32 protein-coding genes are annotated in these 40,901 nt (G+C 41.0%); 16 read left to right on the forward strand and 16 right to left on the reverse strand.

The window, feature by feature from the left end:
• Positions 1 to 322 precede the first annotated feature (322 nt).
• From QZ379_RS04300 to QZ379_RS04310, 3 genes are all read right to left on the reverse strand, one after another.
• Complete coding sequence (locus tag QZ379_RS04300) at positions 323 to 2,092, reverse strand: ATP-binding protein (protein WP_291558706.1); 1,770 nt, start codon at positions 2,090 to 2,092, stop codon at positions 323 to 325.
• Positions 2,093 to 2,110: 18 nt separating this feature from the next.
• Positions 2,111 to 2,797, reverse strand: coding sequence for a response regulator transcription factor (locus QZ379_RS04305; protein WP_291558708.1), 687 nt, complete (start codon positions 2,795 to 2,797; stop codon positions 2,111 to 2,113).
• 102 nt (positions 2,798 to 2,899) lie between these two features.
• Complete coding sequence (locus QZ379_RS04310; protein ID WP_291558710.1) at positions 2,900 to 3,949, reverse strand: asparaginase; 1,050 nt, start codon at positions 3,947 to 3,949, stop codon at positions 2,900 to 2,902.
• 398 nt (positions 3,950 to 4,347) lie between these two features.
• Between QZ379_RS04310 and QZ379_RS04315 the strand changes: the two genes are divergently transcribed.
• From QZ379_RS04315 to QZ379_RS04330, 4 genes are all read left to right on the forward strand, one after another.
• On the forward strand, positions 4,348 to 5,172 hold the full coding sequence (locus tag QZ379_RS04315) for a DUF3805 domain-containing protein (RefSeq protein WP_291558712.1): 825 nt from the start codon (positions 4,348 to 4,350) through the stop codon (positions 5,170 to 5,172).
• A gap of 113 nt (positions 5,173 to 5,285) precedes the next feature.
• Positions 5,286 to 7,151, forward strand: coding sequence for a ribosomal protection-like ABC-F family protein (abc-f, locus tag QZ379_RS04320; protein ID WP_291558714.1), 1,866 nt, complete (start codon positions 5,286 to 5,288; stop codon positions 7,149 to 7,151).
• Positions 7,152 to 7,154: 3 nt separating this feature from the next.
• On the forward strand, positions 7,155 to 7,688 hold the full coding sequence (locus QZ379_RS04325) for a hypothetical protein (protein ID WP_291558716.1): 534 nt from the start codon (positions 7,155 to 7,157) through the stop codon (positions 7,686 to 7,688).
• Between the two features lie 332 nt (positions 7,689 to 8,020).
• Entirely contained in the window at positions 8,021 to 8,977 is a 957-nt protein-coding gene (locus tag QZ379_RS04330; protein WP_291558718.1) for a hypothetical protein, read from the forward strand.
• Positions 8,978 to 9,031: 54 nt separating this feature from the next.
• Here the strand turns inward: QZ379_RS04330 and yihA are convergent, their stop codons facing one another.
• Both yihA and QZ379_RS04340 read right to left on the reverse strand, forming a co-directional pair.
• Complete coding sequence (gene yihA, locus QZ379_RS04335) at positions 9,032 to 9,637, reverse strand: ribosome biogenesis GTP-binding protein YihA/YsxC (RefSeq protein WP_291558720.1); 606 nt, start codon at positions 9,635 to 9,637, stop codon at positions 9,032 to 9,034.
• A 55-nt stretch (positions 9,638 to 9,692) separates the two neighbouring features.
• A complete protein-coding gene (locus QZ379_RS04340) occupies positions 9,693 to 11,147 on the reverse strand; it encodes a sodium:solute symporter (RefSeq protein WP_291558723.1) in 1,455 nt (484 codons plus the stop codon).
• A 107-nt stretch (positions 11,148 to 11,254) separates the two neighbouring features.
• Here QZ379_RS04340 and recR point away from each other — a divergent pair, with 107 nt between their 5' ends.
• The 3 genes from recR to QZ379_RS04355 are packed head-to-tail and all read left to right on the forward strand — an operon-like array spanning position 11,255 to position 12,868.
• Positions 11,255 to 11,872, forward strand: coding sequence for a recombination mediator RecR (gene recR, locus QZ379_RS04345; RefSeq protein WP_291558724.1), 618 nt, complete (start codon positions 11,255 to 11,257; stop codon positions 11,870 to 11,872).
• Positions 11,873 to 11,891: 19 nt separating this feature from the next.
• Positions 11,892 to 12,353, forward strand: a complete 462-nt coding sequence (locus tag QZ379_RS04350) for a hypothetical protein (protein ID WP_291558726.1) — start codon at positions 11,892 to 11,894, stop codon at positions 12,351 to 12,353.
• Positions 12,350 to 12,868 (forward strand): GNAT family N-acetyltransferase, encoded by a 519-nt coding sequence (locus tag QZ379_RS04355; protein WP_291558728.1) that lies wholly within the window; start codon positions 12,350 to 12,352, stop codon positions 12,866 to 12,868. Before QZ379_RS04350 ends, QZ379_RS04355 begins: the two co-directional genes overlap by 4 nt.
• Positions 12,869 to 12,876: 8 nt before the next feature.
• Here the strand turns inward: QZ379_RS04355 and QZ379_RS04360 are convergent, their stop codons facing one another.
• Positions 12,877 to 13,467, reverse strand: a complete 591-nt coding sequence (locus tag QZ379_RS04360; protein WP_291558730.1) for a YqgE/AlgH family protein — start codon at positions 13,465 to 13,467, stop codon at positions 12,877 to 12,879.
• A gap of 19 nt (positions 13,468 to 13,486) precedes the next feature.
• Complete coding sequence (locus QZ379_RS04365) at positions 13,487 to 13,972, reverse strand: GNAT family N-acetyltransferase (RefSeq protein ID WP_291558766.1); 486 nt, start codon at positions 13,970 to 13,972, stop codon at positions 13,487 to 13,489.
• 235 nt (positions 13,973 to 14,207) lie between these two features.
• Here QZ379_RS04365 and QZ379_RS04370 point away from each other — a divergent pair, with 235 nt between their 5' ends.
• Both QZ379_RS04370 and QZ379_RS04375 read left to right on the forward strand, forming a co-directional pair.
• Entirely contained in the window at positions 14,208 to 14,567 is a 360-nt protein-coding gene (locus QZ379_RS04370) for a hypothetical protein (RefSeq protein WP_291558732.1), read from the forward strand.
• A 154-nt stretch (positions 14,568 to 14,721) separates the two neighbouring features.
• Positions 14,722 to 16,992 (forward strand): TonB-dependent receptor, encoded by a 2,271-nt coding sequence (locus tag QZ379_RS04375; RefSeq protein ID WP_291558768.1) that lies wholly within the window; start codon positions 14,722 to 14,724, stop codon positions 16,990 to 16,992.
• Positions 16,993 to 17,098: 106 nt separating this feature from the next.
• On the opposite strand, the gene QZ379_RS04380 is transcribed toward QZ379_RS04375, so the two are convergent.
• Genes QZ379_RS04380 through QZ379_RS04390 form a run of 3 tightly spaced genes read right to left on the reverse strand, consistent with a single transcriptional unit; the run spans position 17,099 to position 22,869 of the window.
• A complete protein-coding gene (locus QZ379_RS04380; protein ID WP_291558733.1) occupies positions 17,099 to 18,502 on the reverse strand; it encodes an efflux transporter outer membrane subunit in 1,404 nt (467 codons plus the stop codon).
• Between the two features lie 3 nt (positions 18,503 to 18,505).
• The gene (locus tag QZ379_RS04385; RefSeq protein WP_291558735.1) at positions 18,506 to 21,631 is read right to left on the reverse strand and encodes an efflux RND transporter permease subunit; all 3,126 of its coding nucleotides are present in this window, start codon (positions 21,629 to 21,631) and stop codon (positions 18,506 to 18,508) included.
• Between the two features lie 38 nt (positions 21,632 to 21,669).
• Positions 21,670 to 22,869 (reverse strand): efflux RND transporter periplasmic adaptor subunit, encoded by a 1,200-nt coding sequence (locus QZ379_RS04390; protein WP_291558738.1) that lies wholly within the window; start codon positions 22,867 to 22,869, stop codon positions 21,670 to 21,672.
• Positions 22,870 to 23,155: 286 nt separating this feature from the next.
• Between QZ379_RS04390 and QZ379_RS04395 the strand changes: the two genes are divergently transcribed.
• Positions 23,156 to 24,535: a threonine/serine exporter ThrE family protein gene (locus tag QZ379_RS04395; RefSeq protein ID WP_291558740.1), complete on the forward strand. Its 1,380-nt coding sequence runs from the start codon at positions 23,156 to 23,158 to the stop codon at positions 24,533 to 24,535.
• Positions 24,536 to 24,634: 99 nt separating this feature from the next.
• On the opposite strand, the gene QZ379_RS04400 is transcribed toward QZ379_RS04395, so the two are convergent.
• The 5 genes from QZ379_RS04400 to QZ379_RS04420 all read right to left on the reverse strand — a co-directional run bounded on the left by QZ379_RS04400 (position 24,635) and on the right by QZ379_RS04420 (position 29,799).
• Positions 24,635 to 25,387, reverse strand: a complete 753-nt coding sequence (locus QZ379_RS04400; protein WP_291558742.1) for a 1-acyl-sn-glycerol-3-phosphate acyltransferase — start codon at positions 25,385 to 25,387, stop codon at positions 24,635 to 24,637.
• 43 nt (positions 25,388 to 25,430) lie between these two features.
• On the reverse strand, positions 25,431 to 26,612 hold the full coding sequence (locus QZ379_RS04405; protein WP_291558744.1) for a metallophosphoesterase: 1,182 nt from the start codon (positions 26,610 to 26,612) through the stop codon (positions 25,431 to 25,433).
• Between the two features lie 40 nt (positions 26,613 to 26,652).
• On the reverse strand, positions 26,653 to 27,555 hold the full coding sequence (locus tag QZ379_RS04410) for a vitamin B12 dependent-methionine synthase activation domain-containing protein (protein ID WP_291558746.1): 903 nt from the start codon (positions 27,553 to 27,555) through the stop codon (positions 26,653 to 26,655).
• A 101-nt stretch (positions 27,556 to 27,656) separates the two neighbouring features.
• Positions 27,657 to 28,997 carry a dihydroorotase gene (locus QZ379_RS04415; RefSeq protein WP_291558748.1) on the reverse strand — a complete coding sequence of 447 codons (1,341 nt, stop codon included), beginning with the start codon at positions 28,995 to 28,997 and terminating at the stop codon, positions 27,657 to 27,659.
• A gap of 52 nt (positions 28,998 to 29,049) precedes the next feature.
• Positions 29,050 to 29,799, reverse strand: a complete 750-nt coding sequence (locus QZ379_RS04420) for a polyprenol monophosphomannose synthase (RefSeq protein WP_291558750.1) — start codon at positions 29,797 to 29,799, stop codon at positions 29,050 to 29,052.
• Positions 29,800 to 30,087: 288 nt separating this feature from the next.
• On the opposite strand from QZ379_RS04420, the gene QZ379_RS04425 reads away from it, so the two are divergent.
• The 5 genes from QZ379_RS04425 to QZ379_RS04445 all read left to right on the forward strand — a co-directional run bounded on the left by QZ379_RS04425 (position 30,088) and on the right by QZ379_RS04445 (position 37,639).
• A complete protein-coding gene (locus QZ379_RS04425) occupies positions 30,088 to 30,681 on the forward strand; it encodes an HU family DNA-binding protein (RefSeq protein ID WP_291558752.1) in 594 nt (197 codons plus the stop codon).
• 14 nt (positions 30,682 to 30,695) lie between these two features.
• Positions 30,696 to 31,058, forward strand: coding sequence for a hypothetical protein (locus tag QZ379_RS04430; RefSeq protein ID WP_291558754.1), 363 nt, complete (start codon positions 30,696 to 30,698; stop codon positions 31,056 to 31,058).
• A gap of 77 nt (positions 31,059 to 31,135) precedes the next feature.
• On the forward strand, positions 31,136 to 33,100 hold the full coding sequence (locus QZ379_RS04435) for a site-specific DNA-methyltransferase (protein ID WP_291558756.1): 1,965 nt from the start codon (positions 31,136 to 31,138) through the stop codon (positions 33,098 to 33,100).
• 13 nt (positions 33,101 to 33,113) lie between these two features.
• A complete protein-coding gene (locus QZ379_RS04440) occupies positions 33,114 to 36,089 on the forward strand; it encodes a type III restriction-modification system endonuclease (RefSeq protein WP_291558758.1) in 2,976 nt (991 codons plus the stop codon).
• Positions 36,090 to 36,121: 32 nt separating this feature from the next.
• Complete coding sequence (locus QZ379_RS04445; protein ID WP_291558760.1) at positions 36,122 to 37,639, forward strand: DUF3843 family protein; 1,518 nt, start codon at positions 36,122 to 36,124, stop codon at positions 37,637 to 37,639.
• 35 nt (positions 37,640 to 37,674) lie between these two features.
• On the opposite strand, the gene QZ379_RS04450 is transcribed toward QZ379_RS04445, so the two are convergent.
• Complete coding sequence (locus tag QZ379_RS04450; protein WP_291558762.1) at positions 37,675 to 39,120, reverse strand: hypothetical protein; 1,446 nt, start codon at positions 39,118 to 39,120, stop codon at positions 37,675 to 37,677.
• A gap of 1,013 nt (positions 39,121 to 40,133) precedes the next feature.
• Here QZ379_RS04450 and QZ379_RS04455 point away from each other — a divergent pair.
• Entirely contained in the window at positions 40,134 to 40,871 is a 738-nt protein-coding gene (locus QZ379_RS04455; protein WP_291558764.1) for a hypothetical protein, read from the forward strand.
• The last annotated feature ends 30 nt before the right edge of the window (positions 40,872 to 40,901 follow it).

Genomic DNA, 40,901 nt, shown 5'->3' on the forward strand with positions numbered 1-40,901 from the left:
TTACAACACACATGTGTTCAACTTCGTGTGAATAAGTCATATTCTTTACGTTTTTATTGGTAAAAAAAAAATAAGTTATTTCGTAAACCATTGGAAAGGCACACTTGCCTGTTTCCGAACGCAAATTTACTTCTTTTATTCTTTTTTGCAACCTTAGTGTGCAAACTTTTTCTTACATTTTATGATAATTTTTGTGTGCAATATTGCTTTTGTAAACTCAACTTTGCAATTTGATTTGAACTCGCAAAAAAAATGCTTCGTCGTTTGAACTAAAGCGACGAAGCGTTTTGACTTGAATGACGAAGCATTTTTTTTGAGCATATTACTTTTGAAGTGTAAATACAAATTCCAGCCCTCCGTTTGGAGCATTCTTTGCAAATATTGTTCCTCCGTGGAACAGTACTGCGTTCTTCACAATGGCAAGTCCCAGTCCGGTTCCGCCAAGTTTTCTGGAGCGTCCTTTGTCTACTCTGTAGAACCGTTCGAACAGGCGCGTCAGATGTTCTTCTTCTACACCGATACCTGAGTCTGAGAAACTGAAGTAGTAGAATGAATCGTCCTCGCGGAAACAGTTTATTGTGATTTGAATATTTGTTCCGGCATACGCTATTGCATTGTCCATCAGGTTTCTGAAAATGGAGTAGAGCAGAGAGTGGTTTCCGTTTACCATAAGTGCCTGCGGCATGAGATTTATTACCCTTATGCACTTTTCTTCCAGTCCGAGTGCCACTTCGTTTATGATATTGTCTACCACCAGACTGAGGTTCACGGCTTCCCTTTCCATCATTTCCGGTGCCTCGTCCATTCTTGTCAGAACAGATATGTCGCGTAGCAGGGTAGTGAGTCTGTTGCTCTGGGCATAGCTTCTTTCCAAAAATGTTCTCACTGTGTCTTTAGGGATATTAGGATTGCTGAGTATTGTTTCCAGATATCCCTGAATGCTGCTTACCGGTGTTTTCAGCTCATGGGCTATGTTTTGGGTGAGCTGTCTTTTCAGTCTTGCCTGTTCTTCCTCCTGGGTAATGTCGTTTATTGATATTTCGAACGACAGGTCCTGGAAGATGATACACTCTATGGTGAATGTCCGGGCATTCTTATTCAGATGGTGAGTAACACTTTTTTCTTCTTTACTGTAATTCCCTTCGTTTTTATTCAGAAACTCGATGATTGGTTTCAGCTCGGGGATTGTAAAGATTTCGTCTGTTGAGCTTAGGTTGCGGTCTGAAATGTTGTTGATGTATTGTGTAAACAGACTGTTTACTAAAATTTCCTTTCTCTCTTTCGTGAATACACCAAGTCCTTCGTGTGAGGTCTGAAGGTGTGAAATCAGTTTTTCTCTTTCTATATACAGTGCTTCCTTTGCTCTGTGCAGTCTTTTGTAGATAGTGATAATGTGCTGCGATATTTCTCCCAATTCGTTTTTAGGGAATGTACGCAGAATGTCCATGTCTATAGGTTCGTTCTTGTCGGCTTTGAGGGCGAACTGCTGCAGGTTGGTGATTGATTTTCCGAGCTTGTAGGTGAACCTGTAGAATATCACCATAAGGACCATGCAGATAAGGATAGTGAACCATACATATCCCATGTCTGCTTCAAGATGTTCAGTCAGGCTGACATTGTATGGCAGTGCCGAACGCAGTATGATACGGTGTTTAGGGAAATATTTGGCAGAGTAGAAATACTCTTCTCCATCAATACTTTCTGAAAATCTGCTTATGGCATATCCACTGCCATACACCAGTGCGTCCTGTACTTCCTTTCTGGAGGAGTGGTTTGAAAATTCACTCAGATTTTTGTCTGTCGAATCGAATATCACTTTTCCTTCAGGCGTGATAATAGTGACCCTGAGATTTGGAATCATATGAGTCATTATGTAATGTTTCAGAGAGTCCAACGAACCGGCATCAGCCATATATCCATACAGCTGTTCGTTATAGTTCTGTAATTGAGTGTTCAGCAGTTCTGTCTTGTATGATTTTTCGCGCTGGTACTGAAACAGCATGAAGCATGCTGCAAACGCTATGAACAGTGTTATGACAGAAAGGAACAGTTTACGGCTGAATGTAAGCAGACGTATATTAAACTTTGTCATTTTTACGTTTTCAATTAATTATTCACATTCGAAACAATATCCATATCCCAGACGTGTTACAATGTATTTGCCGTATTCTCCAATTTTCTTTCTTAATCTTGTGATATTAACGTCGATGGTGCGGTCCAGTACATATACTTCGTCATGCCATACTTTGGCCAAAATGTCCTCGCGGGAAAATACTCTTCCCTGATTCTGAAGAAGAAGCAGCAGAATTTCAAATTCTTTCTTGGTGAGTGAGATCTCTTCGCCACGTATCACTACTTTTTTCTTGTTGGAATCCACTACCATCTCTTTGAAAATAAGCTGGTCGTTGCTCTTGTTTTGCACGCTTGCAGTGCGTCGGATGACAGCTTTGACTCTGGCCAATACTTCCCTGAGAGAGAATGGTTTCGATATGTAATCGTCCGCTCCTAAATTAAACCCTGTAAGGGTGTCATTTTCAGTGTCCTTGGCAGTGATGAATATGATAGGGATATTGGCTGTATCCTTGTTCTTTTTCATCATGCTTGCCATTCTGAAACCTGATATTTCTCCCATCATGACATCCAACAGCAGGACATTGTACTGGGTGAGGTCAAGTTTCAGTGCTTCTTCAGCCGAGTTGGCTGTGTCTACCAGATAACCTTCGGTTTCCAGATTGAATTTCAAGATTTCACACAAATCTTCTTCATCATCTACGACTAAAATTCTGTAATCGTTCATAATGCCTTTATTTATTGTTTTACAAATGTATGCAATATTATTTTCTGCTGCAAAGATGATGCGATTTTATTACTGAGGTGTGAAATAAATGTTACAATTTTGTTACAAACTTGGTTTGGTAAACTCTCCGGCTATAGAGCGGCTCATTTCGTTTCTTATCTCACGAGGGCTAAGTCCGTGTCCGAGCAGGAACATAAGTTTCGTCAGAACACTTTCTACTGTAGCATCGTATCCGCTAATAACACCGGCGTCGAGCAGATGTAGTCCGGTTTCGTAACGTCCCATTTCCACCATACCGGTTTGACATTGCGAGATGTTCACTATTACGATTCCTCTGCTTGTTGCCTCTGCAAGAAGTTTTATGAACCATTCCTTTTGCGGTGCATTCCCGGAACCGTATGTCTTGAGAGCTACGGCTTTAAGTCCCGGGGTGTTGAGTACGGTTCTTACAAGATTTTCCTGTATTCCCGGGAAGATAGTCAGTACCAATACATTTGTGTCGAAAACGTAATGCGGGTGCATAGGCACTCCCGGTTTTACTTTCCTTATTTTGTCGTATTCATATTTGATATGAATTCCTGCTGTAGCGAGGGCTGGATAATTATATGAACGAAAGGCATTGAAATTCTCTGCATTGATTTTAGTCGTACGGTTTCCTCTTAGAAGATGATTCTCAAAGAAGATACATACCTCAGGTACTACAGCTGTTCCGTCCGGATGTTTTGCTGCAGCTATTTCTATAGATGTGATTAGGTTTTCTTTTCCGTCTGTACGCAATACACCGATAGGTAATTGGCTGCCTGTCAGAATCACCGGTTTGCTCAGATTTTCAAGCATGAAGCTCAGTGCAGATGCTGTATATGCCATGGTATCGGTGCCGTGAAGTATCACGAAACCGTCGAAGTTGTCATAATTATAGTCGATTATTTTCACCAGTTTAGCCCAAAGCGAAGGCTCCATGTCTGATGAATCGATAGGAGGGTTGAATTGATATGATGAAATGCGATAATTGAATCTTTTGAGTTCAGGAACGTTTTCCTGCAATTGGTCAAAATTGAATGCTTCCAAAGCCCCTGTCTCAGGGTTCTCTATCATTCCTATGGTACCTCCTGTATATATAAGCAGGACTGAGGGATAATCCGGTTTTATCATAATGCAGTATCTGTATCTATCTTGTTTCTGTTTCTGCAAAGATAGGGAGTTTATATCTTATTTAAAAATGTTAATCAATTTAATTTTAGTGGTTGTGGTGACTATTGTCAATTAAAAATGTTGTTGAATGATATGTTATATCCTTCAGTGGTGACTATTTGTAAGGTGCGGATTTCTTATGATGTTTGTTTTGATAGTCAAAATGGGCATCTGTTTTACTGGTGATAATGTTATAAAAAAACTAAAATGTGTATATCGGACTATATTTTATTAATTCGGATTTTTAGAAAAAATGATGATGCTTAAGATGGAAAAATCTTAGAATTTTTGATTTATATTATAAAGATGTATATTTGCATAAATAATCTAAGTATTAATATTAAAACCGTAATTAAAGTATGAAATATATTTCTCCCGGTTCATGGTTCTCGCTGGAATATCCGGCAGGATGGCATGAGTTTGAAGATACTGAGGACAGCTTTCTGTTTTATAATCCTGAAAAGTGGAACGGTAATTTCAGAATATCAGCTTTTAAAGGTCAGGACAAGAATTATGCTGATGAGTGTATGGACTACGAATTGAAGAACAACAGGACTTCCAGACTGGTAAAGGTGGGCGAATGGCCATGCGTTTATTCTACCGAGAATTTTCAGGAAAACGGCAACTGGTACACTTCTCATTTGTGGATAACCGGAAGGGAAGATATATCTGTGGAATGTTCGTTTACTGTAGCCAAAGGAGAAAGCATGAAGCCGGCGGAGAATATAATAGCTTCGTTGAAAGTGAGATGCGAAGGCGAAAAACCATGGAAAGAGATAATTCCGGTACGTGTACTTGAGATTAATGCCATTAACGAAAGCTTCGACTGGGCAGTAATGACTATCAAGAAACAGCTCACAAAGGATTTTACTTCGTCCGAGGCGGATATAGCCAACATTCAGAAAGTTATGGATAGCGGTAAGTTTAACAACAGCCAGCGTCAGGCATGGGAATCATTCGGAATGGCTTTCGGAGCTATACTTGTTAATGAAATGGATGGCATGGAATGGGTTACTGTGATAGACGGACAGAAAGAAATGCCGGCACTGAAATTTGCCGATACTGATGTTATGGTATATCCGCAGCAGTTGGTATGGAGCAGAGTGAAGAACGGTAAGTCATGTAGCTTGAAAGCCGAATTCGAAAAGATTAAGGAAGAGGTGGAAAGGACAATTAATAATTAAAAATTAATAATTGTGAGTTTACAAAGTTACAGTAACAGGTTTACAAGATTCTCCGTCCGGATGGTAAACTTATCAACTTAAAAACTCATCAACTTAAATACTTACATTTTTACATGACTCCATATTTACAGGTAGAAAATCTAACCAAATCGTTTGGTGATTTGGTTCTATTCAATTCAATATCTTTCGGATTGGCTGAGGGCCAGCGTATTGGTCTTATAGCGAAGAACGGCTCCGGAAAAACTACTTTGCTTAACATCCTTGCCGGAAAGGAAGGTTATGACGATGGAAAGATTACATTCCGTCGCGACCTCCGTGTAGGCTATCTTGAACAGAGTCCGCATTATCCTGACGATATAACAGTACTCGAGGCATGTTTCTATCATGGTACTCCTGTGGTACAGCTCATTAAGGAATATGAGAAATGTATGGAAACCGAAGGAAATCCCGGATTGGAGGACTTGCTGGCACGCATGGAGCACGAAAAGGCATGGGACTATGAAAGAAAGGCAAAGCAGATTCTTTCGCAGTTGAAAATCAGGGATTTCAATCAGAAAATAAAACAACTCTCCGGAGGTCAGCTCAAACGTGTGGCTCTTGCCAATGTGCTTATCACCGAGCCGGACTTTATTATACTTGATGAGCCAACCAACCATCTGGACCTCGATATGACAGAATGGCTGGAGGAATATCTCAAACGTGGTACTCTGAGCCTGCTTATGGTGACTCATGACAGATATTTCCTTGACCGTGTATGCTCCGAGATTATCGAACTTGACAACAAGCAGGTTTATTCATATACAGGAAACTATAGTTACTATCTCCAGAAACGCCAGGAGAGGATAGATGCCGCCAATGCGGAAATAGCAAGGGCAAACAACCTCTACCGTACTGAGCTTGAATGGATGCGCCGTATGCCGCAGGCACGCGGACACAAGGCAAGATACAGGGAGGAAGCTTTTTATGAGTTGGAGAAGGTGGCTAAAAGAAGAATGAACGATTCGAACGTGAAGCTGGATGTGAAGGCTTCATACATCGGATCGAAAATATTCGAAGCCGACCATCTCTATAAGAGTTTCGGTGACCTGAAGATTCTTGACGATTTCTCATACATCTTTGCGCGATATGAAAAGATGGGTATCGTGGGAAACAATGGTACAGGAAAATCAACCTTCATAAAAATCCTCATGGGATTGCAGCAGCCTGACAGCGGACGTTTGGACATAGGTGAGACAGTACGTTTCGGTTACTATTCTCAGGAAGGACTCCAGTTCGACGAACAGATGAAGGTGATTGATGTGATAACAGATATTGCCGAGGTGATAGAGCTGGGTAACGGCAAGCGACTTACGGCATCGCAGTTCCTGCAGCACTTCCTCTTTACTCCGGAAACCCAGCATAGTTATGTATATAAGTTGAGTGGTGGCGAAAGACGACGCCTGTATCTCTGTACTGTACTGATGCGTAATCCTAACTTCCTTGTTCTGGATGAGCCGACGAATGACCTCGATATCGTGACATTGCAGGTACTGGAAGAATATCTCCAGAATTTCAAGGGATGTGTTATTGTGGTGAGCCATGACCGTTACTTTATGGATAAGGTGGTAGACCATATCCTTGTGTTTAACGGGCTGGGGGATATCCGCGACTTCCCTGGCAATTATTCTGATTATCGCGACTGGAAACTTGCAAAGCAGGACCGAGAAAAGGAAGCAGCCAAACCAAAGGAAGAGAAAACTCAGAAGGTGCGCTTGAACGATAAACGCCGCATGACCTTCAAGGAAAAGAAGGAGTTTGAGCAGTTGGAAAAGGAAATAGCTGAGCTTGAAGCAGAGAAGAAGGGTATAGAAGATGCTCTTTGCAGCGGAACTTTGAGTGTGGACGAACTCACTGAAAAGTCGAAACGTCTGCCTATACTTACTGACGAGATTGATGAGAAGACCATGCGCTGGATGGAACTCAGCGAAATAGAGGGATAAGATATGGATTTACGTAATAGACTCCTTCAGCGTTTAAGTCAGGGCGACATACACGAAATGTGTTTTCTCACTCAAGGTACGGAAAATGATAGTCTGAAAGAAGAATTATATACCCTGATATCTGATGAGAATGTCAGGGTTTCATATAATGCTTTGTGGGTGTTCACCTATTTTGATCTATCGAACAATAAATGGCTGTATGCAAAGCATGATGAACTGATTGATAAGGCTATAGCTGAAAAGCATGAGGGAAAGAGACGTTTGCTTCTTACTATTCTGTTGAGGCAGCCGTTTGAATGTGGCAATCTGCGTACTGACTTTATTGATTTTTGTTTAGAAACTATACAGTCATCGCATGAGTCGTGTGCTAACCGTGCTTTGTGTATGAAGTTAGCTTATGAGCAGTGCAAGTTCTTTCCGGAGCTTCTGTCTGAATTAAGTAATTGTCTTGAAATAATATCTACAGAGTCTTTGTCCTCAGGACTGAAAACGGCTAAACGGAATGTGATGAAGAAAATATTTAGATATTTACATTGAATAGTGAGCTAATGTATATTAAATCCATGATTCTTTTTATGGATTTTTTTGTGTCTTTATTATGAAAAAGATAAATAGTGAAAATATATTTAAAAAGTTAATAAATATTAACGGGTGGGGGTAAATGTTTTTTTATAATTTTGAATCAAATTGAATTGTAAAAAGGCCTGACGCTTGTTTATATATAGAATAAAGGGGGATGATTAAAGATTTAAAGGTATTTACTTTTTTAAATAAAATTAATTTTTTAAAGTGCTAGCTCCTATGCCTTTTAAATATAGAATGATACAGCCGAATCAGGGGAGCTATAGACTGGTAAATTTAGAGAAAAAATGAAAAAGTTTTATGTTTTCAGTATGTTTGCAATGATGCTAAGCATTGTTGTAAGTTTTTCATCTTGTAGTAAAGATGATGATGGTGTAACAGAGGGTTTGGTAAATCAAACAGTTCCTACACAAAAAGGATGGAGTGGGTCTATGGAAAATGGCATTTGTGCTTATACTCCTGACTATGGGGATGAAGATGCAGATGGTTATTATGCATTCTCTTTTAAGAATGGTAAATGTGATGATGCTGTTTATAATATGATTTTTGAAACAGAAGCTGAAGCTAAAGAGGCTGCAAAGTTATTAAATAACGGAACTTTTGAAGATTTGAATGCCTTTGATGAAGAAGACGAAATCTATGAAACAAATGGTGAGATGGCTATGGCAAAAGCTTTGAATCAGGTAAAAATGATTAAAAAAGCTATTTCTAAAAATCAACCAGTATCACGTGCTGACCTTATTGGAATAAGTTGTACTCAGGAAGGTAAAGTAGTATTTTTCAAAATTGAATGTTTGAAAGGAAAGGATGGAGAAACTGTCAAGATGGTTGTTAATTCATGGGAAACAGGTCTTGATTATGATGTTCTTCCTGAAAAGCCTATATTTGGAACTTACGATAGTACTTCAGGCAAATATACATTAAATAATATAATGGGACTGAAGAACTCAAAATATGAGATAACTGTTGGTTTTGAATCAGACAAGGTAAGTTCTTTTGTTACTGCAGTAACTTTACCAAATGCAAGTTGGGCTGAATATTTGGCAGAAGACTTAAATTCTCAGGCTGATGATTACTATGAAATGTTTGGTGCGGCTCCTAAAATAAAATGTGAAGGAAGTAAGATCACAGTAGAGGCTGTTATTTTGGATACTAATGTTTCGAAGAGTGATATCCAAAAGTTTATTGTTGTACTTGATTTTGTGTTGAGTATGCCAGCAGGGATTAATGTTCTAATTCAGTAAAACGAAAAACAGCAAACAATCGCGCGTATCAAACGATTGTTTGCTGTTTTTATTTTATTTCTCTTTCAACTCCTTGTTTATACTGTCTATATAGTCAAGTATCTCCTGTCGTCCGGTGCCGTTTTCAGATGAAGAAACAAAATGAGGAGGGAGTTCTTCCCATTGTTCTTTCAGTTTGTTCAGGTAGTTGTTTACATTCTGTCGTGTCTTGCCTACACTCTGTTTGTCAGCTTTTGTAAAGATTATAGCGAACGGAACACCGTTTTCGCCCAGCCATTCTATGAATTCAAGGTCGATTTTCTGTGGCTCATGACGGCTGTCGATAAGTACAAAAAGGCAGGTGAGCTGTTCGCGTTCAAGAACGTAATATTCGATAAGGTTCTTGATTTTCTCCATCATCTTCTTGCCTCTAAGAGCGAATCCATAACCGGGAAGGTCTACAAGAAACCATTCCTTATTGATAAGGAAGTGGTTGATGAGCAGAGTTTTACCCGGTGTAGAGGATGTCATTGCAAGTTTTGATTTCTTTGTCAACATATTGATGAGGCTGGATTTACCTACGTTGGAACGACCTATGAAAGCATATTCCGGTATATCCGACTTTGGACACATATCAGCTCTTGAGCTGCTTATTGTGAATTCTGCACTTTTTATTTCCATATATGTATATGAGTTTATGAGTTTTTAAGTTTGTTGATTATGTTCTGTAATGACACTAATGTACTTTCTTATTTATACTCAATGCTGCAAGTCCCATGAATGTGAGAAGGCCGTTGAACATCAGCATTTCATAACCGAACTTATATCCTGTGGTATTGAAAGTTAAGGTATCAATCATATAACAAACCACAGGCGATGCGATTGCTATGTATGGAACGTACCTGTCGCGGGGTTTCAGTTTGGTAAACAGACCGAAACAGAACAGTCCTAACAGTGGTCCGTAGGTATAAGATGCCAAAGTATAGATAGTATCTATTACGCTTTGACTGTCTATAGCTTCAAAAATCAGTATGCATATCACGAATATAGTACTTATACCGATATGTGTGATTTTTCTTATTCTGACAGCTTCTTTTTCTTTTAGCTTGTCTGTATTGAGAATATCAATACAGAAACTTGTGGTCAGTGCCGCCAATGCCGAATCGGCACTTGAGAATGCAGCAGCTATAATTCCTATGGTGAAGAACACAAGGACGGCATATCCGAGGTGTCCGCCTGCCGCAAACATCGGAAGTAGGTCGTCACCTTTGGCCGGGATGGCTATGTTCATCTGTGTGGCTGCAACCATAAGCAGAATTCCCAATGAAAGGAATAGCAGGTTTACCGGTACGAATGATATTCCGTAGCAGTACATATTCTTTTGTGCTTCTTTGAGGTTACGGCATGAGAGGTTTTTCTGCATCATATCCTGATCGAGTCCGGTCATTACTATGGTTATGAATATTCCGCTGAAGAACTGTTTGAAGAAGTTCTGTTTGGACTGCCAATCGTCGAAAACGAATATGCGGCTTTCGCTGCTGTTCTTTATGGTGTCTATCACTCCTCCAATGTTCAGATTCAGTTTGTCTGCCACATTATATAATATCAGTCCTAAGGCAAGCAGCAGACACAATGTCTGCAAACTGTCAGTCCAAACAATTGTACGGATTCCGCTTTTGTGAGTGTATAGCCATATCAGTGCTACAGTTCCTATCGCTGTAACGGCAAACGGTATATTGTATGCATCGAATACATAATGTTGCAGGATTATACACACAAGATAGAGCCTGGCAGCAGCTCCAAGCATTTTTGATATGAGGAAAAATGAGGCTCCTGTCTTATATGAATATCTTCCTATCCTTTGTCCAAGGTATGTATATATGGATGTGAGATTCAGTCTGTAATATAAGGGAAGGAGTACGTGTGCTATTATCAGATACCCGAAAAAGAAGCCCATACACGTCTGCATATATGTCATATCAATGTTCTTTACCATACCGGGTACTGATACGAATGTAACTCCCGATAGTGATGCCCCTATCATTCCGAATGACACTATATACCATGGCGACTGTCTGTTGCCGCGGAAGAAAGCATCATTGTCTGAATGGCTGTGGGCTGTGATGCGGGATATGCCGAGAAGTATCCCGAAATAGACTATTATAGTTATTAGGATAAATATTCCGTTCATGCGATTAGTAATATTAAAGCACAAAGATAATCAGATTTTTTGTATTTTTGCATCTTGTCGTAAACTAACAGATTTACAAACCTAAAAACTAACAAATTTAAAAAATAATGAACCAACAATATCCGTCTGTACTTTTAGAAAAGGCCGTCGATGAGTTTTCGCGTTTGCCTGGAATCGGGAGGAAGACAGCCATGCGTCTGGTACTTCATCTTCTTCGTCAGGATACAGAAACTGTTGAGGCTTTTGGCAATGCTATCGTTACTCTGAAGCGCGAGGTCAGATACTGTAAGGTCTGTCATAATATTTCAGACACTGACGTATGTCGAATCTGTTCTACACCTTCGCGCGATTCGTCTATAGTGTGTGTGGTAGAGAATATCCGCGATGTGATGGCTGTAGAGAATACCCAGCAGTTCAACGGACTGTATCATGTGCTCGGTGGGGTAATTTCACCTATGGATGGAGTAGGGCCGGGAGACCTTCAGATAGACAGTCTGATAGACCGAGTAAAAGCCGGTGGGGTGAAGGAGATTATACTTGCACTCAGTTCAACTATGGAGGGCGACAGTACCAATTTCTATATATTCCGTAAGTTGAGCGGGCTTGACGTAAAGATATCAGTAATTTCCAGAGGTATCTCTATCGGAGATGAACTTCAATATACTGACGAAGTAACTTTGGGACGTTCGATAGTAAATAGAATAGAGTTTACAGGTAATATGTAATTATAAATGCAAGAATAGGATGGAAAAAAAGATAAAGGTACTTCTAACGTTACTTAAAATAGAATTCTATGCCATGTGGGTGATTGTCATAGGATTGATAGCAGGATATGAGTGTGGGATCCTGGAAGAAGGAGTGTTGATAGGTAATGATAACGCTATGTATGTGGCACAGCTGACCGGTGTTCTGCTGGCCATATGTCTGATACCCATGTCATTGCGTATCTTCAATTTGTCGCTTACCAAATATATCAAAACTCTTAATATAGAGAATGCGCTCAAGAGTTATCGCCGATGGAGTGAGGTGAGGATTATTCTTTTGCTTGTTGTGGCAGTGTTTAATATCTCATTGTATTATTGGACAATGGACAATACCGGACTGTTATGTGGCGGTATGGCCGTATTGGCCTCTATGTTTTGTATTCCGGGCAGAAAGCGCATTCTGTCCGAACTTGATTTGACAAAAGAAGAGGAGGCTGTATGATTTATGATATTACTCTCCGTGCCCCTGAGCCTGAAGACTTGGAGGTTATGCTGGCTATAGAAAATGACCCGAACCTGTGGACTCATAACAGTGAAAACACCGGACCATACACGCGCTACCAGATGAAACAGTATATAGCCGGCAATACCAACGATATATATACAGACAGACAGCTTAGGTTGATGATTTCATTGCCTGACGGGAAAATAGCCGGTATAGTGGATGTGTTTGATTTTGATGTCCGCAACAGTAAGGCCGAAGTAGGTATAGTTGTTTTGCGTGAATTTCGTGGAAGAGGAATAGGCCGTAATGCTCTTCGTTTGATGGAGGAGCATTGCTTTGATTTCTTGGGGATACATCAGATTTATGCTTATGTAAGATGTGATAATGAAGCTGCGCTCAATGTATTCCGTTCTTGTGGATTTACAGAAACAGCCGTGCTCAAGTCATGGATTCGCCGTGGGCAGAAGTATTATGATGTCTGTATGTTCCAGAAATTTGCAGAACCTCAATAGACTGTTTGTCAGTTCATTGATGGAATAGCCGGATATTTTGCCCATGTACAGTATGGCTCTCCCATATCGTTGAGAGTGTTTTGCCATAATGTTCTGTAGCTTTCCTTAAACAGTCTGCTTTTTGAAAGTTCGCTTACAATCCAAGTGTCTTCATCCATTTCGGCTTGCAGCTGTCCTTTTCCCCATCCGGCATATCCAAGATAGAATCGTACCCTGTCTTCGTATTGTCTACCAGACTTGATATAATCCAGCATCTGATTGAAATCACCGTTCATAAACAAACCGTTGCCAAGAGGGAGTGAATCTTTTATTTCTTCAATGTCATGTATGAAGAACATTGTGTCACGCCCCACCGGTCCTCCTTTATATACCGGTATTGAAGGAATGTCCTCAAGGTCTTTTACAAGGTCATTCAATGAAACGTGATAGAGGAAATCCTTGTTAAGTACCACTCCCATATCTCCATTTTCATCGTGATTTACCATAAGAATCACTGTACGTGAGAAATGATAGTCATTAAGCAGTGGAGATGCAATAATAATTCTGCCTTGGCTTGGGGTTATATTATTTGATTTTACTTGAAATATGTCTTCGTACATTTTGTTTCTGTTTTTATGGTTAAAGAATCAATTCATAGTCTATCACGTCTAAATATCTTCCGAACTTCATTCCTACTTTCTTGAAATGTGATACACGTTCGAAACCTAATCTTTCATGGAGTTTGAAACTGCTTTCGTTACCTTCCGTGATACATGCTATAAGTGCAAGGTAGTTTCTTTTACGGCATATGCTGATAAGTTCTTCCATAAGTTTCTTTCCAATTCCCTTGCCTGTATATTCCGGTGAAATGTAGACTGTAGTTTCAAGTGTACGGCTGTAAGCATCTTTCTCTTTCCATGGATGAATATAGCAATATCCGGCTATGTTGCCTTCCGGTGTTCTGTAAACCAGGTATGGGTAAGATGATGAAAGCGACTGAATGCGTTCGGACATTTTTTCTACATTCCATTCTTCCGTATCGAATGTAGCTACACTTTCACGTACATAGTAGTTGTATATAGCAGTTATCTGTATTGCATCTGATGTTGATACTTCAGTTATCATATTCTTCATATTTCAATATTATAACAAATATAGTGAAAGTTGAATGCAGAAAAACAAGCTTGCTTGATTTTTTTGCTAAAACGCATCCTATATTATTCAAATATACGGAAAATCTTTTATACATATACCTAAAAGTATGTATTTTGCTATTAATATACAGTGATAAACTTGCTGTCAGTGGTATTTTGTGTATCTTTGCATCCGAAATCAGAAAATGGAAATATTATAAAGGATTATGACTATAAACACTCGTACATGGATTAGGACAACTGCTACGTTGTTTCTCACTGTATTTGTGGTGTACTATGCCATAATCTCTGCTTATGCCCACGTACACGTAGTGAACGGTGTAATGGTGGTGCATTCGCATCCATTTTCGGACCAGCACACGCATACAGCAAGACGGACTTTAGTTCTTCATTATCTCACTGATTTCCATTCATTGGAAGCGTCCGGTTCTCAGTTTGTGTGTTCACCGTTTCAACCGGTATTACTTATTGATTATACAGAACATGTTCCTACATGTCTGTTGCCGGAGTTTGAGTCCGGCGTAGGTCTTCGCGCACCTCCTTATTCTTCATTTCATTTAGTTTAATAAGACATCAATTATAGTGTCTTGGCTTTTCGTGTCCGTAATTCTTTATGGATATGAGGCAATATGTCGTAACTTTTTATCAATTTAAAATTTTAAGAAAGAAATGAAGAAACTTACAATATTCATTTCGGCTTTGGTGTGCGCTATAGTAAGTATGGCTGCCGGAGTCAATAACAGCCCAGTGAAAGAGGGTAACGTAATAACAGGACATGTAATAGAAAAAGGTACAGAAAACAGTCTTCCATATGCCACAGTATTGATAGTTGAAACAGGTGTCGGAACTGTGACTGATGCAGACGGATACTTCAAACTGAAGAAAGTTCCTGCCGGGAAATATACTCTTAAAGTGAATTCTGTGGGATATGCACAGCAGACTAAAGAGGTGAATGTGAGTAATGAATATACTGTAGATGTACACTTTGTACTTTCTGAAGAAACTATAATGACAGATGAATTAGTGGTTTCTGCCAACAGAAATGAAACAAGCAGAAAACTCGCTCCGGTTGTTGTGAACGTAATGAACAACAAGTTGTTCGAGATGGTAAACTCTACTGACTTGGCAAAATCGTTGAGTTACCAGTCGGGATTGCGAGTAGAGAATAACTGTCAGAATTGCGGTTTCCCTCAGGTGCGTATCAATGGTCTTGAAGGTCCATACTCTCAGATACTTATCAATAGCCGTCCGGTGATGAGTGCATTGTCAGGAGTATATGGTCTTGAGCAGATTCCTGTGAATATGATTGAGAGGGTAGAGGTAGTGCGTGGCGGTGGCTCGGCTCTTTTTGGTGCAAATGCCGTTGGGGGTACAATCAATATCATAACAAAAGACCCCGTGAACAATTCTTTCCAGGTTTCTACCAATATGTCTAATCTCGGTGGAAAATCCTGGGAACAGTATATGGGAGCAAATGCTTCGCTTGTATCTTCTGACAATACATACGGTATAGCATTGTATCAGTCATACAGAAACAGAAATCCGTATGATGCTGATGGTGACGGCTTCTCTGAACTTGGAAAACTGAACATGAATACTTTCGGACTTAGAGCATATTATCGTCCTACTCATTTCAGCCGTATCAGTCTGGAGTATCATACCACAAACGAATTCAGACGTGGTGGTAGCAACTTCAATCTTCAGCCTCATGAGGCAGATGTCTGCGAGCAGACAAAGCACATTATTAATAGTGGTGGTCTGACATACGATGTTTTCTTCAATGAATATCGTCACAAACTCTCTGTTTACGGTTCAGTTCAGCATACCGACCGCAACAGTTATTATGGTACTCAGGAACTTGATGATCCTGGTAAGGCATACGGAACTACCGATGATTTGACTGCCGTAGGTGGAGCTATGTATGTTGGCAATATGGACAACTGTCTTTTCTCTCCGGCTACTTTCACCGGTGGTCTGGAATATCAGTATAATACATTGCACGATATAATGGCAGGATATAACCGCGACTTAAAACAGGATGTAAAAGTGGCAAGTGCTTATGCTCAGAATGAGTGGAAGATGGATAAGTTCACTTTATTGGCCGGATTCCGTCTTGACAAGCATAATCTCGTAGATAATGTGATTTTCAGTCCTCGAGTAAATGCACTGTGGAAACCATCGGATAATATACAGGGACGTTTGACATGGTCTACAGGTTTCCGTGCTCCACAGGCCTATGATGAAGACTTGCATGTTGCTGCCGTAGGTGGTGAGGCCATGATAATCCGTCTGGCCGAGGGATTGAAACCGGAGCGTTCAAACAGTTTCAGCGGTTCGGTGGATTGGAGTGCTTCGTTTGGACATTTTCAGTCAAATCTTTTGATTGAAGGCTTCTACACTATGCTTAACGATGTATTCTATCTTAAGAATATAGGTGAAGGTGAACAGCAGGGTACAACTATCCAGGAGCGCTGTAATGGTCGTGGTGCGAGAGTATATGGAGCAAATATCGACTATAAGATAGCTCATGGCAGAGAGGCACAGTTGCAGTTAGGGTTCACTGCACAACAGAGTAGATACACTGAGGCTGTTTATTGGAGCGAGGATACAGATGTGGCACCTACAAAAAAGATGACACGTACTCCTGACCTCTACGGATACTTTACATTTACTTCAGCTCCATTTAGAAACAAGAATTTCGATTTCTCACTATCAGGAGTATATACAGGACGAATGCTTGTTCCGCACTTTGCCGGTTATATCGAGAAAGATGTCCTTGAAAAGACTCCGAATTTCATGGAACTGAATCTGAAACTGAACTATACATTCGTATTGAACGACCATCTGAAACTTCAGTTGAATGGTGGGGTTAACAATATGTTCAATGCTTTCCAGAAAGATTTGGACAAAGGTATAGGACGTGACTCAAAATATTTCTACGGTCCTACGCAGCCGAGAACTATATTTATCGGAATAAAGTTCTTCAATTAAGTTCCGTTTGATAACTATTTAGAAACCATTTAGACGGTGTTTAGTGAACATGCAATAAACATTCACTAAACACCGTCTAAATAGTTTCTAAACATATCTTAATTTATCAGTTTTGCTTATTCTCATCTTGCGACCATCCGCCTCCAAGGGCTTTGTACAGATTTACGAGAGTAATCTGTTTGTCGCGAATAGCATTACTTAATCCAATCTGTGCATCAAGATATCCACGCTGTGCATCAAGCAGGTCGATATATCCTATCACTCCGTTTATATACTGCAGTTCGGCAAGGTCGAGCGCACTCTTCGATGCCTGCTCCAGTCTTAGTCTGGTTTCGTATATATCGCGTGTCTTGTTGAATTCTACAATTGCATTTCTTGCTTCCTTGAACGCGTTCAATACAGCTTTTTCATAGGCATATGTGGCCTGTTCGTATGCAGCTTTCTTGGCTTTAAGTGCCGCACGGTTCTTACCCATAGCGAAAACCGGTGTTAATATTGTTCCGGTGAGTATATGATATGGAGATCTCAGAATTTCAATCAGTTCACCACTTTCTGCACCGGCTGCTGCTGTAAGTGTAAAGCGAGGAAACAGATTTGTAAATGCAACACCGACCGCTGCATTGGCTGCTATCAGCGACAGTTCTGCCTGGCGTACATCAGGACGTCTTTCAAGAAGACTTGACGGTAAACCTACCGGTAGTGTTGAAGGAAGGAGCACATCCTCAGGCAATACAGAACGGCTTATGGAATGTGGATATTCACCTGTCAGGAAAGCAATTTCATTTTCCTTCAGAGTTCTCTTTTTCTCAAGGTCCGGAACAAGAGTTGCTGTTCTTGCCAACTCCACCTGAGCCTGACGGAAAGCTGTTTCGTTTGTCAAACCACCTTCATATCTTATTCTTGCCAGATACAGACTTTCACGTCTTGCATCAACAGTTTTTCGTACGATTGCAAGCTCATTGTCCAAAGCCACAAGTTCGAAATACGATTGTGCTATCTGAGCTATAAGACTCATTTTCAGAGCACGCTGATTTTCTATAGAACCCATAAACTCAGCCATACTCTTGTCGCGTACCCATCTCAGGTTACCCCATAAGTCAAGCTCCCATGAAATTCCGGCTTTCAAATCGAACTGGTTACTTGGTTTATATCCTCTTCCACCGTAGTTTTCACCTTCCTTTTCTGCATATATCTTGGTGGTTATCGAAGGGAACATATTTGCCCAGTCGATACGCTTCATTGCTGCCAGTTCCTTTATGCGCGCACCGGCTATAAGCATATCCTTGTTATATTCAAGTGTTTTTCTGATCAATGCCTGTAGGGTAGTGTCAGTATAGAGCTGTTCCCAAGGGAAATCTCCTATAGAAGTGCTGTCCATACTCATGCTGTCAAGCACTTCCGGCATTGTCATCTGTGGACGAGTATAGTGCTTTCCAAGCTGACAACTACCCAGTGTAGTTGTCAGTATTGCTATGAATGTCAGTTTTAATATAGATGCTATATGTTTCATAGGTTATGCTTTCTTAATGTTGATACTTTTCTGTTTAGCCTTTCCTGTTATTTTGTATATCATAACGAAGAAGAACGGCACAAGTACTATTCCTATAGTAACAGCTACAATCATTCCGAAGAATACACCTGTACCAATTGCCTGGCGGCTGGCAGAACCCGGACCTGAGGCTAAAACCATAGGCAACATACCGAGGATGAATGCCAGTGATGTCATCAGGATAGGGCGAAAACGGAGTCTTGCTGCATGTATGGCAGATTCTATTACATCTCTTCCTTTGTCAACTTCATCTTTGGCGAACTCTACGATAAGGATGGCGTTCTTTGCTGCCAGACCTATAAGCATTACAAGACCAATCTGGAAGTAAGTATCATTTTCGAGTCCGCATAATGTTACTCCGGCATATGCACCGAGCACTGCTACAGGAAGCGAAATCAATACTGCGATAGGTACTGTCCAGCTTTCATAAAGTGCTGCCAGGAAGAGGAATACGAACAGGAATACCAGTGATAAAATGATTCCTGTCTGACCTCCGGCCTGTTTCTCCTGATATGACAGACCACTCCATTCCACTCCGATGTTGTCCGGCAATTTTTCTCTGGCTATTTGTTCCAATATCTCCATTACCTGTCCTGAACTGGCACCGTTGGCTGTTGTACCACGTATAACTGAAGTATTGAACATATTGAAACGCTTGATACTTCCGGGGCCTGTGGTATAATCAGTTGTTCCGAGAGCTGTAAGCGGAATCATATCACCCGATGAACCTTTTACAAAGAACAGTCCGATGTTTTCACGTTGCTGGCGATAAGGAGCTTCAGCCTGGATATATACACGGTAGATACGGTTGAACATATTGAAGTCGTTCACATATACCGAACCTGTATAAGTCTTCATTGTTGAGAATACATCAGCCATTGGAACTCCTGCAAGCTTAACCTTGTCACGGTCTACATCGAAATACAACTGTGGAATCTCTGCCTGAAGTGATGATGACAGACCGGCTATTTCCTTATGCATTGATGCGTAATGCATAAGTGTATCTGTTGCACGGACCAGGTCATCGTAAGTAGCTTCACCTCTGGCTTCAAGCTGCATTTCGAAACCTCCGGCTGTACCGAGTCCGGGAATTACCGGTGGAGTAGAAAGGAATACCTTGCTTTCAGGATATTTCTCCAGTTCTTTCTGCACACGTTCCATCACTTCATTTATGGTAGTGTTGTCACGTTCTTTCCATTCTTTCAGAATGACTGTAAGCTGGCTTCTGGCCTGGCTTGTACCTACACGTGGGCTGCTACCTGTCACATTCTGAACATATTCTACAGCAGGGTCTTTCATTATGAAATCAACAGCTCTTTCAGTAACCTCACGTGTACGTTCGAGTATTGCGGTTTCCGGCAATTCAAGTTCCACTGTGAAATATCCCTGGTCTTCTACCGGAAGGAAACTTGTAGGAACAAGTCTGTGGAATACATATATGAATACCAGTACCATTCCAAAACCGGCCATTACGCGACGCGGATGTTTGATAACTCTGTTTATGTATTTCACATAATGATTGTTACCTATACCCAACCATTTGTTTATCCAGTTGAATACCTTGTTCTTAGGTTTGTTCGGGTCTGTAGGTTTCAGAATAAGAGAACACATTACAGGACTTAAGGTCAAGGCTACAACCGTTGACAAAAGTACTGATACTACAATTGTAACAGTAAACTGGCGGTACAACTGACCTGTAATACCCGAAAGGAAACTTACCGGAACGAATACGGCTGCAAGTACAAGAGATGTTGCGATTACCGCTCCTACAAGGCCTTCCATTGCTTTCTTTGTAGCTTCATACTGACTGAGTTTCTCTTCCTCCATAATTCGTTCTACGTTTTCCACCACAACGATGGCATCGTCCACCACAATACCGATGGCAAGTACAAGTCCTAACAATGTAAGCATGTTCAGTGAGAAACCGAATATCAGCATGAATCCGAATGTACCGATAAGCGAAATTGGCACTGCCGCAACAGGGATAAGTGTTGCTCTCCAGCTCTGCAATGAAAGGAATACCACTACGATAACCAGGAACAAGGCCTCGAACAGTGTTTTATAAACCTCATGTATAGACTGTGAAATGTAATTTGTCATATCGAAAGGAAAGTTGTATTCCAGTCCTTCAGGGAAAGTTTTACTGATATCCTTCATTGCTTCTTTCACATTATTTGCCACTTCCATTGCGTTAGCTCCGGGAAGCATATAGATACCGAGTACCGCAGCGTTTCCACCATTGATACCACTTTCAGTACTGTATGATGAGGCTTCAAGTGAAACTCTTGCTACGTCTTTTAATCTGATTATAGAACCGTCGGGATTTGCCCTAAGTACGATTTCCTCGAATTGTGATGCAGAAGAAAGACGACCTTGAGCTGTGATAGGTATTGTTATGTCTATACCGTTTGACATAGGCTGCTGCCCCAATACGCCGGCTGCCGATTCGCGGTTCTGGTCCTTAAGAGCACTTTGCAAATCCTGTACCGTAAGTCCGAAGTTGGCGAGTTTCGCCGGATCAACCCATATCTGCATAGCGTAATATCGGCTACCGATATTTGATACTCTACCTACACCCGGAATACGGCGAAGAAGGTCTACTACATACAGAGTGGCAAAGTTACTAAGATATATTTCGTCAAATTTCGGGTCGTCCGACATCAGTGTAAGAGTCATGAGCTGGCTGGCTGCCTGTTTTTCCACTGAGATACCGTTCTGTACAACTTCGGCAGGAAGTCTTGACTCAGCTAATTTTACTCGGTTCTGTATTTCTACAGATGCCATATCAGGGTCTGCCGAGATATCGAATGTCACTGTAGCTGAGAAACCTCCCGAGTTTGAACTGCTTGATTCCATGTAGAGCATTCCCGGAGTACCGTTAAGTTCCTGCTCAATAGGAGTTGCAACTGCCTGGGAAACCGTTACTGCACTTGCGCCCGGATATGAAGCACTGATTTTCACCACCGGAGGCGTTATCTGGGGATACTGGTCTATAGGAAGCATCATCAGACCGATGATACCCACTATGACAATAAGTATTGAGATGACGGCCGAGAATACCGGCCTGTCTATGAAGAAACTTACTTTCATAAATCTGTAGCTTGGTTAAGTTTACCTGTGTGTTAATCTCACTCGTTAGTGTTGTCTTCATTGCCCTTTTTCTCAGACGAATCAGGAGCAACCAGTACTTTTACTCCGGGAGTAAGCTTGTGGAATCCTTCTGTTACGATTAATTCTCCGGGAGCCAATCCTCTTTCCACTATAACATCATTCTTGAATTCAGGACCTATTTCGATGAAACGTCTTTCTGCAACAGAGTCACGACGCATTACGAATATGTATGAACCACCTTTCTCGATGATGAGTGCTTTCTTTGGTACAACGGTTGATTTTTCTCTTACATCCAGAAGAACTTTAACGCTTGTGAACTGTCCCGGAAGAAGAACATGTTCAGGATTTGGAAGTTCGGCTCTCACTTGGAATGTACCTGTCTTAGGGTTTACCTGTGGAGACGCGAAATCCACCAGACCTTTGTGCTCATACACGCTGTTGTCAGGCAATGTTACGGTGACAGTCTGTTTCCATGTTCTTGTAGTATCTTTCTGTCCGAGTGTAACGTTTCTTTCCTTGCTTTTCAGATAATCGAGTGCAGTCATGCTGAAGTCCACCATTACGGTATCACTTTTCACGATAGTCGCAAGCAGTGATTTTCCGCTTGTACCAACAAGAGTGCCAGGGTCGACTAATCTTTCACTGATATGTCCTGATATAGGTGAACGTACGATGGTATATCCCAATTCCTGTTCAGCCTGTTCCAAATCGGCCTTACTCATACCCACACTTGCCTCTGCAGTTTCGTACGCAGCAATTGCATTGTCCAAGTCCAACTGGCTGGCAGCATTCTGCTCGTACAGTGGGCGAATACGGTCAAGGTCACGTTTAGCCTTAAGTGCTGTAGCCTCATCCTTTTTCAGCTGTGCCCTTGCCTTGTCAGCCTTTGCTCTATACTGATCCTGATTAATGACAAACAGAACCTGATCCTTCTTTACATAGCTACCTTCTTCGAAATGCATTCTTTCGAGGAAACCTTCCACTCTGGCTCTCACTTCTACGAAGAGTTGAGCACGGATTCGACCAACATAGTCGCCGTATATCTCTACATCCTCCTGAACTACAGGTTCAACGCATACTATCGGTCTTTCTATGACAGGTTTTTCCTTTCTGTTGAAAATAAAATAGATGCCTACTACTAAGATAATGCAGATACATGCGTAAACGGCTTGTTTTTTCTTGAATTTCAAGTCCTTTTTTGTCAAAAATCGTTTCATATACTTTGCTGTTAATGTTTTTAGATGCCATAAAACTTTAGGCAATACTTGTGCCATTATGGAGTGTAGGGGTTTATTTTGTTGATAGTTAGTTTTTTATGTAGTTATACCACTTTGTTATGCTTCTTTAAGGTGCGTAATTTTTCCACAAAACTGTGGAATTGGGTTGTGATTTTTCTGTCTGTTTTCAATTTCTGGCATTTTTTTTATACAATATTGCTCTGCAAAGATACGCATAAAATAGGAATAATTAATACCTTTGCAGCCGAAAACAAAACTTGACTATATGGAACATCTTCAAACGACAGAAAAAGTACACGATGAGCTGTTGCTGCATCGACGAGTAGATTTACTTCTACGCACCGGAAAACTTTTGGTTGAAAGCCTTGCCGACACTAACCGTGTGGTAAGAAACATGAAGCGTACTGCCGCTTTCTTAGGTATTCCGGAAGAAAAACTTCACATCAATGTCAGCTTTACCATGCTTATGGTGAATGTCAGTGATGGTGATTATTCTTTCACCAAGTTTCAGAGAATAGAGGGTCATGGAGTAAACATGACAGCTATTTCAGCTGTAAGTAAATTGTCGTGGCGTGCCATAGAGAATGATTATACACTCGACCAGTATGAGGCAGAACTGGAGGAAATTCGTAAGCGTAAGCGTAATTACACACCATGGCAGGTAGCCGTAGGAGCCGGATTTGCCTGCGGTGGATTCTGTATTCAGTTCGGATGCGACTGGGTGGCATTTCTCTATGCTTCTATAGCAGCCATCATCGGTATGAGGGTTCGTGCACACTGCAACGAATCAGGATTGAACCATTATATGGGTATAGCCATTGCCGCATTTGTTTCTACTATGCTTGCGTGGGCGTCTACGTTGCTTCCGGCTTCATGGACCACTACACCATGGCATCCGCTGTTGGCTTGTGCGCTGTTCATCGTACCGGGTGTGCCTTTGATAAACTTCGTTGATGACATGCTTGACAATTATATTCAGGTAGGTATTGTCAGAGCTGTAAACACATTGCTTATGGTGTCTGCAATGGCTTTCGGTATTGCGTTTGCAGTTAAGATATGCCACATAGAAAACTTCTTCCCAACCATAAGCATGGTTCCTCATCACACATATATAGAATATGCCATAGCAGCAGCTATTTCGGCAATGGGATTCTCCATGATTTTCAATATCCCTCGCCGTCTGTTGTGGGTTGTAGCCATAGGAGGTATCATAGCTGTATGTACACGTAACTTTGTGAATCTCGGTCCAAGCACAGACAATATCGGTCTTGACATGGGACTTGTAATGGGTTCATTCGCAGGTTCTGTGTTGGTAAGCCTTATTGCGATAAAGGCCGTACACTGGTTCCACTGTCCTAACCATGTATTGACTATCCCTTCTGTCATTCCTATGATTCCGGGTGTGCTTATGTACCGTATGCTTTTCGGTATAATCAATATGAACGTAGAATCTCCGGAGCAGATTTCAGTGCTGATGAAAGCTATACAGAGCGGTATCACTTCGGGTATGGTGATATTGTGTATCTCTCTTGGTGTAGCTATTCCGAATATCTTCGGACGTAAATACATTGCGAAAGAGAAGAACAAACGTCTGAAAGAGATTCTCGCAGACCGCAGGACACGCGGAAAATTCGTTGAATGGTAATCGGATAATCAGATACTTATTTATAAGACAAGCTCCGGCATATTGGAATTCCTTCCTGTTATGCCGGAGCTTTTTCTTTACTGTCTGTATAGGGAATCTTTATTGGTCTGGATTATCAACCTTGCCTTTATATTCTTCAGGTAATGCGCTTTCTATTACCTTGTACGATTCTTCCAGTGTCTCCTTAATGTTTTCTGTTCCTTTGGATTTAGGGAAGATAGGCTTGTGGATAGTCAGCTTCATAGGATGCCATGACAGCAATTTGCCTGTACGCGGCAGAATGTTGAATGAGCCGTCTATGGTCAGAGGAACCACCGGAAGCTGCAATTCGTCGGCCAACTGGAATGCTCCTTTTCTGAAAATTCCCATATGTCCGGTGAAAGTTCTTGCACCTTCAGGGAATACTACCAATGAAGTACCGTCCTTCAGAACATGAAAGGCCTGTTCTATGGTTTCATGTATCTTTCTTGGTCCTGATTTGTCTACGAAAATGAATCCGGCCGATTCGCATGCTTTTCCCACGAACGGTAATTTTCTAAGGCTTTTCTTCATCATCCATTTGAAGTTTCTTCCGAGGAATCCGTAAATAAGGAAGATATCGAACGAACCCTGATGGTTTGCTACGAACACATACGACTGTTTCTTGTCAATATTCTCGCGTCCCTCGACTTTTATAGGCAGGAGAAGCGTATAACATGTTATCTGCGACCAGATTTTTCCGGGATAATATCCCCAGAAATGTCCGTTACCAAAGCGGCATCCAATCATTGTAACCAATGCCGTAAGGATGGTAGTTACAAGGAATATAGGCAGCCATACACAAATCTGATAAATAATGTAGAAAAATTTCATATTTATGAGTTTTAAGTTTTTTAGTTTATGAGTTTTTTGTCTTTTAATTTTTAATTAGTTTCGCTGACCTTCGGTTCTTAACTTTTAATTTAATAACCGTTATTTCCGACCATGCCCCAAGCCGCATAGGAAACAGTACATGCCCCAGTCCGATGTTGACGTAAAGTCCTCTATCTCCATCCATATACATACCGTTATGTTCCGGATAGATGAATGACGAAACAGAGAAGCCGAAGAAAGAAATCTGCATGTCGTGCGTATGTCCCGACAGTGTAAGTTCTATATCTGTTTTTGGCAAAACCTCTCTTCGCCAATGTGTAGGGTCGTGACTCATAAGAACCTGAAACATTCCTTCCGTGCCGGTCGATGCGTCTTTCAGACGAGCATAATCCGGAAATGGAGGACGACCGCTGTTTTCCACTCCTATCACAGCTATAGAGTCATTTCCTCTTTTAATGATGGTATGACTGTTGTTCAGCATAGTCCAACCCATTCTGTTTTCGCGGGCAATGAGTGAATCTACGTTTGCTATTCTGTCCGCTTCAGAATCCCATTTAACATAATTGCCATAGTCATGGTTTCCCAACACAGAATAAACACCGTCTTTGGCTTTCAGTCCGGAGAATATATCGCTAAACTCTGTCAGTTCGTCAGCGCGGCTGTTTACAAGGTCGCCTGTGAAAAGAGCAATGTCGGCATTCTGTCTGTTGCACAGGTCAATAGCTTTTTGGAGAGCTTCCGGATTGCCTTTCCAACTTCCGGAGTGTATGTCCGACAGTTGCAGAATACGGTATCCGTCGAATTTCTCTGGCAGGTTGGGGGAGTAGAATGTCACTTCCCTGACCTTGAAATTCTCTTTACCTTTAATGGCTCCGAAAAGTATATATCCCAACATTGCCAATGCAGGCAAGGCTGATACAGCAGCGTGAGGGATGTTCAGACCGGTAATTCTATTCAGCCCTCTAAGCAGAATGCTGAAGATTACAAATGTCAGTTTAGGAATGCAGAAACAAAGAGTGACAATAAGGTATATGCCGAAATAGTCGTGCAGACTGTCGTGCATGGCTATGAAAACAGCTAACAGCACTAACAGTCCTACAGTCGGTCCCCATAGAATCCTTTTATAAATCTTGCTGCCTCTGTTCTTCAGATATATATGGTGTATATACCAGTCGGGCAACAGCAGCATAAGCAGGAAGAATATTGCAACTCTAAGTAATATCATTAGAATTAAAAATTAAGAACTAACAACCAATAACTAACAACTAACCAACATTCGCTCTCAGATACTTTCTCATCTCGTCGGCTGTCTTGCCACGCCTTCCGGCATAGTCGGCAAGTTGCGCTTCGTCTATCTTTCCCACACTGAAGTATCTTGACTGCGGATGTGCGAACATCAGTCCGCTTACCGAAGCATGAGGGTGCATCATTCCGTTTTCTGTCAGAGTTATTCCTATGCGCTTCATATCCAACAATTCATCAAGCAAAAAGTTCACAGATATGTCCGGTAGTGAAGGATAACCTACGGCAGGCCGTATTCCGCAGTACTTTTCGTCAAGCAGTTCCTTAATGCTCAGATTCTCGTCGGGAGCATATCCCCAGACGGATTTCCTGATTGTTTCATGAATCTTCTCTGCTGCGGCTTCGGCCAGCCTCTCTGCCAATGTCTTGCAGAGCATGAGTTTATAGTCGTCGCCTTCAAACTCTTTTTCCATTTCAGGGTCTATGGTAGTGGCAAAGCAACCTACCGTATCTGTCACACCTGAAGCGGCAGGCCTTACGAAATCGCTCAGACACAGATACGGGTCAGAGTCTTTTACTCTCGATTGCTGCCTTAGAAGCGGAAAAGTCTTTCCTTCCATTATAAGATTGTCGCCGTCCGAATTGGCATCCATCAGCCGGTATATGGCATAGACCTTGAATCGTCCGTCTAAGCTGTTCAGCATTCTCTGTGCCTCTTTGTGCAGTTGCATTGCCTCGGAAGCCTTCGGTCTTTCATCTTCCTTGAAAGATACAAGCCACATTGCACGGCAACCGTCGCAACCGTGTATATCGGCTATCGACGAGTATTTAGGCTGAAATCCCCATGCATGGAAAAAGTAAATCCAGTTTATGTAATCAGTCAGTTCGTGTATGTCGTATTCCTTTACGGTAATGTCTGTACGCATTTCTTGAATTAAGAATTTAAAGTTGTTAGTTTTTAGTTTTTAGTTATTAGTTGCCATCCGGATGGTTCTAACAACTAATAACTAACAACTGATTTCAAAAATCATCTGTTGAATATTAATGCCTGACCTCTGTGTGCTGTATTGACAGTATCGTTTTCGTAGACTACAGTTCCGTTTACGAAAGTCTTCTCAACTTTGGCATGGAAGTTTCTTCCTTCCATAGGACTCCATCCGCAACGGCTCTTTATGCAGTCGGCTGTTACTGTCCATTCGTGGTTAGGGTTGAGCAGCACCAGGTCGGCCTTATATCCTTCGCGGATAAATCCTCTGTCCTTAATCTGATAAAGCTCGGCCGGAGCATGACACATTTTCTGTACAAGCTGTTCTACAGATAAAATGCCTTCCTTGACAAGCTCATAGATACTTACCAATGAGAATTGCAGGCTCGGCATACCCGATACAGCTTTCAGCGCGCCGCCCTGTTTCTCTGAAAGCAGGTGAGGGGCGTGGTCTGTACCTATCACGTCTATCAGATTGCTGCTTAATGCCTTTCTCAGGGCATCGCGGTCGGCACGAGTCTTGATACTTGGATTGCACTTTATGCGTCCGCCAAGTGTCTTGTAGTCCTCATCGCAGAACATAAGATGCGATACACAGGCTTCGGAAGTGATTTTCTTCTCTGAAAGAGGTTTGTCCTCGAAGAGTTCAAGTTCCTTTGCGGTACTCACGTGCAGGATATGCAGACGAGCTCCCGTTTCCTTTGCCAATTTTACAGCAAGCGATGAAGAGTTATAACAAGCCTCCTCGCTGCGGATGACAGGATGAAGAGATATATCTGCATCTTCGCCATACTTTGCCTTTACTTCGGCAGTATTGCGGCTTATTACAGTCTGGTCCTCGCAGTGAGTGGCAATAAGCATTCCTGCTTCGGAGAATATCTTCTTCAATGCTTCCATTCGGTCCACAAGCATGTTGCCTGTACTTGCACCCATAAACAGTTTCACACCGCATACGTGTGTCTTGTCGAGATTTTTCAATTGGTCTGCATTATTGTTCGTTGCTCCGAAATAGAATGAATAGTTCACCACACATTTGGTAGCTGCATCGGCAAACTTGTTTTCCAGAGCCTCGATGGTAGTGGTCTGCGGATTGCAGTTAGGCATATCCATGAATGAAGTCACACCACCGGCAGCAGCTGCAGCAGTTTCTGTGGCCATATCGGCCTTGTGAGTCAGTCCCGGGTCGCGGAAATGCACATGGTCGTCTATCACTCCCGGCAACAGGAAGCAACCTCCGGCATCTATAGTTTCGTTTATATCGCATTCAGGCGCAGCATCGCCTTCTATTATTCTGTATATAGTTTCATCCTCAGTTACAACCGAGCCTTTAAACTGTCTGCCCTCGTTCACGATGACAGCATTCTTTATCCAAATTCTTTTCATCTTCTAACAACTAACAACTAATAACTAACAACTAACAACTAATAACTAACAACTAACAACTTTTCCTCTTAGGATACTTCTTGAACCAACTGTCCCATTTCAGTTTTATCACTCCGAATACGGCCTCGCCGAAAATACTGCTGTTCATCTTCGATGTACCGAGTTCGCGGTTGATGAATATCACCGGCACTTCGATAATCTTGAATCCGCACTTGTAGGCAGTGAATTTCATTTCAATCTGGAATGCATATCCCTTGAATCGGATTTTATCGAGGTCGATAGTTTCAAGCACCTCGCGTCTGTAGCACTTGAATCCGGCAGTAGTATCGTGGACAGGTATTCCGGTGATAAACCTTACATATTTCGATGCAAAGTACGACATGAGCACCCTTCCCATAGGCCAGTTCACCACATTTACCCCGCTGACGTATCTTGAACCGATAGATACATCTCCGCCGTCTTCATGGCAAGCCTTGTAGAGCTTTGGCAGGTCGTTCGGATTGTGGCTGAAGTCGGCATCCATTTCAAAAATGTAGTCGTATTTCTTCTCGATAGCCCATTTGAATCCTGTGATGTATGCAGTTCCCAATCCTAATTTCCCTTTTCTTTCAATCATGAAAAGTCTTTCCGGAAATTCCTCCTGCAGTTTTCTAACGATATCTGCCGTTCCGTCCGGCGAGTTATCCTCGATAATAAGGATGTGGAAAAACTTCTCCAGTCCGAATACGGCACGGATTATATTCTCGATATTTTCCTTCTCGTTGTAAGTAGGAATTATGATGATACTGTCGCTATTTTGCATATGATAAATTGTAAAGTTTAGACTTAAAAACAAAGGTAATGAAAAAACTCTCTATCCCTTGTTATTAATTGTTAATTGTTATGCGCCTATATTTATTTCTTTTACGATTCCTTTTTTATATCAGAATTTTTTGTCACATTTACCGTGACACGTACGTGTTACGCCCGTTACACGCTCGTGTTCCGCGCGTTGCACGTTCGTGTTCCACGCGTGACACGTACGTGTTCCGCTATCTGTGACGAAGCGTTTATTAAAATAAGAATATTAATCATATAAAAGATAAAAGGTATGGCAATAAAATTTGATTTGTATAACAATCCTGAGAAAGAAGGAACGGCAACCTCCAAACTCCATGCGAAAGTCATTACCAATGGTGTTGTGACTACAAGAAATCTGAGTGAAAGCATAAACCAGAAATGTACGCTTACGGTAGCCGATGTGAGAGCGGTACTCGCAGCCCTCAACACTGAGATGTATAATGCACTGAGTAATGGCTATTCTGTACATCTGGAGGGTATCGGACGCTTCAGTCTGAGCCTGAAATGTGCTCCTGACGTAAATCCGGAATATGTAAGTGCGGCAGACATCAAGGTGAAAGGTATCCGCTTTACTCCTGACAAGGAACTTTCGGAAATGTTCCGTACAGTACAGTTTGAACATGAAACTGACGGTTCGCGCCATTCCGGAAATATGGAGCAGGAAGAGATTATGGCCAAGATGGACAGATACTTCTCTGAAAACCAGTTCATGCGCCGCCGTGATTTTGAGAAAATGACAGGCTTCAATAAATCTAAGGCACTGCGTACACTGAGAGGATTTGTGGCCGATGGTGTGCTGAAGAACGTCGGAACAAAAGAGTTGCCTATGTATATTAAAAACTAAATAAAACTATAGTTATGAATAAATTAAATGTATTTCTTGCAGCAATAGCCTTTTCGTTAGGCTTTTCATCGTGCGAAACCTCAAAGACTCCTGTCGGTGAATTATCTTCTTTAGTGGAAAAGGTGGAAGACAGATATGATGAATTTACTGACGAAGACTGGGAAAAGATAACATCCGAATATGAAGAGATAGAAAAAGAACTTTCTAAATATGATTACTCCGAAGAGGAACTTAAAGAGATTGGAAAGCTGAAAGGCAGGATTTTTGCCAAAATGACCAAGAATGCATTGAAAGATTTCTCGAAACAGATTGAGGATTTGGGCAAACAGATAGAAGGTGGGGTAGAAGGCTTCTTTGAAGAGTTTAATGAGGATTGATACTTGGTTTGTATTTGTATGTCGGACTTATATGTAAAAAATATATTAATTTTGTCGCATAATAACTCGGATGAATAATGATAAAGGATATAACGGAAAAGAATAACAATGTTACTCTCGGAGCTAAAGAAATGGAGGTACTGAGGGAAAACTTTCCCGCATGTTTCCATGCGGACGGCTCTTTCGATATAGAACGTTTTAAAGAATATCTGAAAGACAAAATAAATGTCACGGATGAGGGGTATGAACTTCGTTTCTTGGGTAAAAATTATGCCAGATTGTTGGCTTCGCTTGATACAACTACAGTTGTTGTGCCGGATGAGGAACATAACAGTCTGCCTGAGAACAAGGACAGCAAGAACGTATATATCAGCGGTGACAATATAGATGCGTTGAAGCATTTGCTGAAATCATATGCCGGACGCATAAAGTGTATCTACATAGACCCTCCGTACAACACCGGTTCCGACGGTTTCGTATATAACGATTCTTTCAAGTTTACTCCCGAAGAATTGTCTTCCAAACTTAGTATTTCGGAGGAACAAGCAATAAGAATTCTCGATTTGGCTCGCCGTGGCTCGGCTACTCATTCTGCATGGCTGATGTTCATGCTTCCACGCCTTGTGCTTGCCAGAGATTTACTGACAGACGATGGTGTGATTTTTATCTCCATAGATGATAATGAACAGAGTAATCTGAAGCTGTTGTGTGACGATGTGTTAGGGGAAGAGAATATGGTGGCTATAATTCCTCGAGTAACTAAAAAAGGAGGAAAATCCTCAGATGTAATTGCGCTGAATCATGATTATCTGTTTATATATGGAAAGAAAACATCTCCTAATTTATATCCGTTAAGCCATAATGATTCCGGATTTAAATATAAAGACTCTTTTTTTGATGAGCGTGGATATTATAAATTAAATCAAACATTGGATTATGATAGTCTTCAGTATAGTTCGAGTCTTGACTATCCGATTACTATTGATGGCGAAGTCTTTTATCCGGGAGGTTCCGAAGAGGATTATTTAGATAGAAAACAGGGTAATCATGATCGTGCTGATTGGTGTTGGAGATGGAGCATGGATAAATTCCGCTTTGGATTGGAAAAAGGTTTCATTGTAGTAAAACGTTCTAAGAATGGAGTCCGTCTGTACACTAAAACATATCAGAATGCTTTTATAGATGAAGATGATAATGGATATATTGTAGAATTCGGGGATAGAACAAAAAGTCTTTCTACTTTAGAACTAACGGATAGTATTTATTCTAATGATAATGCAACTAAGGATGTTGCCCAAACTATAGGGAAAAAGATTTTTGATTATACCAAACCGGTTTCTTTATTAAGTCTGATATTGGATTTAAGTGTTAGGAACAATGATTTGATCCTTGATTTCTTTTCCGGTTCAGGAACAACCGGAGAAGCTCTGATGAGATGGAGTGTAGAAAATGATTGTTCTGTCAATTTTATTCTCGTACAGATTCCTGAGTTGACAAAAGAAAAATCGAATGCACAGAGAGCCGGTTTCAGAACCATAGACGAAATAGGTATGGAGCGCATCAAGCGTGCCGCAAACAAGATAAAACAGGAAAATCCTCTGTTCCACGGCGATTTGGGATTCAAGCATTACACTCTGCAAGAACCTTCGGACATAGCAGTGGAAAAAATAGAAAACTATGACCCGAAATATATATTTGGCGACAAAACGCTTGTTGACGAGTTCGGCGTATCTGCTATTCTTGCCACATGGCTCGTAAGGGACGGCTATGGATTGACTCCGGAGGTAGAAACACTTGATTTCGACGGGTACGAGGTTTACCGTATGCCTAACCATCTCTATATCATCAATCCGGGACTGACCAACGAAGCTGTAGGAGGACTGCTTGACAAATATCAGACAGAGGCCGAATTCAATCCGCAGAATATAGTGGTATATGGCTATGCGCTGTCGTGGAATGAGCAGCAGGGACTGAAAGACAATATGCAGACAGTCCAGGCCGGAGAAAAGAATATGCGTATTAATTTTGATATCCGTTATTGACATAAATATATATATGGAACTTATACTTCAACCATCGTTGCCACATCAGCAGAAAGCCGTGGACGCTATAGCCGATGTATTTCATAAGACCACTATTGAGCCGCCATCAGTATATTATGCCAATCCGCAGATAACTACATATATAGACGGTGTAGGAGCCAATATAAAGAATATTCAGGATGCAAATGGGCTGTCTGTGGAATACAAGGGATACAGCTATGACAGTAAGTGCCTGAATCTGGATATAAAAATGGAAACAGGTACGGGAAAGACGTATGTATATACCCATGCCATGTATGAACTGCACAAACGTTATGGTATCAACAAATTCATAGTGGCTGTGCCTACACTTCCCATAAAGGCAGGAGCAAGGCAGTTTATGGGTGATTATGCAGTGAAACGTCATTTCCGCGATGTCTGCGGATATGGCGCCGAAATAGAATTGCTCACACTGGAACCGGCGAAGAACAAGAAAAAGGGAAGGCTGTATTTCCCTACGGCTGTAAGTGAGTTCGTAAAAGGCTCAAGCCGGAATTCCAACAAGATATATGTTCTTCTGGTTAATATGCAGCTGCTGAAAGTGGCTAAAGGTTATATGCTTAGCCGTGATGATTACGGGACGGTGGTGGAGGGCTTTTATCGTCCTTTTAATGCTCTGCGTGCCACAAGGCCGTTTGTCATAATAGACGAACCGCACAAGTTCTCGCGCGAACAGAAAGCTTTCGGTGTGATAATGGATGAGCTTGCGCCACAGTGTATAATACGTTTTGGGGCTACATTCCCTGAAATTACTATTGGTAAAGGTAAGGCCAAGAGGGCTATTCAGGAATATAAAAACCTGCTTTATGACCTTAACGCCTGCCAGGCATTCAATCAGGGGCTGATAAAGGGTGTGGCAAAGGAGCATTTCGAGCCTGTCTCAAAGAAGAATGAAAAGGTTAAATTACTGTCGGTAGTGAAAAATGATGTGGCTGCATTCCAGTATAGGAGTGCTGACAAGCCTACACGTACGTTTCATCTGCATGTCGGTGATTCGCTGTCCGTAATGGCGGAAGAGTTCAGCGGCATCATGATAGAATCCATAGACAGAAACTGTATAGAACTTTCCAATGGACTGACGAAGAACGTGGGCGAGGAAATAGATGTGGACATATACATGAATTCATATCAGGAACAGATGCTCCGTCTTGCTCTGGAAAGGCATTTTGAGACAGAACGTTCAAATTTCAGCGGAAGGAAGTTCAAAATCAAGACATTAGCCCTGTTTTTTATTGATGATATTACGTCGTATAGAGAAAGTTCCGACGGCAAGAAACCTTATCTGCTACAAACTTTCGAGCGATTGCTGAAAGAAAAACTTGAAGATACTATAGCCGTACTGAGCGACAGCGAACAAGAATATAGGGATTATCTCGAAGCAAGTCTTAGTGATATAAAAGCCTGTCATGCAGGATATTTTGCTCAGGACAACAGTTCATCGGACGAAGATATAGCCCGCGAGGTGGACGATATCCTTAACGGTAAGAAGCAGCTTCTTTCTTTCAGGGATAAAGACGGTAATTATATATTGCGAAGATTTCTCTTTTCCAAATGGACGCTGAAGGAGGGTTGGGACAATCCTAACGTTTTCACCATAGCCAAGCTCCGTTCCAGCGGAAGCGACAACTCAAAGCTTCAGGAGGTAGGCCGTGGATTGCGTCTCCCGGTTGATGAGTGTGGCAACAGAATCTCGAACGAGGATTTCATGCTTAACTATATAGTGGATTTCACTGAAGCTGATTTTGCCGACAAATTAGTAGAGCAAATCAACAGCGAAGTTCCCGAAACTGTATTCATCTCATTCAGGCATATTGGTGCGATAGCTGCAAAAATGGGAGTGGACAAGAGAGACCTTATGGCAGAACTTCTGACGAAAAGATATTTGGATCCCGACGATTCGGATATGCTTTCCATTGTTCCCGAAAACAGGGTAAAATTCTTTGATGAATATCCGTTGTTCCGTTCGGGAGTTGTATCTGACAAGATTAAGGACAATAATAAGCTGAAAAACAAGCCTGTGGGAATACGAAAGGCACGTTTCGATGAAATCAGCGAATTGTGGAATATTCTGAACAGGCGATATACCATATGGTATGAAGAAGAACTAAATTCTAAAATCCGGGATGCTCTGACATATATTTTAGAGTCGGAAAGTGTTTTCTCCGAGCAGGTCATCACGAGTCACAGGGACGTGGTGAAGAGTGACGGCGAACAGATGTCCCTTCTTATGGATGGAGGAGTGCAATATACGATAAAGAACTCACTGCCATACGGCGTATTTCTGAAACGTATTTCATTGGCTGCAAATATTCCTATACCAGTGCTGCACAGTGCAATAAACAATTATGTTGAAAAGCACGGCAGACTGAAGAACTCTTTCTTTAACGAGCAGTCGGCAGGTATTATAATCAGTAAATTTGCCGAATGGAAGGCAGAAAACCTGATGGGGCATTTCAAATATAAAAAGACCGGCGGAAATATCGGAGCTACAGCATTGACTTACAGTGATGGCACAGTAAGAAAAGAAATTGCTCAAGGCAGGATAGGCACAAAGATCGTAGAAGGAGAGCCTATGGCAAAATATCTGTATGACACTAAGGCGTTTGATTCTCCATTGGAACTGGATAATATCAATGCCGACATAGCCGAGGTTGTTGTCTATGGCAAGATTCCGCGAAACAGTATAGCTATTCCTACCGTGGCTGGAGGTACTTACAGTCCCGACTTCATGTATGTGGTGAAAAAAAGGAATGGTGAAAAGGAACTGAACATAGTAGTGGAGTCTAAAGATGTAGACAATATGACCGGAACCCGTGGATTGGAAAATCTTAAGATTGAATGCGCCAAGGTGTTTTTCGACAATCTTTCTTCGCAAGGTTATACTGTACATTTCAGAACACAGATTAACAACAAAAAGATGTTGCAGATTGTGAATGAGGTTTTGGCGTGATATTTATTGAATATAATCAAAAACTGGTAAAAATGAGAAGAATTTATCCTAGAGAATGGGTGTCTATGCATCCATATACTAAGACCGATGCTACAGACAATTATTACTGTAAATTGGTAAATAGAATAATTGAATTGTTATATGATTATGACATAATGGAGGGAGAAACAGAGCCAGAAGACGAAGTTTACGAAGACACGGCGATATTTCTTGTCGGATGGTTTGAAGATATTATCTCGCAAACAGGTGTCTGGCAGGTGTTCACTTCGCAATGTGAAAAGCGATATGGCAGCCGATTGCCTTTCTATGAACCTGGCGAAGATTATTATCCCGACGAGATAAATGTGGAAGATATACGCTTCATTCTGTGGCATTGTTTTCAGAAAGATAAGATAGGAAAGATAATCTATAACCCTGAGAATACCGGTATTCTGGCATTGGCAAATGAAATTTATGATATCTTCGACGAGGAATTCGAGACAGCTCCGGTGAATGAAAGACTTCAGGATTTCTTTGATTTCTCTTATTTGACAGAGGATGATTTCCTTGAATACAGAAATAAAGTAGAGTGGTTCTATTTTGATTCATATATCAACATGGGCTGTTATGAATGTTATTTGGATAGCCTGTCCGAGTATATGGAGGAATTAGAGAAACGTGAGGACCTTGATGCACGCACGATGGATTTGATGATATATTCCTTTAAGATGAACGCCGTGTTGTCTGGCAGAACACCTCTTCTTTCCATTACCGCCCCTGATTATCTGAAACTTCTTTTTGAGGAACAGGCTGTGAATCCTGTTGATGCTCCATATATGGACGTTGACAGCAGGTTGGAAGCATTATATCTGGTGACGGACGACACTGATGATTATTATGTGTTCAAGGAATTTTCTGACAAGGAGGAAACGTATAAAGTAACAAAAGATTCTATTGAACTTGGTGCTCCAAAGTTAATACCGGGTGATACGGTAGTTACAACAACTCTGTTCAAGTTTGGAAAGTATTGGCTACACAATGGAGCTATGAATGTTTATAGCACTAAAGATATTCCGGAACTTGATGACATTAAGAATGATTTGTCGGATACTAACAAAAAGGCGGCATACGATAACTTCGTTGCGGCAACTAAAGGAAAACACTTAGTATTCCTGAAGGGGAAAGAAGAAATGAACGATTTCATTTCTAATAAGATGAAATATAAAACAGCTCAAGGACTGAAAATTCCTGATATGGGAGATGACGTATTGATGTTGTGTGTTACTCCTAAACAAGGATTATCTGTTGTGCGTAACTATTGTGACTGTATAGCTTCTCCGGATAATCCTTATTATAATAAGGAAAAAGCAGAAAAGAATGCATTTAATTTCCTGACGAATAGCCGATTGATACCATACGAAACAGCTTGCGAACTTCTTGATAGAGGCTACTTGAAGGATGCAGCCTTGAATAGCACACAAGGACTGGAACATGGTAAAGAGCTGGTAAGGAAGAATGCCGGGTTCATACTGGATTATTTCTTCTACAAGTGCAGGGAGAAGGATTTATGATAAAATAAGGATTTTAGTTCAGTGACCATTTTAGGTTACTGAACTGTTCTTATATTGAATTCACTCAACGGTATCTCATACCCGGCCCACGGCCAGCTGACGAAGAGTTCTTCTGTACGTGTATCTTTCTTGATAGTAACCTCATCGAATACTCTTAAATTCCTAAGGAAAGGATATGCGTCAATCGGGATTGAGTATTCCTCTATTCCGTCGGTTGTTTCAATAGTAAGAGTAAAGAGCTTGCGGCTGATTATTACGTTCTGAATGGCATAGTCATCGTCAAGGTATTCCGTGTTAAGCCTGTCGAGCAGTGTCTCTGTAAATAATTTCAGAGAATCATTGTCATCGAATTTGCGGATAATGTTCCACCAAACCTGCTCGTCCCTTTCTGCAGGTTTCTCTCCCGTAATTCTTTTGAGTCTTGACGGTATGTTCAGGAAATTCTCATTCCCGTCATTCCATTTAATTGTTATTTCGTTGCTGACGTCGTCGTACTTATACAGCCCGTAATACACGGTATAGTCTTCGGCTGCAGAATTAATAATGTTGCATGCCTGAATAACGGCAAACTCATCATCATCATTTTCTTTGTTCCAGAAAATCAGTGAGAAGTTCTCTTTCGGAATGAAAGTCTCGTTATCTTTTCCGGCTTCGAAAGTCTGACCAATATACATGCCGTGTAGTGGTGAGTTCGACTCGCGGAAGAACAGAGTCCATAGCCTTTCCCCTTTGGAATAAGCCACACCGGTTTCATGCCAGTAGCTGAAATCCTCCCATTCGGTGAAGGCAGCTCCGAGTTCAAGGATGCTGTTTATATAATCCGGATCGGCAAAATATCTCAAAACATGAATATTGTTCACCATCAGCCCCCAAATGCACTGTGGAATATTTCTGATGGTATTGTCCGAGAGATAAGCCAATGAAGTGGAATGTCCTATAGCATTTTCCGGGATGTGTAGTTTGAGAACGGAACAAATGTGCGAGGTATGTTCTTTCAGCAGATTGTGGAACTGCGCTGTGTTTCCTGCATACGGATCAACCTTTTTCATCTTTATATACATCACCATCACGGCGCCGAAGTACACGTAAGGTCTGTCCCTGCATAGTTCGTCCAACTGCGGTATGTAAGGGCTGAAATATTCAGGATAATCTTTGAAGTCACGTGTCACGAAGTCCGTCAGAATCCTTTCCGGACCGGAAGTTTCATTATCGTAAACATTGCCATCCTTTATTGCATCATATAGAATCCTGCCTACCCTGAACATCTCAGTAATGTCAATCAGGTCCGAATAATCCAAATCGAAATGAGAGCAGATATCATCAATGATATTGTCCACCGTAGAAGTCCGGATATTCCCTTCTTTCAGTCTTGAGAAAGCCATCCTTCCTTTATATCCGAGGCGGCTTGCAAGTGCGGAGGCCGAAGATTCGAAAACCCTGTTGTCGATGAGATATGTAAGAAGTTCTTTATTGTCCGGCATAGTATGTATGACTGTTCTGTATCAATAATCAATAGTTCTGATACAAAAATACGTTTTCCTTTTTTTATACGAAGAAATTTCATGTGATAAAATCTGCAAACTTTAAATTTGTATCGCCTTTAGTGTAAAGGTAACAAAAAAAATCCCACGAAAAGGTGTCGTGTATTATAAAAAACGTATCTTCGTAATAAATAGTGCGTTTTTTACTTTTATCCTAAGAAACGAAATCGCCAATTTCAAGAACAAGCAGGGTAGGAGAACACGACGCTCATCTGTATTGTATATATATTCGTGTACAGCCAATTTTGTACCCGTTTGTATAACCATACGGCGTGGGATTACTGTTTTCACTTGTTGCTTGTAGGTGTTTGGCGATGCCTGTTTCTTGACGAGTAGAAAAAAAGTCCTCACGCCTTTTTTGTTTTTAATAATGCTGAATTCAGGGGGCTTATAGGCGGAATAGATATTTGATATGAAGTAGAAATATTTTTGAAATGAATAAAGAATATGTTTTTGTGCAAAGTGTCACTTTTTTAGCGGTGTTTAAACGGCATTTAAACAGCGTTTAAACAGTGTTTGAATAGCGTTTGAAAATGCTTTGCAAATGTTTTGCAAAGCATTTTCAGCCAATTTTAAAAATTAAACCCATAAAAGAGCGTCATATTGGACAAAAAATGTATCTTTGCAATACACCGACCGGAGAAATGGTCCGGTGTTTACATAAGAAAGCGTTTTTTGCTTTATCCTGAAATAGAAATCGCCAAATTTTAGTAGAGGGATAGAGACAATATGACGCTCATCTGTTTTGTATATGTATGTGTGTACAGCCAATGTTGTACACTGTTTTTACATATCACAAACGGCGTGGGTTTATTGTTTCTTTATTCATTTCTACGAGGCGTTTGGCGATGCCCTATTTCGATGAGTGAAGCGGACAAGTCCTCACGCCTTTCTTTTTATATACTAATAAAACATAATGCCTTTTCTGGGGATTGCGGGCATAAATTAAAGAAATGGGAACATTTACGTTTATTTTTATCGGAATTGTTGCAGGTGTAGCCTATTTTTATGGGTTGAAATCCGTAATTAAAAGTGAAAATGGTGATATTTTTCCTAATAAAACCCTGGATAGGCTTTTAGGAATTGGTAATTTGCAAGTTTTATTTGTGTTCATTGTATGTGGCCTGATTATGAATCAGGATGCTTATAATATAGACAGTGGCATTGATTCCTTATTGGATAATTCGTTCATAGGTGGTGTATTTGAGTTTTTTACCGGAATAAGCAGTGAACCTAATTTGGGGGCATATTCTATAGGGGATAAACTGAAGGCGGATATGGTATGGTTTATCCTGATTTCTATTGTTTTGCTGTCCGTTCATGGATATGGATTGGTAACTAGGAAGTTAAGTAAGTTTGTTGTAGAATCATTGTCTGTACTGTGTTCTTTGTTATGTTATTTTTCATTTAACAATGTGTTTGATATTCAAGAAAATATAATGAGAAACAGTAAAACTGTAGGCTTGTTGGATTTTTTCTCTGGATCATCATTATTTTCAAGCTTATGGTGGTTTAAGCCTTGCATATATTTAATCTTTATATTCTTGAATATAAATCATTTTCTGTATCATCGGGCTTTGAACAGCTATTATGAGGGATGTGAAAATGCTAACGTCAGCAGTAAAACAAAATATATAACTATTGCGGCTTGCATAGTAGTGTCTATTTTATATAATGTGTTATTGTTTTGATTGTATTATAAATATCTATCGGAACTATAT

The organism is Bacteroides sp. (assembly GCF_019417265.1).
Lineage (GTDB): Bacteria > Bacteroidota > Bacteroidia > Bacteroidales > Bacteroidaceae > Phocaeicola.

Bases quoted from the DNA above. Each gene is read 5' to 3' on its own strand.
- QZ379_RS04300 (WP_291558706.1), bottom strand. From the start codon at position 2,092: ATGACAAAGTTTAATATACGTCTGCTTACATTCAGCCGTAAACTGTTC.
- QZ379_RS04305 (WP_291558708.1), bottom strand. From the start codon at position 2,797: ATGAACGATTACAGAATTTTAGTCGTAGATGATGAAGAAGATTTGTGT.
- QZ379_RS04310 (WP_291558710.1), bottom strand. From the start codon at position 3,949: ATGATAAAACCGGATTATCCCTCAGTCCTGCTTATATATACAGGAGGT.
- QZ379_RS04315 (WP_291558712.1), top strand. From the start codon at position 4,348: ATGAAATATATTTCTCCCGGTTCATGGTTCTCGCTGGAATATCCGGCA.
- abc-f (WP_291558714.1), top strand. From the start codon at position 5,286: ATGACTCCATATTTACAGGTAGAAAATCTAACCAAATCGTTTGGTGAT.
- QZ379_RS04325 (WP_291558716.1), top strand. From the start codon at position 7,155: ATGGATTTACGTAATAGACTCCTTCAGCGTTTAAGTCAGGGCGACATA.
- QZ379_RS04330 (WP_291558718.1), top strand. From the start codon at position 8,021: ATGAAAAAGTTTTATGTTTTCAGTATGTTTGCAATGATGCTAAGCATT.
- yihA (WP_291558720.1), bottom strand. From the start codon at position 9,637: ATGGAAATAAAAAGTGCAGAATTCACAATAAGCAGCTCAAGAGCTGAT.
- QZ379_RS04340 (WP_291558723.1), bottom strand. From the start codon at position 11,147: ATGAACGGAATATTTATCCTAATAACTATAATAGTCTATTTCGGGATA.
- recR (WP_291558724.1), top strand. From the start codon at position 11,255: ATGAACCAACAATATCCGTCTGTACTTTTAGAAAAGGCCGTCGATGAG.
- QZ379_RS04350 (WP_291558726.1), top strand. From the start codon at position 11,892: ATGGAAAAAAAGATAAAGGTACTTCTAACGTTACTTAAAATAGAATTC.
- QZ379_RS04355 (WP_291558728.1), top strand. From the start codon at position 12,350: ATGATTTATGATATTACTCTCCGTGCCCCTGAGCCTGAAGACTTGGAG.
- QZ379_RS04360 (WP_291558730.1), bottom strand. From the start codon at position 13,467: ATGTACGAAGACATATTTCAAGTAAAATCAAATAATATAACCCCAAGC.
- QZ379_RS04365 (WP_291558766.1), bottom strand. From the start codon at position 13,972: ATGATAACTGAAGTATCAACATCAGATGCAATACAGATAACTGCTATA.
- QZ379_RS04370 (WP_291558732.1), top strand. From the start codon at position 14,208: ATGACTATAAACACTCGTACATGGATTAGGACAACTGCTACGTTGTTT.
- QZ379_RS04375 (WP_291558768.1), top strand. From the start codon at position 14,722: ATGGCTGCCGGAGTCAATAACAGCCCAGTGAAAGAGGGTAACGTAATA.
- QZ379_RS04380 (WP_291558733.1), bottom strand. From the start codon at position 18,502: ATGAAACATATAGCATCTATATTAAAACTGACATTCATAGCAATACTG.
- QZ379_RS04385 (WP_291558735.1), bottom strand. From the start codon at position 21,631: ATGAAAGTAAGTTTCTTCATAGACAGGCCGGTATTCTCGGCCGTCATC.
- QZ379_RS04390 (WP_291558738.1), bottom strand. From the start codon at position 22,869: ATGAAACGATTTTTGACAAAAAAGGACTTGAAATTCAAGAAAAAACAA.
- QZ379_RS04395 (WP_291558740.1), top strand. From the start codon at position 23,156: ATGGAACATCTTCAAACGACAGAAAAAGTACACGATGAGCTGTTGCTG.
- QZ379_RS04400 (WP_291558742.1), bottom strand. From the start codon at position 25,387: ATGAAATTTTTCTACATTATTTATCAGATTTGTGTATGGCTGCCTATA.
- QZ379_RS04405 (WP_291558744.1), bottom strand. From the start codon at position 26,612: ATGATATTACTTAGAGTTGCAATATTCTTCCTGCTTATGCTGCTGTTG.
- QZ379_RS04410 (WP_291558746.1), bottom strand. From the start codon at position 27,555: ATGCGTACAGACATTACCGTAAAGGAATACGACATACACGAACTGACT.
- QZ379_RS04415 (WP_291558748.1), bottom strand. From the start codon at position 28,997: ATGAAAAGAATTTGGATAAAGAATGCTGTCATCGTGAACGAGGGCAGA.
- QZ379_RS04420 (WP_291558750.1), bottom strand. From the start codon at position 29,799: ATGCAAAATAGCGACAGTATCATCATAATTCCTACTTACAACGAGAAG.
- QZ379_RS04425 (WP_291558752.1), top strand. From the start codon at position 30,088: ATGGCAATAAAATTTGATTTGTATAACAATCCTGAGAAAGAAGGAACG.
- QZ379_RS04430 (WP_291558754.1), top strand. From the start codon at position 30,696: ATGAATAAATTAAATGTATTTCTTGCAGCAATAGCCTTTTCGTTAGGC.
- QZ379_RS04435 (WP_291558756.1), top strand. From the start codon at position 31,136: ATGATAAAGGATATAACGGAAAAGAATAACAATGTTACTCTCGGAGCT.
- QZ379_RS04440 (WP_291558758.1), top strand. From the start codon at position 33,114: ATGGAACTTATACTTCAACCATCGTTGCCACATCAGCAGAAAGCCGTG.
- QZ379_RS04445 (WP_291558760.1), top strand. From the start codon at position 36,122: ATGAGAAGAATTTATCCTAGAGAATGGGTGTCTATGCATCCATATACT.
- QZ379_RS04450 (WP_291558762.1), bottom strand. From the start codon at position 39,120: ATGCCGGACAATAAAGAACTTCTTACATATCTCATCGACAACAGGGTT.
- QZ379_RS04455 (WP_291558764.1), top strand. From the start codon at position 40,134: ATGGGAACATTTACGTTTATTTTTATCGGAATTGTTGCAGGTGTAGCC.